Origin of the sequence: Methylosarcina fibrata AML-C10, from assembly GCF_000372865.1 — a bacterium.
GTDB classification, from domain to species: Bacteria; Pseudomonadota; Gammaproteobacteria; order Methylococcales; family Methylomonadaceae; genus Methylosarcina; species Methylosarcina fibrata.
On sequence record NZ_KB889965.1, the window covers coordinates 3,730,600 to 3,786,143 of the forward strand.

54 protein-coding genes, 1 other RNA gene and 1 pseudogene (1 of these 56 running past the window's edge) are annotated in these 55,544 nt (G+C 54.5%); 30 read left to right on the top strand and 26 right to left on the bottom strand.

Annotated features, from left to right (window positions below; translation table 11 throughout):
- Nucleotides 1-239: the end of a nucleoside triphosphate pyrophosphohydrolase gene (mazG, locus tag A3OW_RS0117375; RefSeq protein ID WP_020564722.1), read on the top strand. The gene continues 562 nt to the left of window position 1, outside the view; the window shows 239 of its 801 coding nt (coding positions 563-801); the start codon falls outside the window, past its left edge; it ends in the stop codon at nt 237-239.
- 79 nt (nt 240-318) lie between these two features.
- Nucleotides 319-483, top strand: a complete 165-nt coding sequence (locus tag A3OW_RS28345; RefSeq protein WP_020564723.1) for a hypothetical protein — start codon at nt 319-321, stop codon at nt 481-483.
- A gap of 69 nt (nt 484-552) precedes the next feature.
- Here the strand turns inward: A3OW_RS28345 and A3OW_RS0117385 are convergent, their stop codons facing one another.
- From A3OW_RS0117385 to msrA, 3 genes are all read right to left on the bottom strand, one after another.
- Entirely contained in the window at nt 553-1,098 is a 546-nt protein-coding gene (locus A3OW_RS0117385) for a response regulator transcription factor (protein ID WP_020564724.1), read from the bottom strand.
- Nucleotides 1,082-2,464, bottom strand: a complete 1,383-nt coding sequence (locus A3OW_RS0117390) for an ATP-binding protein (RefSeq protein ID WP_020564725.1) — start codon at nt 2,462-2,464, stop codon at nt 1,082-1,084. The genes A3OW_RS0117385 and A3OW_RS0117390 overlap by 17 nt, the downstream gene beginning before the upstream one ends.
- 248 nt (nt 2,465-2,712) lie before the next feature.
- Nucleotides 2,713-3,345 (bottom strand): peptide-methionine (S)-S-oxide reductase MsrA, encoded by a 633-nt coding sequence (gene msrA / locus A3OW_RS0117395; RefSeq protein ID WP_020564726.1) that lies wholly within the window; start codon nt 3,343-3,345, stop codon nt 2,713-2,715.
- A gap of 181 nt (nt 3,346-3,526) precedes the next feature.
- Between msrA and hslO the strand changes: the two genes are divergently transcribed.
- Complete coding sequence (gene hslO / locus A3OW_RS0117400) at nt 3,527-4,396, top strand: Hsp33 family molecular chaperone HslO (protein WP_020564727.1); 870 nt, start codon at nt 3,527-3,529, stop codon at nt 4,394-4,396.
- A gap of 151 nt (nt 4,397-4,547) precedes the next feature.
- On the opposite strand, the gene A3OW_RS0117410 is transcribed toward hslO, so the two are convergent.
- The gene (locus tag A3OW_RS0117410) at nt 4,548-4,940 is read right to left on the bottom strand and encodes a cupin domain-containing protein (RefSeq protein WP_020564729.1); all 393 of its coding nucleotides are present in this window, start codon (nt 4,938-4,940) and stop codon (nt 4,548-4,550) included.
- 537 nt (nt 4,941-5,477) lie between these two features.
- Here A3OW_RS0117410 and A3OW_RS0117420 point away from each other — a divergent pair.
- Nucleotides 5,478-6,122, top strand: coding sequence for a response regulator (locus A3OW_RS0117420; RefSeq protein WP_020564731.1), 645 nt, complete (start codon nt 5,478-5,480; stop codon nt 6,120-6,122).
- A gap of 111 nt (nt 6,123-6,233) precedes the next feature.
- Nucleotides 6,234-7,205, top strand: a complete 972-nt coding sequence (cmoB, locus tag A3OW_RS0117425; RefSeq protein ID WP_020564732.1) for a tRNA 5-methoxyuridine(34)/uridine 5-oxyacetic acid(34) synthase CmoB — start codon at nt 6,234-6,236, stop codon at nt 7,203-7,205.
- A gap of 4 nt (nt 7,206-7,209) precedes the next feature.
- On the opposite strand, the gene A3OW_RS0117430 is transcribed toward cmoB, so the two are convergent.
- The 4 genes from A3OW_RS0117430 to A3OW_RS27325 all read right to left on the bottom strand — a co-directional run bounded on the left by A3OW_RS0117430 (nt 7,210) and on the right by A3OW_RS27325 (nt 9,835).
- Nucleotides 7,210-7,869 carry a peroxiredoxin family protein gene (locus tag A3OW_RS0117430; protein ID WP_020564733.1) on the bottom strand — a complete coding sequence of 220 codons (660 nt, stop codon included), beginning with the start codon at nt 7,867-7,869 and terminating at the stop codon, nt 7,210-7,212.
- 32 nt (nt 7,870-7,901) lie between these two features.
- Nucleotides 7,902-8,894, bottom strand: coding sequence for an oxygen-dependent tRNA uridine(34) hydroxylase TrhO (gene trhO / locus A3OW_RS0117435; RefSeq protein WP_033412808.1), 993 nt, complete (start codon nt 8,892-8,894; stop codon nt 7,902-7,904).
- Between the two features lie 241 nt (nt 8,895-9,135).
- Nucleotides 9,136-9,600 (bottom strand): bacterioferritin, encoded by a 465-nt coding sequence (gene bfr, locus A3OW_RS0117445; RefSeq protein WP_020564736.1) that lies wholly within the window; start codon nt 9,598-9,600, stop codon nt 9,136-9,138.
- A 19-nt stretch (nt 9,601-9,619) separates the two neighbouring features.
- A complete protein-coding gene (locus tag A3OW_RS27325) occupies nt 9,620-9,835 on the bottom strand; it encodes a (2Fe-2S)-binding protein (protein WP_083918242.1) in 216 nt (71 codons plus the stop codon).
- Nucleotides 9,836-10,390: 555 nt separating this feature from the next.
- Here A3OW_RS27325 and A3OW_RS0117450 point away from each other — a divergent pair.
- A complete protein-coding gene (locus A3OW_RS0117450; RefSeq protein ID WP_020564737.1) occupies nt 10,391-10,996 on the top strand; it encodes a DUF2238 domain-containing protein in 606 nt (201 codons plus the stop codon).
- A gap of 95 nt (nt 10,997-11,091) precedes the next feature.
- A complete protein-coding gene (locus A3OW_RS0117455; protein WP_020564738.1) occupies nt 11,092-11,976 on the top strand; it encodes a carbon-nitrogen hydrolase in 885 nt (294 codons plus the stop codon).
- A gap of 30 nt (nt 11,977-12,006) precedes the next feature.
- Here the strand turns inward: A3OW_RS0117455 and A3OW_RS0117460 are convergent, their stop codons facing one another.
- Nucleotides 12,007-12,570, bottom strand: coding sequence for a thioredoxin family protein (locus A3OW_RS0117460; protein ID WP_026223698.1), 564 nt, complete (start codon nt 12,568-12,570; stop codon nt 12,007-12,009).
- A 318-nt stretch (nt 12,571-12,888) separates the two neighbouring features.
- Here A3OW_RS0117460 and A3OW_RS29245 point away from each other — a divergent pair.
- The 7 genes and pseudogenes from A3OW_RS29245 (at nt 12,889) to A3OW_RS0117500 (ending at nt 18,181) form a co-directional block, all read left to right on the top strand.
- Nucleotides 12,889-13,793, top strand: a pseudogene (locus tag A3OW_RS29245) (IS982 family transposase).
- Nucleotides 13,794-13,822: 29 nt separating this feature from the next.
- Nucleotides 13,823-14,176, top strand: coding sequence for a hypothetical protein (locus A3OW_RS28350; protein ID WP_198291333.1), 354 nt, complete (start codon nt 13,823-13,825; stop codon nt 14,174-14,176).
- 131 nt (nt 14,177-14,307) lie between these two features.
- Entirely contained in the window at nt 14,308-15,138 is an 831-nt protein-coding gene (dapF, locus tag A3OW_RS0117480; protein ID WP_020564745.1) for a diaminopimelate epimerase, read from the top strand.
- Nucleotides 15,128-15,814, top strand: coding sequence for a DUF484 family protein (locus tag A3OW_RS0117485; RefSeq protein WP_020564746.1), 687 nt, complete (start codon nt 15,128-15,130; stop codon nt 15,812-15,814). The genes dapF and A3OW_RS0117485 overlap by 11 nt, the downstream gene beginning before the upstream one ends.
- Before the next feature lie 5 nt (nt 15,815-15,819).
- Nucleotides 15,820-16,728, top strand: a complete 909-nt coding sequence (gene xerC, locus A3OW_RS0117490) for a tyrosine recombinase XerC (RefSeq protein WP_020564747.1) — start codon at nt 15,820-15,822, stop codon at nt 16,726-16,728.
- A 114-nt stretch (nt 16,729-16,842) separates the two neighbouring features.
- On the top strand, nt 16,843-17,871 hold the full coding sequence (locus A3OW_RS0117495; RefSeq protein WP_020564748.1) for a DUF2333 family protein: 1,029 nt from the start codon (nt 16,843-16,845) through the stop codon (nt 17,869-17,871).
- 10 nt (nt 17,872-17,881) lie between these two features.
- Entirely contained in the window at nt 17,882-18,181 is a 300-nt protein-coding gene (locus A3OW_RS0117500) for a DUF4389 domain-containing protein (protein WP_020564749.1), read from the top strand.
- Nucleotides 18,182-18,226: 45 nt separating this feature from the next.
- Here A3OW_RS0117500 and yjgA read toward each other — a convergent pair whose 3' ends face one another.
- Together yjgA and A3OW_RS0117510 are read right to left on the bottom strand one after the other, a co-directional pair.
- Nucleotides 18,227-18,808, bottom strand: a complete 582-nt coding sequence (gene yjgA, locus A3OW_RS0117505) for a ribosome biogenesis factor YjgA (protein WP_020564750.1) — start codon at nt 18,806-18,808, stop codon at nt 18,227-18,229.
- 46 nt (nt 18,809-18,854) lie between these two features.
- A complete protein-coding gene (locus A3OW_RS0117510; protein ID WP_020564751.1) occupies nt 18,855-19,382 on the bottom strand; it encodes a DNA-deoxyinosine glycosylase in 528 nt (175 codons plus the stop codon).
- A 73-nt stretch (nt 19,383-19,455) separates the two neighbouring features.
- On the opposite strand from A3OW_RS0117510, the gene rdgC reads away from it, so the two are divergent.
- Nucleotides 19,456-20,367, top strand: a complete 912-nt coding sequence (gene rdgC / locus A3OW_RS0117515; RefSeq protein WP_026223699.1) for a recombination-associated protein RdgC — start codon at nt 19,456-19,458, stop codon at nt 20,365-20,367.
- A 96-nt stretch (nt 20,368-20,463) separates the two neighbouring features.
- Here the strand turns inward: rdgC and A3OW_RS0117520 are convergent, their stop codons facing one another.
- Together A3OW_RS0117520 and A3OW_RS0117525 are read right to left on the bottom strand one after the other, a co-directional pair.
- Nucleotides 20,464-20,742: an Lpp/OprI family alanine-zipper lipoprotein gene (locus tag A3OW_RS0117520; RefSeq protein ID WP_020564753.1), complete on the bottom strand. Its 279-nt coding sequence runs from the start codon at nt 20,740-20,742 to the stop codon at nt 20,464-20,466.
- Between the two features lie 79 nt (nt 20,743-20,821).
- Nucleotides 20,822-21,364 (bottom strand): L,D-transpeptidase family protein, encoded by a 543-nt coding sequence (locus tag A3OW_RS0117525; protein ID WP_020564754.1) that lies wholly within the window; start codon nt 21,362-21,364, stop codon nt 20,822-20,824.
- A gap of 71 nt (nt 21,365-21,435) precedes the next feature.
- On the opposite strand from A3OW_RS0117525, the gene A3OW_RS0117530 reads away from it, so the two are divergent.
- Nucleotides 21,436-23,070: an alpha-D-glucose phosphate-specific phosphoglucomutase gene (locus tag A3OW_RS0117530; protein WP_020564755.1), complete on the top strand. Its 1,635-nt coding sequence runs from the start codon at nt 21,436-21,438 to the stop codon at nt 23,068-23,070.
- 75 nt (nt 23,071-23,145) lie between these two features.
- Here A3OW_RS0117530 and A3OW_RS0117535 read toward each other — a convergent pair whose 3' ends face one another.
- From A3OW_RS0117535 to rluD, 3 genes are read right to left on the bottom strand one after another with little or no spacing between them, the layout of a single operon-like run.
- Nucleotides 23,146-23,973 (bottom strand): ZIP family metal transporter, encoded by an 828-nt coding sequence (locus tag A3OW_RS0117535; RefSeq protein ID WP_020564756.1) that lies wholly within the window; start codon nt 23,971-23,973, stop codon nt 23,146-23,148.
- A 4-nt stretch (nt 23,974-23,977) separates the two neighbouring features.
- The gene (pgeF, locus tag A3OW_RS0117540; protein WP_020564757.1) at nt 23,978-24,715 is read right to left on the bottom strand and encodes a peptidoglycan editing factor PgeF; all 738 of its coding nucleotides are present in this window, start codon (nt 24,713-24,715) and stop codon (nt 23,978-23,980) included.
- Complete coding sequence (rluD, locus tag A3OW_RS0117545) at nt 24,702-25,646, bottom strand: 23S rRNA pseudouridine(1911/1915/1917) synthase RluD (protein WP_020564758.1); 945 nt, start codon at nt 25,644-25,646, stop codon at nt 24,702-24,704. The genes pgeF and rluD overlap by 14 nt, the downstream gene beginning before the upstream one ends.
- Before the next feature lie 108 nt (nt 25,647-25,754).
- Here rluD and A3OW_RS0117550 point away from each other — a divergent pair, with 108 nt between their 5' ends.
- Nucleotides 25,755-26,597, top strand: coding sequence for an outer membrane protein assembly factor BamD (locus A3OW_RS0117550; RefSeq protein ID WP_020564759.1), 843 nt, complete (start codon nt 25,755-25,757; stop codon nt 26,595-26,597).
- A gap of 34 nt (nt 26,598-26,631) precedes the next feature.
- On the opposite strand, the gene djlA is transcribed toward A3OW_RS0117550, so the two are convergent.
- Nucleotides 26,632-27,459 carry a co-chaperone DjlA gene (gene djlA, locus A3OW_RS0117555; RefSeq protein WP_020564760.1) on the bottom strand — a complete coding sequence of 276 codons (828 nt, stop codon included), beginning with the start codon at nt 27,457-27,459 and terminating at the stop codon, nt 26,632-26,634.
- A 76-nt stretch (nt 27,460-27,535) separates the two neighbouring features.
- Here djlA and A3OW_RS0117560 point away from each other — a divergent pair, with 76 nt between their 5' ends.
- Complete coding sequence (locus A3OW_RS0117560) at nt 27,536-28,429, top strand: phosphoribosylaminoimidazolesuccinocarboxamide synthase (RefSeq protein WP_020564761.1); 894 nt, start codon at nt 27,536-27,538, stop codon at nt 28,427-28,429.
- Nucleotides 28,430-28,437: 8 nt separating this feature from the next.
- Here the strand turns inward: A3OW_RS0117560 and radC are convergent, their stop codons facing one another.
- Complete coding sequence (gene radC / locus A3OW_RS0117565) at nt 28,438-29,112, bottom strand: RadC family protein (protein ID WP_020564762.1); 675 nt, start codon at nt 29,110-29,112, stop codon at nt 28,438-28,440.
- Nucleotides 29,113-29,263: 151 nt separating this feature from the next.
- Between radC and coaBC the strand changes: the two genes are divergently transcribed.
- Both coaBC and glgX read left to right on the top strand, forming a co-directional pair.
- Nucleotides 29,264-30,466 (top strand): bifunctional phosphopantothenoylcysteine decarboxylase/phosphopantothenate--cysteine ligase CoaBC, encoded by a 1,203-nt coding sequence (gene coaBC / locus A3OW_RS0117570; RefSeq protein WP_020564763.1) that lies wholly within the window; start codon nt 29,264-29,266, stop codon nt 30,464-30,466.
- A gap of 126 nt (nt 30,467-30,592) precedes the next feature.
- A complete protein-coding gene (glgX, locus tag A3OW_RS0117575; protein ID WP_020564764.1) occupies nt 30,593-32,728 on the top strand; it encodes a glycogen debranching protein GlgX in 2,136 nt (711 codons plus the stop codon).
- 91 nt (nt 32,729-32,819) lie between these two features.
- Here glgX and A3OW_RS0117580 read toward each other — a convergent pair whose 3' ends face one another.
- The 5 genes from A3OW_RS0117580 to A3OW_RS0117605 all read right to left on the bottom strand — a co-directional run bounded on the left by A3OW_RS0117580 (nt 32,820) and on the right by A3OW_RS0117605 (nt 36,086).
- Entirely contained in the window at nt 32,820-33,002 is a 183-nt protein-coding gene (locus A3OW_RS0117580; protein ID WP_026223700.1) for a Thivi_2564 family membrane protein, read from the bottom strand.
- A 179-nt stretch (nt 33,003-33,181) separates the two neighbouring features.
- Nucleotides 33,182-33,520 carry a hypothetical protein gene (locus A3OW_RS0117585; protein ID WP_020564766.1) on the bottom strand — a complete coding sequence of 113 codons (339 nt, stop codon included), beginning with the start codon at nt 33,518-33,520 and terminating at the stop codon, nt 33,182-33,184.
- Between the two features lie 154 nt (nt 33,521-33,674).
- Entirely contained in the window at nt 33,675-33,941 is a 267-nt protein-coding gene (locus A3OW_RS0117590) for a BON domain-containing protein (RefSeq protein ID WP_020564767.1), read from the bottom strand.
- A 180-nt stretch (nt 33,942-34,121) separates the two neighbouring features.
- Complete coding sequence (locus tag A3OW_RS0117595; protein WP_020564768.1) at nt 34,122-34,478, bottom strand: hypothetical protein; 357 nt, start codon at nt 34,476-34,478, stop codon at nt 34,122-34,124.
- A 306-nt stretch (nt 34,479-34,784) separates the two neighbouring features.
- A complete protein-coding gene (locus tag A3OW_RS0117605; protein WP_020564770.1) occupies nt 34,785-36,086 on the bottom strand; it encodes an alpha/beta hydrolase family protein in 1,302 nt (433 codons plus the stop codon).
- A gap of 473 nt (nt 36,087-36,559) precedes the next feature.
- On the opposite strand from A3OW_RS0117605, the gene A3OW_RS0117615 reads away from it, so the two are divergent.
- Both A3OW_RS0117615 and A3OW_RS0117620 read left to right on the top strand, forming a co-directional pair.
- The gene (locus A3OW_RS0117615; RefSeq protein ID WP_026223702.1) at nt 36,560-37,939 is read left to right on the top strand and encodes an L-serine ammonia-lyase; all 1,380 of its coding nucleotides are present in this window, start codon (nt 36,560-36,562) and stop codon (nt 37,937-37,939) included.
- 104 nt (nt 37,940-38,043) lie between these two features.
- On the top strand, nt 38,044-39,732 hold the full coding sequence (locus tag A3OW_RS0117620) for a tetratricopeptide repeat protein (RefSeq protein ID WP_198291334.1): 1,689 nt from the start codon (nt 38,044-38,046) through the stop codon (nt 39,730-39,732).
- A 116-nt stretch (nt 39,733-39,848) separates the two neighbouring features.
- Here the strand turns inward: A3OW_RS0117620 and A3OW_RS0117625 are convergent, their stop codons facing one another.
- On the bottom strand, nt 39,849-41,045 hold the full coding sequence (locus A3OW_RS0117625) for a lipase family protein (RefSeq protein WP_020564774.1): 1,197 nt from the start codon (nt 41,043-41,045) through the stop codon (nt 39,849-39,851).
- Nucleotides 41,046-41,592: 547 nt separating this feature from the next.
- Here A3OW_RS0117625 and A3OW_RS0117630 point away from each other — a divergent pair.
- From A3OW_RS0117630 to A3OW_RS0117640, 3 genes are all read left to right on the top strand, one after another.
- Entirely contained in the window at nt 41,593-46,212 is a 4,620-nt protein-coding gene (locus tag A3OW_RS0117630) for an AAA domain-containing protein (RefSeq protein ID WP_020564775.1), read from the top strand.
- 20 nt (nt 46,213-46,232) lie between these two features.
- Nucleotides 46,233-47,180, top strand: coding sequence for a 1-phosphofructokinase family hexose kinase (locus A3OW_RS0117635; RefSeq protein ID WP_020564776.1), 948 nt, complete (start codon nt 46,233-46,235; stop codon nt 47,178-47,180).
- Between the two features lie 153 nt (nt 47,181-47,333).
- Nucleotides 47,334-48,293 carry a hypothetical protein gene (locus tag A3OW_RS0117640; RefSeq protein ID WP_020564777.1) on the top strand — a complete coding sequence of 320 codons (960 nt, stop codon included), beginning with the start codon at nt 47,334-47,336 and terminating at the stop codon, nt 48,291-48,293.
- Between the two features lie 72 nt (nt 48,294-48,365).
- On the opposite strand, the gene A3OW_RS0117645 is transcribed toward A3OW_RS0117640, so the two are convergent.
- Nucleotides 48,366-50,000 carry a SulP family inorganic anion transporter gene (locus tag A3OW_RS0117645; RefSeq protein ID WP_020564778.1) on the bottom strand — a complete coding sequence of 545 codons (1,635 nt, stop codon included), beginning with the start codon at nt 49,998-50,000 and terminating at the stop codon, nt 48,366-48,368.
- A gap of 635 nt (nt 50,001-50,635) precedes the next feature.
- On the opposite strand from A3OW_RS0117645, the gene A3OW_RS0117655 reads away from it, so the two are divergent.
- Together A3OW_RS0117655 and A3OW_RS0117660 are read left to right on the top strand one after the other, a co-directional pair.
- Nucleotides 50,636-51,478, top strand: coding sequence for an HDOD domain-containing protein (locus A3OW_RS0117655; protein ID WP_026223703.1), 843 nt, complete (start codon nt 50,636-50,638; stop codon nt 51,476-51,478).
- 13 nt (nt 51,479-51,491) lie between these two features.
- Nucleotides 51,492-52,373 (top strand): MBL fold metallo-hydrolase, encoded by an 882-nt coding sequence (locus tag A3OW_RS0117660; RefSeq protein WP_020564781.1) that lies wholly within the window; start codon nt 51,492-51,494, stop codon nt 52,371-52,373.
- On the opposite strand, the gene yihA is transcribed toward A3OW_RS0117660, so the two are convergent.
- The gene (gene yihA / locus A3OW_RS25405; RefSeq protein ID WP_051091833.1) at nt 52,335-52,979 is read right to left on the bottom strand and encodes a ribosome biogenesis GTP-binding protein YihA/YsxC; all 645 of its coding nucleotides are present in this window, start codon (nt 52,977-52,979) and stop codon (nt 52,335-52,337) included. The genes A3OW_RS0117660 and yihA overlap by 39 nt on opposite strands.
- 100 nt (nt 52,980-53,079) lie before the next feature.
- On the opposite strand from yihA, the gene A3OW_RS0117670 reads away from it, so the two are divergent.
- From A3OW_RS0117670 to rnpB, 3 genes are all read left to right on the top strand, one after another.
- A complete protein-coding gene (locus A3OW_RS0117670; RefSeq protein ID WP_020564783.1) occupies nt 53,080-53,757 on the top strand; it encodes a c-type cytochrome in 678 nt (225 codons plus the stop codon).
- A gap of 81 nt (nt 53,758-53,838) precedes the next feature.
- A complete protein-coding gene (locus A3OW_RS0117675; RefSeq protein ID WP_020564784.1) occupies nt 53,839-54,459 on the top strand; it encodes a thiol:disulfide interchange protein DsbA/DsbL in 621 nt (206 codons plus the stop codon).
- 489 nt (nt 54,460-54,948) lie between these two features.
- Nucleotides 54,949-55,342: RNase P RNA component class A (rnpB, locus tag A3OW_RS26715), an RNA gene on the top strand.
- The last annotated feature ends 202 nt before the right edge of the window (nt 55,343-55,544 follow it).

Sequence of the window (55,544 nt, forward strand, 5' to 3'; positions counted from 1 at the left end):
GCGACCGGGCGCATGTCCAGGAAGAAGTCGGGGATTTATTGCTGGTGGTCGTCAATCTCGCCCGCCATTTGCAAGTCAATGCCGAACTGGCTCTGAAGGAAAGCACGAAAAAGTTCTCCCGCCGTTTTCAATACATTGAACGGCAGGTCGAAGCTTCGGGGCGTACCCTGGCCGACTGCGAACTGGACGAACTGGACCGCTACTGGAACGAAGCGAAGCGGGCGCTAAAGAAAACGTAACGGCAAGCCTTCGGGCAGGTCCGCGAACGCAAAACGAGTCCCGAGCCGAATTGAACTCGAAATGAGTCCGTTCCATCCAATGGATGACGTGACACAGAGGGGAGCCATCATGGGCATCGGCACGATACTGAAATTAATGGTCTTGATGATCTGGCCCGTTTTATTCTTGTTCATCGCTTATTTGCTGAATAAGGAAGGCTTTAAGCGAAAATACCAAGCGATCAAGAAAGAAATCTTCAAATAGCCTTGCCGGCCGCAAAAACAGCCGGCGGACCGTTTCGCTCACGCCCCGATGCCGGGACGGAACTCGGGATCATTCTCTGACCGGGCGCTTGTCGAGCTTGCGCTGCAAGGTGCGTCGGTGCATGTTCAAGGCTCTGGCGGCGGCAGAGATGTTACCATCGTACTGCATCAATATTTTCTGCAGATGCTCCCATTCCAGACGCTTTACCGAAAGCGGATTCTCGCTAATTGAAACGGTCGAGTCGCCTTCGTTTTTGTGCAGGGCATTCAGAATTTCATCCGCATTGGCCGGCTTGGTCAAATAATGGACGGCGCCGAGCTTGATGGCTTCGACCGCCGTGGCGATGCTGGCGAAGCCGGTGAGCATGACGCAGGCGGTATTGGCATCGAGGGAAATCAGTTTTTTTACCAGCTCCAGTCCGGATTCATGGCCGATGCGCAAGTCGATCACCGCGTATTCGGGCAGATACTGTTCGGCCAGGGCAATGCCGCTTTTGACGTCATTGGCCACCAGGACCTCGTAATTTCTCTTTTCCAAAGCCGTTTTCAACACCTTGCAATAGGTTTCGTCGTCGTCGACCAGCAGCAGTCTGGGTTTATCAATCTCCTGATTCATCTTCATCATCCTCGGCAGTCAACAAAGGCAGGTTGATTTCGACGCAGGCGCCTCCGGAGTCGGAATTATAAATGGTGATATTGCCGCCCATGCGATTGATCGTGGAATAAGTCAGGAACAACCCGACGCCCAGGCCGTATTTCTTGCTGATCACCGGCTGCTTGCCGGCATATTCGACCAATTCGGGAGGGAAACCGGGGCCGAAATCGCGGATTTTAAGGGACAATTCGTTTAAATCCCACACCGCATGAAACTCGATGCCTTGGCCATTGGGGGGCGAGGCGTCCGCCGCATTGTTGAGAATATTGATGAGTGCATGGGTCAAGGTTCTTTCCGCAATAATTTCCGCCTCTTCCGCTACATCGGGATTGATGAACAAATTAAGTTTCACCGCAGGCTTGTGCGTGCGCCATTGATTGAGTACCTCATCCAGATATTCGCTTACCCGCATGATGCGTCCCGATTCGGCCCGCATTTCGCCAGCCGAAGCCGACATCACCGAAAGCGCCTGTTTGCACCGGTGCAGTTGTTGCTGGATGATATGCAGTTTGTCGTGCAAATCGGGAAAACGGTGGATTGGAAATTCCTGCTCCAGCTCGTGCGCGACAATGGCGATCGTACCCAACGGCGTACCCATGTCATGGGCGGCACTGGCCGCCAGAGTGCCCAGGGCGACTACCCGCTCGTCGCGCAAGGCGTTTTCGCGGGCCACCGCCAGATTGCGCTCCTGCACCCGCAAGGTTTTGGCCAGTTCCACCACAAAAAAAGCCACCAGACCGGCGCTGAACACGAATCCGCACCACATCCCGAACATGTGCAGGTTGAAATAATCGCTGTCCCTCATCGCATGGCTGTCCAGCAGCAATTTATAATGCGCCATGTCCGGGTGCAGCAATTCCGGATCGGGCAAATGAGGCTCGATGGAAGGCAGCGGAATATTGTAGGCGATCAGCAAGGTATACATCGATGTCGTCAACACCACCATATACCAGACATAAAACTGGGGCAGCATGATCGCGGTGACGATCAGCGGCAACAAAAACACCCAGATGATCGGGTTGGAAGCCCCCCCGGTCAGATACATGAAAGCCGCGATGCCCAGAACGTCCATGGTGAGTTGCGAAAATATTTCCAGCTCGGAAACCGGGTCTTCGGTCTGCAGGCGCATGGAGGTATAAATGTTCACCGAGATGATCGCCACGACCACCAGCCAGAGCTGTTGTTCGGGCAAGCGGATATTGAGGCCGTAGATCGAGACGATGATCAGGATGGCTTCGCTCAATATGAGCAGATTTCGGAGAATAAAGAGCCATTTCAGGTTCTGCCTTGCGGAAATTTCCGAGCTGGGCGAAACGTTTCTAAGCATATTCAGGGGAACTGTCGGAGGTTCGGGAATAAGTAGGGGATTGGCGGCCATGTTCGTTCTAATTATTATTGACACCGATTGGACTGCGACAATATGTCACATTTTTAATTGCTCTTTCTGTTGCTATTATTACACTAACTTTTAAGGCTCTTCATGAGCATCATAGCTGAAAGTTGCGTTATATTCTTCCTAATAGACTCGAGGTGGTTTTCCAAACCGCCTTTTTTTTGCCCCGAGAAAAACGGGCTTCATTCATAGCAAACTCCCAGCCCGCCCAGGCCGCAGTACCCTCCCGGATTTTTGGCGAGATACTGCTGATGGTAATCTTCGGCATAGAAAAACTCTCTCAATGGCATGATTTCCGTCGTTACCGTTCCAAAACCCGACTGGCTCAGTTTCAGTTGATATTGTTGCCTGGACACGACAGCCTCGTCGAATTGCTGAGGAGTCCGGGTATAAATAACCGAGCGGTACTGAGTGCCGACATCGTTGCCCTGCCTCATGCCCTGCGTCGGATTGTGTGATTCCCAGAACAACCGGAGCAATTCCCTGTAGGGTGTGAGTTCCGGATTATAAACGACGAGAACCACTTCACTGTGTCCGGTCAGGCCGGTACAGACCTGCTCGTACGTGGGATTGCAGGTAAAGCCGCCGCTGTAGCCCACGGCGGTGCTGTAGACGTCGGGAAGCTGCCAGAATTTCCGTTCCGCTCCCCAAAAGCAGCCCATGCCGAACACCGCCTGTTCCATTTCGTCAGGAAAAGGAGGAACGATCGGATGTCCGTTGACAAAATGCCGGTTGGTGACCCGCATGGGGATGTCGCTGCCGGGCAGCGCTTCGGAAGGATCGGGAAGAACCGTTTTTTTCGATGAAAAAATCATGAGTCATCGCCTCAAGAACCGTATCCGGTTAAGAGTACTATGAATCTGGAATATAATAAAGCACAACTTTGACCGGCGCCTGCTTGCCGTCTTGTTTCTGCCGGCGAATCATTCTACCGCGTCCGGGCAAGAAGACAGCTCCCGAAATCATTAATCAGACAAGATTTTTACGGAAATAGTTATGAAAGAACACGATTGTTTACGCCGATTTCTCTTTGAAGAATACGGGATTCGGGGCGAATGGGTCAAATTGGTCGACAGTTGGCAGCAAGCCAAACGCCATCAAACCGCCGCACCGGTTGTGGAACAGCAATTAGGGCAGGCGCTCGCGGCTGTAGTCCTGCTGTCGGCCACGATCAAGTTCAACGGCTCGATCATCCTGCAGGCGCAGGGAAATGGCCATTTCCGGACGCTGGTGGCGCAGTCCACTCATGGCCGGAAAATCAGAGGATGGGTGAGAAGCATCGAACCGGTCCGGAGCGGCTCCCTGGAAGACATGTTCGGCCAGGGGCGTCTGGTCATTACCATCGAGCCGGACAACAGCGAACCTTATCAAGGTATTGTGCCGCTTCGCGGCAACAACCTGGCCGCGGCCCTTCGCACCTATTTCGAACAATCCGAACAGCTCAGCACCCGGTTATGGCTGGTGGCCGATGAGTCCGGCGCGGCCGGACTGTTGTTGCAGGAGCTGCCGGCTCAGCCGAGCGGCAAGCCCGACCGGGAGCGCCTGGAGTTATTGGCCGACACGCTGACCGAAAAGGAACTGCTCGAGCTGGACTGCGAGCCTTTATTGCACCGCCTGTTCCATCAAGAAAAAGTCCGCCTGTTCGATGCCGAACCGGTCGAATTCGGCTGCTCCTGTTCAAGAGAAAAACTGGAGGCTACGTTGCGGACGTTCAGCCGCGCCGAACTCGAAGAAATTCTTCGGGAAAAAGGAACAGTCGAAGCCGGCTGCCATTTTTGCAACGCGGTTTATCGTTTCGACCGAACCGATATCGACATCATCGTGCCACCGGAAGATCCGCTCTCCGCATCGGCAACGCGGCATTAATCCCAGGCCGGAACGTCCGAATGATAAAGTCCGACGCCGGACTTTATCATCTTCAAAGACCCAATCGGCTGCTTGGGCAGAGCGAATTCATTCACCTTCGGCGCCCGATTCGGACGACTGAATCCGCCTCTGCACGTGATGTGAAAGCGTATTAATGCCCCGGAGCCAGTTCAAAAATGATTAATTCGGCCGGTTCTCCGCCTACATTTTCTACCGTCATCGATTGCCCGGACTCCCAGAAAACGTCGCCTTCGGAATAAATGTCCGTTTTCTCGCCCTCAACCACCTGCAGGGTGCCTTTCACCACGTAGCGAGGCCCCGGCCCTTCGTGAGTATGGCGGGGAGTCTTGAAGCCGGTCGGAAAGGAAACGCGTATTACTTTTCCGTTCACCGAATTGCCGGACACTGTCACTTTGTTTTCCAGCAGCAGGGTTCGCTTCATGGACGGTTTCTCTCCTGCGAGAGCCTGATTGCAGAGGCTAAAGGACAGCAAGCCGATCGTGATCGTTAAACCTGCCAGTTTGAAGATGGATCTTGTTTTCATGGTTAATCCTCGTTCCAGTGTTATTCTTTAAAAATGGCGTTAGCACAGCCTGGTTTGATGGCTTGCTCTTCCCGGGGCAGCCGAACCGATTTCTCGCCAAAGGAATCTACTTGGACAGCGGGCTGCCGGAACTCCTCAAACCGGTCCTGATCGGCGAAAATCGGAAAATACCCTGCCGTCAACAGACGTCAAGCGTTCGAAAACACCCAATCTTCGGCTAGAGTCGCCCCGAAAATGACTTGCCCAAATAATTCCTTCGTTAGAATTATTAAGTTCTTGAATTGCCAAAAAATATGAATTTTCCTCCCGTAGAAATTTCCCGCCCGCTTTGACAATTGCCATCAATAGACGAAGACAAATAATGCTAGAGAGGTATAATTATTCTATTTCTTTTGCCCATTTTAAGATAACCTATCTTCAAGCTTGGTTTACTTACTGCTTAATTAGATGCACCGATATGAATGACCCTTGCTCTCATCGCGATCATTTACATTCCGTTTTTGAAGCCGTTTCTTTAGCCGACCGCAATGATGAAAGATGATTAGTGTGCTGCTTGTAGATGATCACGAGCTTGTCCGTACCGGCATTGAGGCTTTGCTGAATTCGGCGGAAGACATCAAAGTCGTCGGAGTCGCCAAATCGGGGGAAGAAGCGACGCAGGCGGTAGTCAAACTGTCTCCGGACGTCGTCATGATGGATGTTAACATGCCGGGAATCGGAGGCGTGGAAGCCAGCCGCAGAATATTGCGATACAATCCCGACATAAAGATTATTGCTCTTTCCGTAAAAAACGACGGCCCCATTCCTCAGCAGTTGTTAAAACTGGGCGTAATGGGTTTTATTTCCAAAAGTTCGCCGGTCGACGAAATGATCCAGGGCATTCACCGGGTTATGGAAGGCAAACGCTATCTGTGCTCGGACGTCGCCGAAAATCTTGCTTTTCAGTCGCTTCCCGGAAATCAGGAATCTCCGTTTGCCAAGCTGTCTCATCGGGAAGCCGAAGTGGTGACCTTGATCCTGCAAGGAAAGACCATTCAGGAAATGGCAAAAATTCTGGTATTGAGCGATAAAACGGTGAATACCTATCGTTACCGTCTCTACGAGAAGCTGCACGTCAAAAACGACGTGGAACTGACCCGGCTGGCAGTCAAATTCGGCCATATCGACAATACATTGATTTAAGCATACTTTTCCCGATAATCCGTTCCGACAGATTCATTTTCCATTTGGGAAGCTGCCTTTTTTGTTTATTTTTTGCCGGATCCCTGCGATGAAAACCATCGCGCTGAAACGATGAATTATCAACCCCTGTACGACGCCCTGTTCGAAGCCAAAGCCGGGGCCTGGGCAGCGATGCTGCCCGAACAGTTGGCCAAAGCTTTCGACCCGTCTACTCACGGCAACTTGAGCTATTGGCTAAATCAAATCGACAGCGTGCCCGCCTCGGCGGCCTCGCAAAACGCCCTGGATACCGATGCAGTCCGGATAGGCCGGCCGGAGGATTTGTCCGAAGCGGAAAAAGAACGGCTCAAAACCCGTTTAATGGCGCTGCATCCCTGGCGCAAAGGACCTTATAACCTGTTCGGCATTCACCTCGACTGCGAATGGCGTTCCGATTGGAAGTGGGACCGCCTGAAAAATCACATTGCCCCGCTGAAACACAAGCTGGTTCTGGACGTCGGCTGCGGTAACGGCTATCACTGCTGGCGCATGCTCGGCGCCGGAGCGAAAACGGTGATCGGCATCGATCCTTTGCTGCTGAACGTCATGCAGTTTCAAATGATCAGACGATTGCACGGCGAAGCGCCCGTGTACGTGTTGCCGCTGGGCATCGAACAGTTGCCGAACAACCTGAAAGCGTTCGACGCCGTATTTTCGATGGGCGTGCTTTACCATCGGCGCTCGCCCATCGATCACCTGCTCGAATTGAAGCAGTTGCTGAAGCCGGGCGGCCAACTGGTGCTGGAAACCTTGATTATCGACGGCGGCCCGGGCCGGGTGCTGGTTCCGGAAGACCGCTATGCCAACATGCGCAACGTCTGGTTCCTGCCCAGTTGCGACACCTTGATCGGTTGGCTGAAACGCTGCGGCTTCGTCAATAGCCGCGTGGTCGACATCACTCGAACCAGCACTCAGGAACAACGCACGACCGAATGGATGACGTTTCATTCGCTGGCGTCTTTCCTCGATCCGGAAAATCCCGATCTGACTCGGGAAGGGCTGCCGGCGCCGACCCGGGCGATCGTATTGGCCGACTGCGGCTGATCCGTCAGTACTGCAACAAATTGACTATCCGGGCTTCCAGGTCCGGATCGGCGCCGAATGTGCATTCGACGAGCACACCCTGCTGATCCACCAGAATATGCGACGGGGTGCCTTTCAAATTGTACGATTCGAACGTTTCGGCGCGATACTCCAGGGATTGAAAATAACGCTGCACCTGCTCCCGAATCTGGCGCTGATAATCGGCGGGATGATGCTCGAAGTTGGGAATCTGTTCCCGGATGAAATCCATGATTTCCGCCTCGGTCACCGCTTGCTCGCGTTTTTTTAATTTATCCATCGCCAACGGAAAAGGAATCCGGTAAGACAGATGCCCTTCCTTTAATTTACCGTGCCGGTTCAGCATGTTTAATGTTTCGCCGATAACCTCGCCTTTCTCGGCCAATCGGTGCAAATTGTCCAGCGTATTTTTGTCGAAATCTTCAAAGGCCGTGGCCACGCCCAATACCACCAGGCCCCGTTCTGCATATTTGCGGTACAGATCGATAGCCAACGGCAGAGAATATAAAAAACATCCGGGGCAGTTGACCTGAAAAACCTCAACCAGAACGACTTTGCCCGTCAATTGATCGAAATTGACCGGTCCGCCTTGAACCCATTCGGACACCGCCAATAAGGGAGCTTTTTTACCAAGTTGCGCTTTCATTTGCTTGATGAATTATCCGGAAAAAATGATGTTTATGCTTTTTCGAGCTCTCTTTTTAGAGAAGAGGACCGGCGCTGCAATTTGGCTTTCCGTTTCAAGGCGAGCGCCTTCGCCGCAGCCGATCCCCTATGCGGTTCGCCCCGCTCCCTGGCCAAGCGGGTTTGTTTTTCCCGCTCCAGAAAACGGCGTTTCTGCTCTTCGCTAGTCCTGTCGTAACAATGAGGGCAACTTACGCCCTGCCGGTATTTTTCATGGGCTTTATCCGCTTCGGTAATGGGCATGCGGCAGCCATTGCACAGATCGTAACGGCCTTTCTGCAATCGATGATTCACGGTCACCCGCTCGTCAAAGACGAAGCACTCGCCCTGCCATAACGTTTTCTGTTCAGGCACCTTTTCCAGGTAATTCAAAATGCCGCCTTTGAGATGATACACTTCCTCAAAACCCTGCTCTTTAAGAAATGCCGTGGATTTTTCACAGCGAATTCCGCCGGTGCAAAACATCGCCACTTTTTTATGCCGGGAAGGGTCGAGATGTTCTTTCACATAGCGGGGAAATTCGCGAAAACTTTCGGTTTTCGGATTGACGGCGTTTTTGAAAGTGCCTACCTCAAACTCATAGTCGTTGCGGGTATCGATCAGCAGCACTTCGGGGTTCTCGATCAACGCATTCCAGTCTTCCGGACTGACGTAGGTGCCGACGGCCCGAGTAGGATCCACTCCTTCGATGCCCATCGTGACGATCTCTTTTTTCAGCTTGACTTTGGCTCGATTGAAAGGCACTGCATCGGTATAGGATTCTTTACAGTCGATATCGGCCAGGCTGGGCTCACTTCTGAGCCAGGACAGCAGAGCGTCGATGCCGGAGCGGGAACCGGCCACGGTGCCGTTGATGCCTTCATGAGCCAACAGCAGCGTCCCCCGGATTCCGTTTTCTTCCATGACCTGTAACAAAGGCTGGCGCAAAGCCTGAAAATTATTCAGCCTGACGAATTTGTACAGAGCACAAACGATAATCCGAGACATGGCGTGTTCTTCAGTGGGGCCGAAATACAATCGGAACAAAATTAAGGATATTATACTCGGATGCCGGTAGACCGCTACTTAAACTAATAGTCAGTCGACAGGATTTGCATTGCGGCGGGAATTGCTGCGCCTTGTTCGGCGCCGTATTAAAAAAGACCTGCAAGGCCCGGTTCCGGATTTTCGTCGCAACAGGGCCGGCCACTGGACCGATTAAGCCGGTCCAAGCCGCAGAGCCTTACAATTACAACTGGGATTGCAAATAATTAGGCAGGCCGATCGACTCGATGATTTCCAGTTGGGTTTCCAGCCAGTCGACGTGTTCTTCTTCACTTTTGAGAATGTGGTTGAAAATTTCTCTGGAAAAATAATCCTGCACGGTTTCGCAATGGGCTATCGCTTTTTTGAGCAGAACTATCGCCGCCTGAACCAGCTTTAAATCGCATTCGAGCATTTCTTTGGGATGTTCGCCGATTCTCAACTTGTCGAGATTCTGCAGGTTGGGCAGTCCTTCGAGGAAGAGAATGCGTTCTATCAACGAATCGGCGTGCTTCATCTCGTCAATGGATTCGTGATAGACCCTGTCGTTGAGTTTGTGGAAGCCCCAATTCTTATACATGCGCGCATGTAAAAAATACTGGTTTATCGCGGTCAGTTCGTTGGTCAGTACCTTGTTCAGAAACTCAATGACTTTCTTATCGCCTTTCATAGCGGCCTCAAAAAGATGTCTAGCAAGCAGTAAGGATCGGGTGGAGGGATGACTGTTGCATTATAGACTGCTGTTGCCTCGCACCGTCAAGCAATTCCTTAACCTGTTTGTTGCATTTTCCGCATTCTCCGCCGACTCCCAGACAATGATGAAGCTGCCGGCGGGTTCTGACGCCGTTATCGATCGCTTTTCTGATCTGATGATCGGTTACCGCTTTGCAAACGCACACATACATTCAATCGGTCTCCTGAAAAATAGTCATTAAAATGATAACAATTCTCATTACAAAAATAAAGAGCAGCGAACCGTTTTTTTGGCGCGCTTCGTAAAGACAATAGCACTTCTATAAAGCCGGAATGAATTTCTTCCGCGCCTTTAAATTAACTCTTCGCCGGTCGCTAAAATAAAACGGCGTCTTTCGAACGGATGCACCGCTGCCGGGGGGCTACATTATTCGAGCCATTCACCTAATGTAAGACCTCTTAACCTACAATTAAGTTGAAACAACCCCTTCTCATCCTGTCTCTTTGATTATCCTGAAACAGGAACAGGTATTTACTATCGACTTTACTTCATTGGGGTGCCTGGCTGTCTCCCTGTGCCGTTACCGTGAAAATCGAAAGCCTCCCACAGACGATTGTCATGATTCGGGGTGTGGAAAGCCCCCTTCATGTCGGTTAAATTAAGAGAAAAAACACGGTAGGGTGGATAAGCGAAGCGCATCCACCGCATGGCTACAGAATTCCCTAACTTAGCGGTATTGGGTTGGGGCTTTAACGGATTCCGTATCATGTATAAGATAGGCCTGATTTTATTTTTTTCCACCTTGATCTGGTCGGGCATCGGGCCCAAAGATTATCCGACCTGGTTTCTCGAAACCGCCCCCGCTCTGATCGCCGTTATTCTGGTCATTGCGACCCGGCGGCGATTTCCGTTGACCTCGCTGGCCTATGTCCTGATTCTGATCCACAGCGTCATTTTAATGATCGGCGGACATTACACTTATGCCGAAGTCCCTCTGTTCGACTGGATCAAGGAAACGCTCCATCAGGATCGGAATAATTTCGACAAACTGGGCCATTTTGCCCAGGGCTTTGTGCCTGCCATCGTCGCCCGGGAGATTCTTGTCCGGAACAAGGCTGTCAACGGTAACTCCTGGCTGAATTTTTTGATCGTCTGCGTGTGTCTTGCAATCAGCGCTTTTTATGAACTAATTGAATGGCTGGTTGCCTTATTCAGCGAGGAAGCGGCCGAGGCCTTTTTGGGAACCCAGGGATACGTCTGGGATACCCAGACCGACATGGCCATGGCCTTGGCAGGAGCAGTCTTGGCGCTGCTGACTCTAAGCAGATGGCATGACCGCCAGCTTCAGGCCTTGCAACAGGAGACGCCATAGCGTTTTTATCCGGCGCCGGCCGCCAGCCTCCGGTACTTTTTTCGGCGGAATCATTATAAAATGACCCTTTTTCTCGCAAGTACATTATCAGACCCATGAAACCAGACATCATCGTCAGCGCTGTGCAACAGCCCTGTAACCACGACCGACAAGCCAACCTGGATTTTTCCATCGCCAAAATCCATGAAGCGGCCGCCGCCAAGGCCGATCTGGTGGTATTGCCCGAATTGCATCTGGGACCTTACTTTTGCCAGAACGAAGACTACAACAATTTCGACCTGGCGCAACCGATTCCGGGTCCGGCCACGGAAATCCTGGGCAACGTCGCGAAAAAGCTGGAAATCGTGATCGTCTCGACCATTTTCGAAAAACGGGCGCCCGGCCTCTACCACAATACCGCCGTGGTGTTCGACAGGGACGGCCGTATCGCCGGCAAATACCGGAAAATGCACATACCGGACGACCCGGGTTTTTACGAGAAATATTATTTCACGCCGGGCGACATCGGCTTCAAGCCGATCGAGACGTCGATCGGCAAGCTTGGCGTGCTGGTGTGCTGGGACCAGTGGTTTCCGGAAGCCGCCCGGCTGATGGCGCTGGCCGGCGCGGATCTCTTGATTTATCCGACCGCGATCGGCTGGGATCCGGACGATACCCAGGAAGAGCATCAGCGCCAGCTCAACGCCTGGATCACGATCCAGCGTTCCCACGCCGTCGCCAACGGCATTCCGGTCGTTGCCTGCAACCGCATCGGCTTTGAAGCGGCGCCTAATTCGACGGCCGGCATTCAATTCTGGGGCAACAGTTTCATTGCCGGCCCGCAAGGCGAAATTCTGACCCAGGCCGACGACTCGGAAGTCAAATTGCTGACCTGCCGCCTCGACGCCGCCAGAAGCGAGCGAGTCCGGCAGATATGGCCTTATCTGCGCGACCGCCGGATCGATCACTACGGCAATCTGACCCGGCGCTTTATCGATTAAGGCGCTCGCAGCAAGGATGAGCCGCCCGGCTCATCCTTCCTTCCATTTGATGTTACAGCCCATACTGGGAATCTGATCCGGGTTGATCGGGCGGTTGGCCAGCAAATTATCCAGCGCCTCGCGCAAATCCCTGCCCGTCAGCGGTATGTTGTTTTTCGGCATGGAATCGTCCAGCCGTCCCCGATAGACGCAGAAAAGATCCGCATCAAACAAATAAATGTCGGGCGTGCAGGCCGCCTGATAGGCCTTGGCGACCGCCTGGCTCTCGTCGTACAGATAGGCCGCGAAAGGCCGTCCCCAGTCTTCCATCAATGCTTTCATCTTGTCCGGCGCATCTTCCGGATACTGAGCGACGTCGTTGGAGCTGATGGCGACGGTTCGAACGCCTTTTGCCGCGTAGGTCCTGGCAATGTCGATCAACTGCTTTTCCTCGTGCATCACGTAAGGGCAATGATTGCAGATGAACAAAATCAGCGTGCCTTTTTCTCCCTTCAATTGTTGCAAGCTTAAAGTGTCGCCGGTCACCGTGTCGGGCAATTCGAAATCGGGGGCGCGCGTGCCGAGCGGCATCATCGTGGACTCAGTTAAAGCCATGGTTTTCTCCTGGGTAGTGTTGATTCAATATTATTACTAGAGAGCTGCATTGTACTTCAGGATTGCTAAAACAATAAATCCCGAAGGTTGGAAGGGAGACGGGATAGATTGGTTCAAGAACGCCGAGCATGACGTGTGTTGATCTGAAGATCGGCTGCCTTCATTAAAAACCAATGCCTGGATACCTTGGCTTCGGGAACCTGCCGGGCAAATTTCTATTTCATAGACCTTCAACTTAACAATACGCGATGCTCAACTTTAAATGAATTGAAGACATGGCCGCCCGCGGCTCCCAAGTTGTTCTACCAAAAGCAACTTATGAAGGAGAAGGGTCATTGTAAAATAGAAGGCTTTATCATTTATATCTATTGCTGTGTAGAAGATATCTGCCGACTTTTCGTCAACCGACCGTTAAGAAGCCGGGGGGTATGTTCAAGCCGAGCGATGCCGAAGTCATCACGATGGGGCTCGTGGGTGAATTCATGGGCAAAGACCATGACAAAGGCATCTGGCGTTATTTTCGCAATCACTGGCATAACCGGTTTTCTAACTTGGGCTCGCGTGCCAACTTTGCTAAGCAAAGCGCTAATTTATAGCAACTGAAAAGGCGCATACAGGATCACATCGTTTGGCAAATCGGAGTGATGAATGATTCGGTCCACTGGGTGGACGGCTTTCCGATGCCGATCTGCAAGTAGGCTCGAGCCTCTGGCTGTCGTTGCTTCAAGGGCGAAGCAGAGTTCAGCTATTGCGCAGCGAAGGATGAGAAATATCATGACTTTGAAGGGCATGTGCTGGTCAATTTCGAAGGCATTTTCTGTGGCTATGCTTTTGCCCCGGCGAATGTCGACGAGCGGGATGTGCTGCCGGAAATGGTCGCCGGTCTGCAAGGGCGGCGGATCGGGGACAAAAGCTATATCCGTTCTTCTCTAAAGCAAGCATTGGCGCAACACGGCCTTGATTTGCAAACCCCTTTACGGAAAAACAGGCAAGACTTAAAGCCAAAGGCGTTGGTCGACCAACTGGTATTAAGCAGACGCTTACTGGAAACCGTCATCGGACAATTGGCCGATCGTTTTCATATTGAAAAAGTGAGGTCATGCGACACTTGGCATTTGGCTAACCGCTTTATCCGGAAACTGCTTGCCCCCACGATGGGCTGCTTCTTGGGAAAACTCATGGGCAACCCGACTTTGCTTTTTGAATCATTGGTTGAGATTTAAAAGTTGAGCATCTTCCCTGGATACCTTGATTGAAATCGCCAAACGGTTCAGCATCCTTGAAAGTCAACATCACATGGATTCGAAAGAATTTTTTTATCGGCACAGCCGGAAAGATGGCCGATGATGCGGAATTGGTCGAATGGGCTAGCGATTACCGGCATTATCTGCATTTGCATCGGGAACTGGATGCGAAGCTGAAACATGTTGCATGGTGCGCTGAAAATCTATCTGGATGCCGCCGAACGAACGATTCTTCATTATCACTGTCAGGACGAACAGAACCGTTCGCTGTTTCGTTACGGCAGTATCCGCATCATGAACATTTACCCGATACGGTTATTGTTTCGGAAAGCCCCGAAATTGCATCGGTCTGCATGAAGTGATGGAAAAACAGACAGAGGCCGGGTAAGCTTAGGCCGGTTGGCCGTCTTTACCGAAGGCACCAACCGGAACTGATTTTTGTCTATACTCTTTCTAGAATTCTCTCAAGCTATTCTCTCTATACTTCGGATAAATGATCACTTTTACCAAAATGCACGGTCTCGGCAATGACTTTGTCGTGATCGATGCCATGACTCAGCAAATCGCACTGACTCCCGAACGGATACGCAAACTGGCCGACCGGCACTTGGGCATCGGCTTCGATCAATTGTTGTTGGTTGAAAAGCCGGTGAGCGGCAATGCCGACTTCAAATACCGGATTTTCAATGCGGACGGCGGAGAAGTCGCGCAATGCGGCAACGGCGCCCGCTGCTTTGCCCGGTTCGTCCGCGACAAACGCCTGTCCGACAAAGATGAAATTCGCGTCGATACCGATTCCGGCCAACTGCTGCTCAGGTTCGACGAAGACAATTTGATAACCGTCAACATGGGCGTGCCTCGCCATACGCCCGCCGAAATTCCTCTGCTTGCCGAGCGGGAGGCGGCTTTTTATACGGTCGTGATCGACGGCCGGGAATTGTCGTTCGGTGCGGTTTCCATGGGCAATCCGCACGCGGTTATTCAGGTTCCCGACGTGTCGGCGGCTCCGGTGGCCGAAACCGGCCGCATTCTGGAAAGCCATCCCCTGTTTCCCGAGCGGGCCAATATCGGTTTCATGCAGATCATCGACCGCAATCACATCAAACTTCGGGTCTTTGAACGCGGCGCCGCGGAAACCCTGGCGTGCGGAAGCGGCGCCTGCGCCGCGGCGGTGATCGGCATCGAACGGAAACAACTGGACCGCGAGGTCCGGGTCGAATTGCCCGGCGGAGAACTGAAAATCGCCTGGGCAGGACGGGGCAAGCCGGTGTTCATGACCGGCCCGGCAATCAGCGTATTTGAAGGCATTATCCATGACGACTAAGCAAGCGGCGAGCCTGACCTCGGATCAGGTCGAAAATTATCTTTTGAAACATCCCGAATTCTTCAACGAACATCTGCATTTACTGGAAACGATGATTATTCCTCATCCCAGCGGTAATGCCATTTCCCTGATTTCCAAGCAACTGGAAATCTTCAGGAACAAGCACCGCGAGTTGGAAAATCAGCTCAATACGCTGATTGAAATCGCAAGGGACAACGATGCTTCGCTGAACCGCATGCACAAACTGACTCTGACGCTGCTCGAAGCATCGTCGCTGGCCGACGTTGCCGACAAACTGGACCTGATTTTGTCCGAGTATTTCCTGACCGATTTTGTGGCGATTCGAATCGTCAAGCCTCACGACGAGTCCGAAACGGCAGATTTTTTCATCAGACCGGACAGAGAAAGTCTTGAGCCGTTTGCTAAAGAATTGTCCTCGAAGGAGCCCAAATGCGGCCGGCCCACGCTGGCTCAGGCCAAGGCGCTGTTCGGCGGTTCCGCGTTGGAAGTGAAATCCTGCGCCATCATTCCTTTAAGCCTGGCCGGTACCAGAGGGTTACTGGCGATCGGCAGTCGACAGGAAGGGCGCTTCCATTACAGCATGGGCAACCTGTTCCTGAATCAGATGGGCGAACTCGTCAGCGCCCGGATCATGACGTTATTAACCCGAAACTAATTCCGATGGACGAGTCTGCCGGCCGGATATTGACCGATTTTTTGTCCGAGCTTAAGTTCGAAAAGCGGGTATCGCCGCATACCTTAAGCAATTACCGGCGGGATATCGAGCTGCTCGCCCGGTTTTGCCGAGATAAGGCCATTCTTCACTGGCGGGACGTTCAGCAAAGCCACATCCGTTCCCACATTGCCCAAAGGCACCGACAGGGGATCGGCAGCAAAAGCCTGCAGCGCGAATTGTCCGCGATTCGCAGTTTTTACCGGTTTCAATTAAAGAAAGGATGGATCGACAACAATCCGGCGCAGCATGTAAAGGCGCCGAAGCAAGCCAGAAAGTTGCCGAAAACGTTGGATGTGGATCAGATGGTCGGCCTTTTGGACGCCGGCGCCGATTCCATTCTGGAACTGCGCGATCTGGCCATGTTCGAATTGTTCTATTCTTCCGGCTTGCGTCTTGGCGAACTGGCGGCGCTGAACCTGGACGATCTGGATCTGCCCGACCGGGCGCTGCTGGTCAGAGAAGGTAAAGGCGGCAAATCCAGGGTATTGCCGGTCGGGTCACAGGCCGTGAAAGCCGTCGGGCAATGGTTGCCGCACCGGCAGGCGATGGCCTTGAAGGACGTCCCGGCCTTATTCGTTTCCGCCCGAGGAACCCGGTTGAGCCCGCGCAGCATTCAATTGAGGCTGGTCCGGTGGTGCCGGCAAAAAGAGATAACGGCCCGTATTCATCCGCACATGCTAAGGCATTCATTCGCCAGTCATTTATTGGAGTCCAGCCAGGATTTGAGAGCGGTTCAGGAACTTCTCGGGCATAGCAGCATCAGTACTACTCAGATCTATACGCACCTGGATTTTCAGCATCTTGCTGAAATTTATGACAAAGCGCATCCAAGGGCGAAAATTAAACCGAAGTAGCCATTTGCTTCATAAGCAAAAAAATCAAAAATCTGCTACCATGCGAATTCTCTATCATCAATAGACGCTGTCTGCCTTATTGCGCAGAAATATTTTAAATACAGGATACTGGAAATGGCGGCAAACGAAACACTGCAGGATATCAAATCGAGAGGGGTACTTTGGGGCTTTGGCGTTTTTATTGTTACGACATTAACCGTTATCCTGATTCTGGGCGCGTGGTGGGGCGGTGAGCCCGAGCAATTCAATATTCAGGAAGAAGCCCTGGAGCGGGCGAAGATAACGAAGACCACGGATATCCCTTTGGGCTATACCTTTACCAATACTCTGGCCCATATTGCCGAAGTGCTCCTGCATAAATCCGGCGGCTATATCACCAACGACGTGGCGCCTCCCGGCTTTTTCCTCGACAACATTTCCAGTTTCGAATACGGCGCCCTGGTGATGCTGCGCGACGCCACCTCGGCGTTAAGAAACCACTTCGCCCGGGACCAGTCCCAATCGGACGAAGATCCTGATCTGAAGGTAGCCGAACCTTATTTTTATTACGAAAACGATTCCTGGGCGCTGCCTTCGACCGAAGCCGAATATCAAAAAGGCGTGGACGCGCTGCATGAATACATGTCGCGTCTGCAAAAATGGGGCGGCAAGGTCAAGCGGGCGCAATTTTATGCGCGCGCCGACAATCTCTGGCAATACACCGAAGTGGTGATCAAACGGCTGGGCAACCTGTCGACCCGGCTCAGTGCCAGCACGGCCGGCGCCGAAATCATTCCCGGCCTGACCGTGATCGAGCCCGAGGCCAACATCCGCAATCCCAAGGCGGCCGCCGTGGCCCAGACTCCCTGGCTGGAAATCGACAACGTATTTTACGAGGCCAGAGGTTCCAGTTGGGCCCTGCTGCATATCCTGAAAGCAATCAAATACGACTTTCACGACATTTTGCTGGATAAACGCGCGATGAATACGGTCGATATCATGATCAAGTCGCTTGAAAACGCCATGGCGCCGATTCTGAGCCCGATGATTTTAAACGGCAGCGGCTACGGGCTATTTGCCAACTATTCATTGACCATGGCGACTTATATCGCTCGCGCGAACGCTTCCGCTCTCGATTTGCGCGACATCATGAACCGAGGCTAATGAACACGCTATGGACGAACAAATCAACTACAACCTGACCAACATCGATACCTGGAAAAGAATTTTCTTCATGCTGATCTTTGCCGCCATCGGCGCGTTGGTCAGGATGCTGCTCTGGGCCGTGATATTTTTGCAGGTGGCGACCGCCCTGCTGACCGGCAAGGCCAACAAACACATTCTCAACTTTGGCCGCGGCCTGTCCATCTACACCTACCACATCATGCTGTTTTTGACCTTCAATACCGAGACGCTGCCTTTCCCGTTTTCGGAATGGAATCAGACGGCGGAGCTCAAGCTGCCCGATAAATAAGGCGAGAGGGGACGGATGACAGGATGCGCTTCGAGCGCAGCAGGCTTATTCGTCCTCGTCCCGTCCTTCTTCCGCTTCCATCGTTTCCTCAGCCTGACCGCTCACCAGTTCTTTCAGATAACGATACAGCAATCGGGAGGATTTCGGCGGTTTCATTGCCGCCGCTTCCTTTTGCGCATTTCGCACCAATTGGCGTAAATGCTGACTGTCCGCAGCCGGCATCTGATCGAGCAGTTCGGCCAGGTCGTCGTTATTGCCCTGAATCAGCCGGTCGCGCCAGCGCTCGGCCAGATGATGCTCGCGGATGCCGTGGGCGCTCTGGTTTTTGATCCGCGCCAGTTTTTCCAGTATCGGTTCGACCTCCGTCTTGTGAAGCTGGCCGGCAATGTATTTCAGCAATCGCTTTCTTGCTCCTTTGTGCGGCATTCCTGCCACTTCGAGCGCCGATTTGCGGACGTTCTCCGGAAGATCAAAGGTATCCAGCACGACCGGAGACAATTTCGAGAGTTCCTCTCCCAAATCAAACAGCGCGGCGATTTCTTTCTTGATCCGGGTTTTATTCGGTCTTACTGCATAATATTCGACTTCGTCGTCTTCTTCGTAGTAATAATCTTGTTCTTCATTCATTTCGTATTAAACCATCGTAGTGGTACAAATTGATCCTTTTGCAGTCCTACTTTACCACAGACGGCAGGATCGCTCGCCATGCCTCCAGTTTTTCTCCGAAATTCAGCGAGGCATGGGCCGGACTGGTGGAAGGGAGGCGTCTGTAGTCCAGGTAGTCAAAGCGAGAAGGCAATCCGGGCAGAACGTATTTTTTGTAAAAGCCGGCAGCCATGCCGCCGTTAAAGAATACTTGCCGGATGGACGGGAATTGTTCAAAAAACAGAGCAAAATCGTTCACCCGGATCGATGCCGGTGCGATATTGGCGTCCAGGCTGCCTTGCCTCCGGCAGCTTTGCAGCACGTCCCAGACGGCAATCCCTTGATCGGTCAATATCTTTTTTCGAAGCAAATAATCGAGACGGTAATCAAAACCGAACAATTCTCCGAGGATTGGCCAGAATGCGTTTTGGGCGTGGCCGTAATATTGTCTTTTTTGCAAGGAGGTAATGCCGGGCATCGATCCCAGAATCAGAAGATGGGGATTGCCGGCGACGATAGGCGGGAAACCTTCTATGTCGGAAAGGGCGTTCTTCATAAATTACTTTAACTATAAAGCGCTAAATTTGGGATAATATACAGCCGTTTTTTATTTGGATATCAACAACAGCATGTGGTTTAAAAATCTGAGCATTTTTCGTCTTACCGAAGCTTTTACGTTAACGCCGGATGAGTTGGAAGCAAAGTTGCAGGCTTTGGCTTTCCGTCCCACGGGGCCTCACGAAGAGTTCAGCTTCGGCTGGACGCCGCCTTTAGCCAAGGCGTCGAATCCTTTAGTGCACAGCAGCAACGGTTTTATGATGCTGTGCGGTAAAAAAGAAGAAAAAGTTTTGCCCACCGCCGTAGTGAACGAGATGGTTCAGGAGAAAATCTCGGACGCCGAGGAGAAACAGGGTCATAAATTATCCAAAAAAGAGCGTTCCGCGATAAAGGATGAACTGATCTTCGAATTATTACCCAAGGCTTTCACGTTTTCACGCAAAACTTACGCTTACATCGATCCCAAAGGCGGCTGGCTGATCGTCGATGCAGCATCGGCCAAAAGCGCCGAGGATCTGCTCAGTCATCTGCGCAAATGTCTGGGCTCGTTGCCCGCCGTTCCGCTCAGCACGGTGGAAAATCCGAGCCTCGTCATGACCGGCTGGCTTCTGAATGACCAAGCCCCGGAGGACATCGTCATCGAGGACGAATGCGAGTTGCGCTCGCCCGGAGAAGAAGGCGGCATCATCCGCTGCAAGCGCCATGATCTGGCAGTCCCCGAAATCAAAAACCATCTTGATTCGGGCAAACTCGTCATTAAACTGGCGGTGAAATGGGCGGATCGCCTTTCTTTCGTGATGGACGAGCATCTGGCAATCAAGCGGGTGCGTTTTCTCGACCTGATTCAGGATCAGGTCGCCGAGGTGGATGCTGAAAGCGACGCCGAGAGGTTCGATGTCGATTTTTCGATCATGTCCCTGGAGCTGGCGAGTTTTCTGCCGCGCCTGCTGGAACTGTTCGGAGGAGAAAATCCGGCTTCGTAAGCTTCGGTAAACGGTTGAAGACGCTTGGCCCAAATAAAAAAGCCCGAGCCGGTAAAACCGGTTCGGGCTTTTTCATGCGGGAAAAGCAATGATGAATTATTTCATCATGGATCTTTTAAACATGTTGTCCAGTTTGCTGTTGGTGTCTTGCGCGTATTGAGCTGCACGGTTGGCGGCAGCTTCTGCAGCAGCAGCTTTTGCTGATGCGTCGTTAGCGGCGGATTGAGCAGCGGCAGCATCGGAAGAAGCTTGGGCAACCGAAGTTTTCAAGCCGTCAATTTGTGACTGTAAGTTCTCTATGTCACCGTTAGTTGCACATCCAACAGCCAGGCTTGCAACCAGAGCAATCATCGATAATTTAACTATTTTTTTCATCTTGTTTTCCTTTTGTTAACAGTTATAAAAAACATTACACCTGAAGAAATTATAGCATAATCTTAAACAAATTCCATGGCTACTTAATTTTTACTAAAGTCCCAGGCTCCACCCACTGGCTTAGGTGGTCGATCTGGCTGTTGGTCATGGCGATGCAGCCGTGAGTCCAGTTCATGCTTTTGTGAATTTTTGCGTCGGCCCGGCCCAGACCGTGAATGCCGATCTGTCCGCCCAGCGCCGTATTTTGCGGCGGCACGGCATGGTAGCGATGGGCTTCCACTATCCGTTTGTAAGTGTATTTGTCGATCAATCCCTTATGCAGAGCCAACTCGGCGTTTTCCGCGGAAGGATAGTTCAAGCCGAAAAACCGGTGGAAGGAACTGCGTTCACCGATCCAGCCGATCCGGTATTCCCCGTGCGGCGTAATATTGTCGCCCCGATGGGTTTTAATGCCGGCTCCGCCCCGACCGATGGCAATGTCGTTGATGGTGTCCAGGGTTTTCTCACCTTTTTTTACCTCGATTTTAAGGGCCGTCGTATCGATCAGCAGCCAAATATTTTCATCTGCCGACGTGATAATGGAAAAACAAACACAAAACAAGAACAAGAAAATGCGCAACATGGGATCTACACTGAAAAAGAATTTTGGTGTATTTTAGTTCTTCCGGTTAATTCTCGCACTAAGGATCAAACATGCAAACAGATACCATCGATACACAGCCGTATAACGATCAGAATCCCGGCACATCGGGACTTCGCAAAAAAGTCAGGACATTCCAGCAAGTCGGCTATCTGGAGAATTTTGTTCAATCAATTTTTGACTCCTTAGAGAATTATTCCGGTAAAACCTTGGTACTCGGCGGCGATGGTCGTTATTTTAACCGGGAAGCGATACAAACCATCATCAAGATGGCTGCCGCCAACGGCTTCGGCGAACTAATTATAGGTCAGGGCGGCCTCTTGTCCACTCCGGCGGCCTCTCATGTCATTCGGAAATATCAAGCCTTCGGCGGCCTGATCCTGTCGGCCAGTCATAATCCGGGCGGCCCGGATGAAGATTTCGGCATCAAATACAACGTCGGCAACGGCGGGCCGGCGCCTGAAAAGTACACTCAATCCTTTTATCGGCGCAGCCAATCGATAACTTCCTACAAGATTGCCCGTTTCGACGACGTGGATCTCGACACGCTCGGCAGTCAGCAGGCGGGCGAACTGAAAATCACCATCCTCGATCCTGTCGCCGATTACGCCGATCTCATGCAGTCCATCTTCGATTTCAGCCTGCTGAAACAGACGATCGGTTCGGGCTTTATCACGCTGCTTTTCGATGCCATGCACGCCATTACCGGCCCCTATGCGAAAAGGATTCTCGTCGACATGCTGGGCGCCTCGCCCGAATCGGTCATTAATGCGACGCCGCTGGAAGATTTCGGCGGTCATCACCCCGATCCGAATCTGGCTCATGCCCGGGAGCTGGCCGAACGGATGTTCGGTCCGGAGGCGCCTGTGTTCGGCGCGGCTTCCGACGGCGACGGCGACCGCAACATGATCACCGGCAGCAATATCTTCGTCACGCCCAGCGACAGCCTCGCGATCATGGCGGCAAATGCCCATCTGATCCCGGGTTACGCCAAAGGCATTGCCGGCGTGGCGCGCTCCATGCCGACCAGCCAGGCGGTAGACCGGGTTGCGGCGCACTATAAGATCCCCTGCTACGAAACGCCGACCGGCTGGAAATTTTTCGGCAATCTGCTCGATGCGGGCAGAATCACCTTGTGCGGAGAAGAAAGTTTCGGCACCGGTTCCGATCACGTGCGCGAAAAAGACGGCTTGTGGGCCGTGCTTTTCTGGTTGAATCTGATCGCGCGCAGACGCCAGTCGGTTGCCGACATCGTGCATGAGCACTGGCAAAAGTTCGGCCGGGACATCTATTGCCGGCATGATTACGAAGCCGTGGAAACCTCGATCGCCGACGGCATCGTCGAGTATTTGCGCGCGCAGCTCCCGGCGTTGCCGGGGCAGTCGTTCGGCGAATATACCGTTAAGTACGCCGACGAATTCCGCTACGAAGATCCCGTCGACGGCAGCATCAGCCAGAATCAAGGCATACGCATCGGCTTCGAAAACGGCTCGCGTATCGTCTATCGCTTGTCCGGCACCGGTACGGTGGGCGCCACCCTGCGAATTTATCTGGAAAAATTCGAGCCCGACGCGGCTAAACATCATCAGGATGCCCAGGAGGCGCTGGCCGAGTTGATCGGCCTGGCCGAGCACTTCGGCGAAGTGAAAAAACGCACCGGCAGAGCCGGACCGGACGTAACCACCTGACCGGTTGCGGTAGACTTCAGTCAGAGCAAGGTGAACGGAAAATGCCTTCCCTTTACCTTGCGCCCGGCTCGCATGCTAGGCAAATTCCAGGCTGTGGACATAGCCGTGCAGCAGGCAAATGAGCAATACGCCCGCGCTGATCAAGGCGATCTGTTCCAGCGAGGTCCGTAAATCGGTTTTTTTGTGCAATGACGGAATCAGGTCGGCCACCGCAATATAAATGAAACTCGATGCGGCCAGCGCCAGAAAGTAAGGCAGGCTGGCATGCATTTCGTCCAGGCTGAAATAGGCCAGAATGCCGCCCAACACCGTCGCCAGGCTCGAAAGAATGTTGTAGAAGAGCGCTTTGGCTTTGCCGTAGCCGCTTTCCAGCAGGATGGCGAAGTCTCCGACTTCCTGCGGAATTTCGTGCGCCGCCACGGCCAGGCTGGTCACGATGCCCAGTTTGACGTCGGTCAGGAAGGCGGCGGCGATCAGAATCCCGTCGACAAAGTTATGAATGCTGTCGCCGACAATGATCAGGACGCCGGCCGATTTGACCAGGTGATGTCCGTGGTGGCCGTGGTCTGCCTCATGCGAGTGTCCGTCGTCGCCATGGGCTTCGCAACTGCCGTAATGACAGTGCCTCCAGATCAGCAGTTTTTCCAGTACGAAAAACACCAGAATTCCGGCCAGAATCGTTCCTGAAAGGGGTTGAAACTGTTCCGGCCCGATTTTTTCAAAAGCGTGCGGTATCAATCCCCAGAACGCCACGGCCAACAAGGCGCCGGTTGCGAAACTGATGCCGTGCGGCAACACCTGATGCCGCTGCCGATCCGTCAGCAGCAAAAAAACAGCGGCGGCCAGGACGCTCAAAACGCCGCCGACGGCCGTGAAAACGATGATGAATACTAAAAGATTCAACGGATTACTCTCTCCATATAAGTGTCGCCATGCGCCCGGTCACCGGCTCCCGCCGATAAGAAAAGAATCGGCCGGCTTCGGTGACCGTGCAAAAATTTCCGCCGTAAACGCGAGCAATGCCGAGTCCGGCCAATTCGCTTCGGGCCAGTTGATAAATGTCGGCCAGCCATTTGCCGTTGCGTCCGACTTTGAACGCCTCGATCGACGACTCCGATTTTGACAGGAAAGCCTCCCGCACTTCGGAGCCGACTTCAAAGCATTCGGGGCCGATGGCCGGCCCGAGCCAGACCAGGAGATCGCGGCCGGGAAAGGTCGCCACCGTGTTGCCGATGACGCCGGCCAGCAGGCCGCGCCAGCCGGCATGGACGGCCGCCACCCGACTGCCGTCGGCAGCACATATCAGCAGCGGCAAACAATCCGCGGTCAGGACGGCGCTCACGATTCCCGATTCTTCGGTAAAGCTGGCATCGAATCGGGGCCTGACGAGGCCACGCTCCGCTCTTGTCACGCCGTTGCCGTGGACCTGATCCAGCCAGACAGGCTCGGACGGCAGCTTGAGCTGCGTGTTGACGATTTGCCGGTTCTTGCGCACCCTTTCGCCGTCGTCGCCGACGTGCAGGGCCATGTTGAGGCTCTCGTAAGGGCCATCGCTCACGCCGCCGGTGCGCAAGGTCACCGCCGACTTGACGTTGGCGGGTGCCGGCCAGTCCGGAATGATCAGGTCCAGGTTACCTTTGTTCATTGTCTTCCAGGGCGGCAAGCAAGTTGAGCATGTCGTCCGGCAAAGGCTGTTCCCATTGCAGATACTCGCCCGTTACCGGATGATGCAGGCCCAGTTTGGCGGCGTGCAGGGCCTGGCGTTTAAATTCCCGCAGCACGCTTTTCAAATGCTCATTGCAGTCCGGCGGCATTTGAAAACGGCCGCCGTACACCGGATCGCCCAGTAAAGGATGGCGGATATGGGCCATATGCACCCGGATCTGATGAGTGCGTCCTGTTTCCAGCCTGACCTGCACCAGCGTATGATGGGTAAATCGTTGCAGGACCCGGTAATGAGTCACTGCCGGCTTGCCGGATTCCTTGACCACGTACCGTTTGCGGTCGGTCGGATGCCGGCCGATCGGCTCGTCGATGGTACCGCCGGCCGTCATGCGGCCCCGGGTAACGGCCAGATATTCCCGGAAAATGGCGCGGTCCTGCAATTGTTGGATCAGGCTGTTATGGGACTGCAACGTTTTTGCGATCATCAGCAGGCCGCTGGTGTCCTTGTCGATCCGGTGCACGATGCCGGCACGGGGCAGAGTCTCGAGATCGGAATCGTGGTTCAGCAGGGCATTGAGCAACGTGCCGTGCCAGTTGCCGGCCGCCGGATGGACGACCAGGCCGGCCGGTTTGTTGACCACCAGCAGGCTTTCATCCTCGTAAACGATATCCAGCGGAATGTCTTCCGCTTCCGAGACGACCTCCACCTCGGGCTCGGCATCGAGCGTAATCTCTTCGCCGCCCTCGAGTTTATCCTTTGCCTTCAACGTCAGGCCGTTGACTTTTACCCGGCCCGATTTAACCCAGCCTTGCAGGCGGGTGCGCGAATAGTCGGCAAACAGTTCGGCAAGCGCCTGATCCAGACGCATGCCCGCCATGTCTAAAGGCACCTCGGCCGTTAACCTTACCATAACAAATTCTTCTGATTAACCTGTTGTTAAGTTATACTCGCCAGTTCGATAGCGCACTTTTCGGGATCCGGCGAAAAACTTCTAATATTACAACGTGTCGTTAGTACTATGCGATTTATTTTTATAAAATTTTTATTGGTCTGCTGGTTGGGCTTGTCTCTTTCAGGCTGCGAATCGCTGAAAAAATTTTCGTTGAACGATGATTCCGAAACCGAAGACAAATATCCCGGCTGGAATGCCGACAAATTCGGCTCGGAAGCCAAAAAGGCCCTGGAAGCCGGCAATTATGCCAAAGCCATCGAACTTTACGAAGCGCTCGAGTCCCGTTATCCTTTCGGCGAGTCCTCGGCGCAAACCCAGCTTGACATTGCCTATGCGTATTTTAAAAACGGGGATTCGGAAGCTGCGATCGCCGCGGCCGATCGATTTATTAAAACCAATCCGAGAAATCCCAGCGTCGATTACGCCTATTATCTGAAAGGCTTGGTCAATTACAACAAGGGCATCGGTTTTGTCGACCGTTTTCTGCCGACCGATACCTCGCAGCGCGATCCCGGTACGGCTCGCGATGCCTACAATAACTTCGAGGAGCTCATCCGCCGGTTTCCGGAAAGCAAATACGTTGCGGATGCCCGGCAACGGATGATTGCATTAAGGAATAATCTGGCCATGCATGAAGTGCACGTCGCGCGCTATTACATAAAGCGGAAAGCCTATGTGGCGGCAGCGAACCGGGCCGCCGAGGTCGTTGAAAAATACCAGCGCACGCCGGCCGTGCCGTTCGCCCTGGAAGTGCTTCGCGAGGCGTACGCCAAACTGGAAATGACCGAACTGGCTCAGGACGTCGCCCGAGTCTACGAACTCAACTATCCGAACGGACCGCCGGTTCCCGAACATAAAAACGCCACCGTCTCCCATCAAATCTGGGATTTCATCGGGCTGGAAAAATAAGGAAACAGGAAGGCACGCCCGGCAGCTTGCCGGCTCAGCTTTGTTTTTCTTCCTGCCGGCTGATCGATTTCATGATCGTTTCGTAAGCCTTGCTGATTTTCTGGGTTTTTTCTTTGGCCAGCTTCATCATGTCTTCCGGAAGGCCCCTGGCGGCCAGCTTGTCCGGATGGTGCTTGCTCATTAAGCGCCGGTAGGCTTTTTTTATCTCGGCTTCGCTGGCGGACGGCGTCAACCCCAGGACGCCGTAGGCCTCCTCGAGACTGGATCTTTTCGGACCGGGCCGGTGACGATGCTTCTGTCCCCATCCTTGAAAGCGCTGCTGTGCCTGCAATTGAATCTTGATCCGCTCGTATTCGAAACGTGAAATTCTAAGGTTTCGGCCGATGTGCAGCAGCAGCCGTTCCTTGTTGTGGTCGAACACGCCGTCGGCAAAGGCCTCCTGCATCTGGATCTCGAAAAACAGACGCATCAGGTCCGCGCGTTGATGGCACTCGCGGTAAAATTGCGCCAGGACCTCGTCCAGCGGAAAGCCGGGATTTTTGCCCTGCCGGAACAGATGGATCGCCGTTTTGCGCATGTCTCCGGAAATCGACAGTTGCTCCATGATTCGGTTGGCCTGCGCTATTTCCTCGGGTGAAACGCGGCCGTCGGCCTTGGCGATGTGGCCCATGACCGAAAAGGTCGCGGTAAAAAAAGCCGTCTGTACACGGTGCCGGTCGTCCGGAGGAAAGGTGAACTCTTCGTCGATCCCGTTAAGGCCGAGATCGAACTGATGGCCGACCGACGCTCCGAGAACCGCGCCCAGGGGGCCGCCCAGAAGAAATCCGAAAGCGCCGCCGATGAATTTGCCGGTCCAGCTCATCGATGACGCCCTTGTCCGGCAACAATTAATGATAAAATCATAACATTAGTCCCAATTTGAATCTTTGCGAGGTCTTATGAATGCTCCCGGAGCTCTTTACCAATCGGCGCTGACGTCTTTAAAACTCCGTGCCCGGGGAAAAGTGCGCGATATCTACGATATCGATGAAAAATACATGCTGATTGTCACCACCGACCGGCTCTCCGCGTTCGACGTCATCCTGCCCGATCCGATTCCCGGCAAGGGGCAGGTATTGACCAGCGTTTCCAATTTCTGGTTCGATAGGCTGAAGCATATCATACCCAACCATCTGGCTGCCATTCCGCTGGAGCAAGTGCTGCCCGATGCCGAGGAACGCCGGCAGGTCGAAGGACGGGCCGTGGTCGTCAGAAAGATGAAGCCGTTGCCGGTTGAAGCGATCGTGCGCGGTTATCTGATCGGTTCCGGCTGGAAGGACTACCAAAGGACCGGCGCCGTTTGCGGCATTAAACTGCCCGAAGGATTGCAGCAGGCCCAGCAATTGCCGGCCGCGATTTACACCCCGTCCACCAAGGCCGAGATGGGCCGGCACGACGAAAACGTCACTTTCGAAAAAACCGTCGAGCTGATGGGCCGGGAACTGGCTGAAAAAGTACGCGACGCCAGTCTGAAGTTGTATACCGAAGCCGCGGCCTATGCCAGGGAACGGGGCATCATCATTGCCGACACCAAATTCGAGTTCGGCCTGGACGGCAACGGCGACTTGTATCTGATCGACGAGGCGCTGACTCCCGACTCATCGAGATTCTGGCCGGCCGATCAATACCGCGTCGGCATCAGCCCGCCCAGCTTCGACAAACAATACGTCAGGGACTACCTGGAAACGCTGGACTGGAACAAAACCGAGCCGGGCCCTTCCCTGCCGGCCGAAGTTGCCGAATACTGCGCAAAAAAATACCGGGAAGCCGAGATCCGCTTGACCCAATCGTAGCCGGCCGGTTAGATCAGGCCGTGCTCGGCGAAAGAATAAGGCTCTCCGTCGCCGATGATGAAATGGTCCAGGACCCGGATGTCGAACAGCGCCAGAGCCTGTTTCAATTTGTCGGTAATCAGTTTGTCGGCCTGGCTGGGCTCGGCGATGCCCGACGGGTGGTTGTGCGCGAAGATCACCGCCGCCGCATTGTGATACAGCGCTTTTTTGGCTACTTCCCGAGGGTATACCGCGGCGCCGTCGATCGTGCCCCGGAACAGCTCGTCCAGTTGGATCACCCGGTGCTGATTGTCGAGAAACAGACAGGCGAAGACTTCATAGCTGTAGCCTCTGAGCTGCGCGCTCAGATAGGCGCGGGTCGCGTCGGGGCTGGTCAGGGCATCGCCCCGCTGCAGGACCTCCTTGAAATGGCGCCGCGCCATTTCCATGACCGCCTGCATCTGCGCATATTTGGCGTCGCCGAGACCGTTGCTGCGGCAGAAACGCTGCCGGTCGGCGTCGAGCAGCGCTTTCAGCGAACCGAAGTCGTTCAACAAGTCCCGCGCCAGGTCGACCGCGCTTTTACCCGGCGTGCCGGTGCGCAGAAAAATGGCCAGAAGCTCGGCGTCGGTCAGGGCCGCCACTCCCCGCTGCAACAGTTTTTCTCTTGGCCGGTCCTCCGCGGCCCAGTCTTTGATGGTCATCGGCAACACTCCTGAATGAAGAGATCTTTCTAACGGCTTAAGTATAGATCCGGTTCCGGAATTCAATGCAACGGCGCTTCAACCGAAAACCGGGCATGGAAGATTTTTCCCTTCCTTGCCATAATAAATTTCCTAAGGCGGATTTCAGGCTATGAGCGAATACAAACGAATTTTATTGGGCGTCAGCGGCGGCATTGCCGCGTACAAGTCGGCGGAGCTGGTTCGCCTGATCCGTAAACGGGGAGCCGAGGTGCGTGTGGTAATGACGGCTTCGGCGATGCAATTCGTAAGCCCCTTGACTTTTCAGGCCTTGTCGGGGAATGCGGTGCAGACCGACCTGCTCGATGCCGAAAGCGAAAACGCGATGGACCACATTTCCCTGGCGCGTTGGGCCGACGCCATGGTCATTGCGCCGGCGACGGCCAACGTCATCGCGAAACTGAGCCACGGCCTGGCCGACGATTTGCTGAGCACGCTGTATCTGGCGGCGACCGTGCCGGTTTACATCGCGCCGGCGATGAATCAGGCGATGTGGGCCAAGCCGGTGACGCAGAACAATATCGCCACATTGAGGCAGCACGGCGTTCAGGTCATAGGCCCCGAACCGGGCGAGCAGGCCTGCGGCGAAACCGGGCTGGGACGCATGTCGGAGCCTTCCGACATTTGCGCCCGGCTGTTCGCAGGACTCGCGGTACGCTGCCTGGAGGGACTGAACGTATTGATCAGCGCCGGTCCTACCCGCGAACCGCTGGATCCTGTCCGTTACCTCAGCAACCGAAGTTCGGGCAAAATGGGCTATGCGCTGGCGGAAGCAGCCAGAAACGCCGGGGCTGCCGTGACGCTGGTCAGCGGTCCGGTCTCCCTGGCGCCGCCGGCCCACGTAGAAACGGTCCGGGTCGAAACGGCGGCGCAAATGTACGAGGCCGTGCTGACCAGGGCGGAAGCCTCGGATATCTATATCGGCGCGGCGGCGGTCGCCGATTATACACCCGCCGTGACGCAGCCGGGGAAAATCAAGAAAGAAGGCGAGCAAACTCATCTGATTCTGCAAAAAACCGGAGATATCCTGGCCGCCGTCGCGGCGCTCGGCCGACGTCCTTTTACCGTCGGGTTTGCCGCCGAAACCGATGATCTGAAGGCTTACGCAAGAGACAAGCTGGCGCGAAAAAACCTCGACATGATTGCGGCCAACTGGGTAGGGCGCGGTTCGGGCGGTTTCGAGAGCGAACAAAACGCCCTGGAGGTGTTCTGGAAAGACGGCAAAAAAAGTCTGGCGATGACCGGCAAGCCGCGTCTGGCGGAACAGCTCATCGAATTGATTGCCGAGCGAAGAGCCGTCACGGGCCGGAAATGACCGGGCGGCCCACCGTTTCCTCTTTCTGTTCACTAACCGATTGCTTTTTGCGGACCTTTTGACCGGCTGTACGGGTCTTATGACTATCAATTCATCTGATCACGGTCGGGAATGGGGAGGTGTCGTATGCACACGACTGACGAGGTTACCACGGTATGGCCGGGCAAACCTTATCCATTGGGCGCTACCTGGGAGGGCGAGGGAGTCAACTTTGCCCTGTTTTCCGAGCATGCCGAAAAAGTGGAGCTTTGCCTGTTCGACGGCAAGGGGCGGCACGAAATCCAGCGCATCCGGATGCTGGAGCAAACCGACCAGATCTGGCATTGCTATCTGCCCGAGGCAAGGCCGGGCTGGCTCTACGGCTATCGAGTCCATGGCCCGTACGATCCGTCCGCCGGAGCTCGCTTCAATCCCCATAAATTGCTGCTCGACCCGTACGCCAAAGCGATTGTCGGGACGTTGCGATGGAGCGACGCATTATTCGGCTATACCATCGGAAGCAAAAAAGAAGACTTGTCCTTCGACCGGCGCGACAGCGCTTCCAGCATGCCGAAATGCCAGGTCGTCAATCCGGCGTTCGCCTGGAAATACGACCGGCCGCCGCAAATTCCCTGGCACGACACCGTTATTTACGAACTGCATGTCAAAGGGTTCACCCAATGCCATCCCGAGGTTCCCGCCAAACTGCGCGGCACTTACGCCGGTCTGGCGACAGAGCCCGCGCTCGACCATTTGCGGCGGCTCGGGGTGACCGCGGTCGAACTCATGCCCATCCATACCTTCATACACGACCGCTATCTGGTGGACAAGAGCCTGCGGAATTATTGGGGGTATAGCTCGATCGGCTTTTTCGCTCCGGAAAGTCAGTATGCTTACGGCGAACCGGTCAGCGAGTTTAAAAGCCTGGTCAGCGCGCTTCATCACGCCGGCATCGAGGTGATTCTGGACGTGGTATACAACCATACCGCCGAAGGCAATCAATTGGGCCCGACGTTTTCCTTTCGCGGCATCGACAATGCGGCTTATTACAATCTGGTGTCCGACAATCCCCGCTATTACATGGATTACACGGGTTGCGGCAACACCTTCAACATGACCCATCCCAAAGTTCTGCAGCTCATCATGGACAGCCTGCGGTACTGGGTTCTGGAAATGCGCGTGGACGGTTTTCGCTTCGATCTGGCCTCGTCGCTTGCCCGGGAATTGCACGCGGTGAACCGTCTCGGCGCCTTTTTCGACATCATCGGGCAGGATCCCGTGCTGTCGCAGGTCAAGCTGATCGCCGAACCCTGGGATCTGGGCGAGGGAGGCTATCAGGTCGGCAACTTTCCGATCGGCTGGGCCGAGTGGAACGATCGCTACCGCGATGGAGTTCGCGCTTACTGGAAGGGAGAAGGGGGGCAGATCAGCGACCTCGCCTACCGGCTGACCGGTTCCAGCGATCTGTACGGGAAAAGCGGCCGAAAGCCTTATTCCAGCATCAACTTCGTAACTTCGCACGACGGGTTTACCCTGCACGATCTGGTGTCCTACAACGAAAAACACAACGAAGCCAACCTGGAAAACAATCAAGACGGCTCCAATAACTCGATCTCCTGGAATTGCGGCGAGGAAGGGCCTACCGACAATGCCGACGTCCAAAGCCTGCGCGCCCGGCAGAAGCGCAACTTTTTGAGTACGCTGCTGCTGTCTCAGGGCGTGCCCATGCTGTTGGCCGGAGATGAAACGGGACGGACGCAGCAAGGCAACAACAACGCTTATTGTCAGGACAATGAAATCAGTTGGTTGAACTGGAAGTTGCAGGCCGAGGACCGGGAACTGTTGTCTTTCGTACAGAAGCTGGTCCGCCTGCGCAAGCAGCATCCTGTTTTCCGGAGGAAACATTTCTTCGAAGGCAGGCCGATCAAAGGAGCGGAGATCAAGGACATCGTCTGGCTCAATCCGTCGGGTCAGGAAATGAGCGAAGACGAATGGAATCAATCGTTTGCCCGTTGCCTGGGTGTTTATCTGTCGGGCGAGGCGCTGGATGAGCGGGACGAGCGCAATCTACCGGTGCGGGACGACAGCTTTTTGCTGCTGCTGAATGCGCATGACGGTGAAATTGCCTTTACCCTTCCTGCTGACCCGGCCGACGGACGCTGGCGCCGGGTACTGGATACCGCCGAGCCGAATGCGGCGGGTGGCGATTATGCAGCCGGCGAACAGTACAGACTCCACGGCCGATCGACGGCCTTGTTTACCCAGGATGTGTCCGGACAATGATTGTCTTCCGGACAAGGAACAGGCAAAAAGCGGACAACAACAAAACCGGAAACTTTTCCCGCCCGGAAAAAAGAACGGAATCTTCAGTACTTCACGAAACCCTAGGCGCGACTCCACCCAGTCCGAATACGTTGAACAGCCAGAGGATCACTGCAACGATCACGACAATGTTCAAAATCTGTTTAATGCTGGCCGCCATCGGAATGAAGGAGTTGACCAGCCATAACAAGATGCCCACCACGATCAGGGTGACTACTACCGAAATTAAACTCATTTTTTTGCTCCCGAATAAAGTGACCGATAAAGCGGAAATACGTAAACTGTCCGTCTTGTCGAACGATGCTACCCTGCCGGTGCCGGCGCTTCCCAGGCTCTGACCGGGCAGCCGGCTTGCATCCACTTTAAACGCAAGTCATTTTCTGTTACCACCAGGCTGAGACACTGCGATGGCGCTCAGCCGCCACGTATCCAATGTTTGGCCTTGACCTCGGCCGTTGATAGCCGGGGATTTTTTCGATGTTTCCCGTCCGGAATCCAGGAGACTTTTTTCGTGGATTCGCCTGTTTTTTCGATCCCTTTTTCTCTTCCCGGTCCTGCCGTTTCGGACGACGCGGCCTGTTTTTCCTTTGCCGCTTCCGGTTTCAGTCTTGCCAGGGCATTGTCTTCTTCCTGTTCTTCCTGGTCCGTTTGTTGCTCTACCGTTTCCGGCGTCTGTTTTGGCTCACACCCGAAGCCTCCGGGCGGGAAATTCAATAAAAACACAATCAACATCAGTTTGTATGCGCTGTTCATGTTCTTCTCCTGACGGCGTCGACCGTTCGTTACCGATGAATAGCTTTCCTGGAACGTCAAAAATAAAAGTCTTTCCGAAATGCTCTGACCGATCCGGGTTAAGTGACGGCTTCGGTGCCGCGCCTTTCTCGAAAAACAAGATTGGCCTGTTGCGTTAGCCGGATCCTTTCACGATCAGGCGGTTTTTAACTTCACTCACGTTCTCGACCGATCGGGCCAATTCTTCAGCCTTGACGGATGCTTGCGTGGAGCTGACGAAGCCGCTCAATTGCACGACTCCTGCGTTGGTTTCCACGGTGATCTGAAAATTTCTGAGCTCGGGATCGCCGGCAATCTTCTGCTTCACGGTGGACGTTATGGCGCTGTCGTGAAGATATTGATTCGAATTCTCCTCAACTGAATTGGCTGCGCAACCAGCCATGCACACTAACAAAAACAAGCTCGTGAAAAAATACCGTAGCCAAATCGAGTGCTTTACCATTGTCTGATTCCTCGAGAAAGTTAAGGGTCGTTGCTTTATTGGGATCTTTTCATTTTATTTCTGTCCCGTCTTAAGCGTTGAACTCCAGAAGTCTCCGTCTGCCGGCATCTTGAAAAATTTTCAAATTGGCCGGGCTTCATTGTCCCGTTCATTTTCCATAATGAGGTTTTCAAATTCGTGCTGTTCCAGTCGGCCGTCCTCGCCGGTATCGACCTTGTCGAAATATTTGAGCAAATAGGGATAGTCTTTTTTAAGCTCTTGTTTGGTGACGTAGTGGTCGCCGTTTTTATCGGCTTCCCGAAAATCCGGGGATCTTTTGGCCTGCCGGTCTTTTTCCGCCACCGCTTTTTTATCTTGAGAGCCGGATTCGGTTTCTTTCGTCCATGCCGTCTCAATCATTGCGGCCAGAGCGATGCCGAGCATCAAGACCAGCCCGGACTTTTTCGTCAATTTTGCAAAAGAAGAAAAATTTTTCATTGTTCGTTTTCTCCATCGGGATCAAACAGGGAGCTTGACGCCCGTTTCCGGCAAACCCACTGCGGCAATCGGTCATTCTTCAGCAGGCCGGGAACGGCATTTATAGAAAATTTTATTCTTAATCGCGGCCGGTGTCGGTACGCCATCAAACATAAGAAATTTATTTTTTACTATTGGGAGCGATGGCCATAAGAGAGGCGGCCGGTCATTCGGAGGAGAGCGGCGAGGCTTCCACCATGGCCGGAGAAAAATCGGAGCTATTTTGTAGAAACGAGGAAACCGGCGATTGACGGGGATGGCCATGAATCAACGGGAAGAGTCCCGTAAGAGCGGCCGGAAAACCTCCAGAATGTTTTGTTTGTTCATCGGATACCACAGATTGCCCAAATGGCCGCCCCGGGGATAAATTTTTGCGCGCTTGTCGAAAACGGTTTCCAGAAAGGCGGCATCGTCGTCGGAGATCAAAAAATCGTCCAGATTGTGCATCAGATAAATATTTTTATTTTTCAGAGTGGTTTCCAGACTTTTTAAAGAGCCGGCCGTGCCCAGCTTGTCCAGGGTCATTGTCCGGTCGTTCACCTGCCTTATTCTGGGAATCAGGCATTTGGTAATATATTCCATCAGGGTGAAGGAGTGGATTTCTTCAAACCGGTCGTGTCGATGTCCCCAACTGACCGGAGAATTCAAATAGCCCAAATCAAAAGCGAGATCGCTGACATAAATGGCCTCGCTGACCGAACGTTGCAGCACGCTTCCGATCAGGTACTGGTATTGCCAGTCCTTGAGTCCGGTCCGCTGGTCCCAATGCAAAAAATAGTTGGGATCGGAAGGATCGCCGCGCAGCGTTTCAGCCAGCAGGCCGACGGCATAATCCTCGAGCAATTCCAGTTGCCGTTGCGAGTGATTCCGCTTCTGGCCGGCCATGGAATCGATTTGCCTGACCGCTTTCAGCAGGTCGACCGGAGGATTGATCAACAGATAGGTGGCGATGCCGATTTTTCGTTGCGCCGCCTCCTGCTGGGCGATAAACGCCGATTCGCGCGCGCCTTCGCTCATGCCCAGAAGACCGATCGAGCTTATGTCGGCCTGCCATTCTTTCCTGACGGCGGCGAGGGTGAGCTGCATGACGGTATAAAGATCCCGAACGTCTTCCCGGATGAAACCGGGTACGCCCCAGCGGCTGGCCGCCAAGGCGAAATTCCAGTTGAACGGGGACGGCAGGGCCAGCACGTGAAATCCGTTTCCTGCCAGAAACTCGGCAATGTACCGGACCGAGCCGGTATAAGCGGAGCTGGATATTCCGGGAATGATGAAAATCAGCGGCGCTCGGCCTTTCTGCTGATAAAACCGATAGAGCAGTTTGCCTTTCCCTTCGAGCAGATAGACGTCGTTGCGGCCCTCGTAAACAGTAATCCTGAGGTCTCTTATATTGCCCGAAGGCATCGATTCGTGTCCCTGCAGCAAGGCGACCGTGGAAGTGGCGACCAGCGGGTCTTTGTAAGGATAGCGGTAATAGGCGCCGTCCACGATTTGAGAGAAGGCTTCCGGCAGAAAAAAAAGAATGCCCAACAAGAAAGTAGCTACATAAACGGCTTTGGATAATTTCATGAAAAGCCTCTCCTACCATTTGGCAAGTGATTGTTTTATTGTTCCAGGTCCCTCGGCTTCACCGTCGGCGCGCATCGGATGCCCTTAATCCTGCCGTGCGTATGCAAAGCGATAAAAAAGGATGAGCTTCGAAATTTTATAAAAGACAGTGAAGTGACAGCGGATTTTGACAAAAGGTTCAGGGCCGAGCTCGAGAGTCCGTAGCCCTTGAGGCTCGGTTTTTCGGTGGAAGCGGATTCGGAATGAGGTTTTTTCAGACGCCGGAAACTCTCCAGGGACGGGCTGAATAAGGAACGTATTGACCTGTTAGTGTCTAATCGCTTAGGTTATATAAGGTTTCGCCAGTATTTTCTCCGCGATGGCCGGATTTTAACGTTAGAGCCGACGACTTTCCGAAAAGCGGTTTTTGCGGTTTTTACCGCCGCGGAGAAAGAAAACGGTACCGGTTCGGCTCCCGTTGACGAGGTTCGGTGATGGCAATCAGTGTGTTCGATATTTTTAAAATAGGGATAGGCCCCTCCAGTTCTCATACCGTAGGCCCGATGCGCGCGGCCGGAGAATTTGCCGTCAAACTGGAACAAACGGGACTCATCGACCGGGCCGCCCGGATCATGGTCGAGCTGTTCGGATCCCTGGGCGCCACCGGCAAGGGGCACGGCACCGATAAAGCGGTCCTGCTGGGGCTCGAAGGCGAAGCGCCGGACCGGATCGACCCGGACCTTATACCGGCCAGGCTGGAAGCGATCAGGGCGCAGGGAAGCATCGCCTTGCTGAAACGCTGGCCGGTCGATTTCAATGAAAAAAGAGACTTTCTGTTTCACCGAAAGGTGTTGCCTTACCATTCGAACGGCATGCGGTTTACCGTCTTCGACTCCGAAGGAACGCCGCTGCTGCAGAAAGATTATTATTCGGTCGGCGGCGGCTTTGTCGTCAGCGGAGACACGGCGGCCGCCGATCGCTTGACCGTCGACGATACGGTTTTGCCTTATCCGTTCAAATCGGCGGCCGAACTGCTGAAATTGTGCGCGGACCACCGGAAACCGGTCAGCGCTCTCATGCTGGACAATGAGCAAGCCTGGTTGAGTGAACGGGAAATCCGGAACAGGCTGCTGACCGTCTGGCAGGCAATGCAGGCCTGCGTCGAAAGAGGCCTACACGAAGAAGGCATTTTGCCCGGCGGCATGAAGGTGAAGCGCCGCGCCGCGAATCTGTACCGGCAGCTCACCGGAGCCATACCCCGGCAAACGCCGGGTGTGCCGGTCGGGACGCTGGATTGGGTCAATCTGTTCGCGCTGGCCGTCAGCGAGGAAAACGCGGCAGGGGGCCGGGTCGTCACCGCGCCGACCAACGGCGCCGCCGGCATTATCCCCGCCGTGTTGCATTATTACTGGAAGTTTTATGCCGGAGCCGACGAAGAAGGCGTCATCCGGTTTCTCTTGACGGCCGCGGCGATCGCCATTTTATACAAGGAAAACGCCTCGCTTTCCGGTGCCGAGGTCGGCTGCCAGGGCGAAATCGGCGTCGCCTGTTCGATGGCGGCCGGCGCCCTGGCGGAAGTTTTGGGAGGCACTCCCGAACAGGTCGAAAATGCGGCCGAAATCGGCATGGAACACAATCTGGGCCTGACCTGCGATCCGGTGGGCGGACTGGTACAGGTGCCCTGCATCGAGCGCAATGCGATGGGCGCCGTGAAAGCCATCAACGCCGCGCGGATTGCGCTGCGCGGCGACGGCACGCATTTCGTGTCGCTGGATAAGGTAATCAAGACCATGCGCGAAACGGGTGCCGACATGAAAACGAAATACAAGGAAACCTCGCGAGGCGGTTTGGCCGTCAATTTGATTGAGTGCTGATGCTTCGGATCAGCCTTCCCGGCCGTTTGTCAACTTGAATTTTTTGTCAGAATCCGCTGGCATGATGGTCCAGCCCCATTATTGAACGATTAATAGGAGTTTGCATGCTTGTTTCAGAGAATGCTTTACCACTGACGTTTCCCCGGCTGTTGGCGGGCATGGCGCTTGCCGCGTTAATTTTCCCGCTGCCGGGCTGTCAATCCTTGTCGAAATCTTCAAGCGCAGGAGCCATGCCGTTGGCCGCCGATCCGGGCGGACATCATTATCCGGTTTCGACCGCCGAGCCCGACGCTCAGCGCTATTTCGACCAGGGGCTGATTCTGGCCTACGGCTTCAATCATGCCGAGTCCGCCCGCTCGTTCAAGGAAGCCTATACGCTCGATCCGGACTGTGCGCTCTGTTACTGGGGCGAGGCGCTGGTGCTGGGTCCCAACATCAACGCGCCGATGGATCCGTCGGTTGCGCCGAAAGCGTATGATCTGGCGCAAAAAGCGCTGGCGCTGGCCAGTTCGGCCGGCGACAAGGAAAGAGCGCTGATCGAAGCCTTGTCGAAACGCTATGCTAATCCCGCTCCTTCGGACCGCCGGCCGCTCGATGAAGCCTATGCCGGAGCAATGCGCGAGGTCACCGCCCGCTTTCCCGACGATGCCGTGATCGCGGCGTTAACGGCCGAAGCCCTGATGGATCTCCATCCCTGGGATTTCTGGAGCAAAGAAGGCGAAGCCCGGCCCTGGACTCCGGAAATTGTGGCGATCCTGGAGCGCGCCTTGCAACGGGACGCGGACAATCCTCTGGCCAATCACCTTTATATTCATGCTCTGGAAGCCTCGCCCCATGCGGAAAAAGCGCTGGCCAGCGCCAGGCGGCTACCCGCCTTGGTGCCGGGATCGGGCCATCTGGTGCACATGCCCGCGCATATCTATATCCGGCTCGGACGGTACCGCGACGCCATACTGGCCAATCAGGCGGCGGTCAAGGTCGATTGGGGGTATTTGCACCATCCGCATGCCGAGAGTATCTATACCGTTGCTTACGTGCCTCATAATCACCATTTTTTGTGGGCGGCGGCGATAAAAACAGGGCGCAAGGACCTGGCCGTTCAAGCGGCGGCCGACACCGCCTCGCTGGTCAAACGGGAGTTGCTCAGGGAGGCCGCTCTCAGCGGCACCTTGCAGCATTTCATGACGATTCCGTTGTATACCCAGGCCTTGTTCGGCGATTGGGACGCCATTCTGAACGAGCCGGCGCCTGCTTCGGATCTACTGTATGCCAATGCGGTCCGGCATTATGCCCGAGGTCTCGCCCTTGTCCGCAAGGGTCGAATGGCGGAGGCGAAGCAGGAATTGACCCGGCTGGAACACTACCGGGATCATCCTGCGGTCGCCAAACTGTCGGTCTTCGATTTGAATCCGGTGCCGCAATTGCTGGCGATCGGCGCCGATATTCTGCGCGGCGAGCTGGCGGCCCGAAGCGGAAATTTCGAGGAAGCGATTGTCTCTTTCCGGCATGCGGCCATGCTGGAGGACGATTTGAGCTATACCGAGCCGAAGAACTGGTATCTGCCGCCGCGTCAGGTGCTGGGATCGTTGTATCTGACCATGGGCAAAGCAGCCGAGGCGGAGACCGTCTACCGGCAGGATCTGGCTTATCATCCGCAAAACGGCTGGTCCTTGTTCGGTTTAACCCGCAGTCTCCGCGAGCAAGGAAAGAACGGCGAGGCGGACACTGTGCAGCGGCAGTTTCAGGAGGTCTGGGCCGATGCCGACGTGACCCTGACCGATTCGCGGTTTTGAAATGAAACAGGAGCCGCCTTCGTCGTTAAAAAAACGGACTCCTTTCAGACAAACCGCAGACGGTCGGTAATGCCGACGTTTTCTCTCGGGGCCGTGGGGAACCGATGGGTTGCGGATCATTCACCGAACTGCCGATGCAGCAACTTTCTGTAAGTCGTGGCATGATGCTGCAACAAGGCATCGACCGTACGAGGTTTAAGCGGATACAGCGTGCCGCCGTCGAAATCGCCGAACAACGGCACCAGAGCTCCGCTCAGAGTATAGTTCAGCGATTTCGCCGGTCTCTCGGCGATAACGGGAGTGCTCTGGAAATAGGAGGTGTCGATGTTCTTCATTTCGCTCTGATGATAGAGTTTCGATACTTTGTCGGAGACTAATTCGGACGCTGCATTTCTGATCTTGAAAATATCCTGGGAAACCCTGGCCGCACCGCCTATCAAAAAGCTTTCGATGCGGGTGCCGTCCATCCGGTTTTCCTCGAGCGTGCCGGCAATGGACTCGGACAGGGTTTCCTGACTCAACGGCAGCAAGGTGACCGGATCGAGGCTGTTGTTGACGACGAAGCCGGCTCCCCGGCTGCCGGCGATCTGGGCAAAATCCAGCGCGAACTGATAATTGCCGGGCTTCGGCTGGGCGAACACGTAGGATTTGAGCTTGAACTGCTTGGCCTGCAATCCGTATCGGTCACCAGGATCGGTCAGCGCGTAATGCAAAAACGAGTGGACCAGGGTGGCGATGGCGGCGCCCTGGCTATGACCGGTAATCATCAGACGGGCGCCGGCCGGCATTCGTTCGGATTGCAGGAACTTGAGGATGCCCAGGTTCTTGTCGAACAGCAGCGTGAAGGCGGCGTAGGCAAAACCCAGATGCAATTCGGCGCCCGGAGTGGCGGCAAAGGCAATGGGCAGACTCGTCGCTTCGGGAAATTCGATGCCGCCGAAGGCCGCAACCGTCGTGGCCAGCAAATCGTCCAGAATGCTTTTCGCCTGTCCGATGGTGCCGCGAATGGCCAGGGCATATTCTCTTCCGTCGTTCCGGTTGCGCAGCATGATCCAGGCGTTCTGGAAAGGACCGAAACCGTTCGTCGCCGGATCCGGGCCCAGACCGTCGCGGCTGTCGAAGACCGTCTGCCATGAGCCCAAATTCGCGCGGTATTCGCTGTCGTCCGGATGATTGTTTCGATCGTCCTGATTGTTGAGTTCAATACAAAATTCCAAAAGCTGCTTTGCTTCTTCGGCGCTAAATCCGCTCGGATCGGTTCGGTGAGTCGCAAAACTGCGTTGATTTACCAGGGATGGCAGGGCTATGATCATAAAATGGCACCTTAGTCTTAATTTTTGAGGCGAAAACATCGTTGAGACTACAGGCTATAGCCTAGAACATTTTGCCGTTTTGCCAATGGCAATTAACATGCGGACTCTGTCCTTAATTCGGCGAAGACGAGGGGTTGAGACAGAAGAAAGCCTTTATCCGAAGCAGACGAGACCTTTTGGAGAAGGTAAGAAATGCAGCGGAAAAAGACGTGCGGGAGAGGAGCCGGATTGTCCCTGGCGATTCTATCCGGCCGGTCCGTTTGCGAGTAACTCAAGAAAGATGCCAGGGCAGGCCAACCCGGCAAATCCAAGAAGATCACTCATGCGAAAATCGCCTTCCTGTGCACCGGGGAGCATCGACGTCCACCCGGGATCTTGTTCCAGATTCGATGTCCGATCGTCTTTTAAGGGTAAAAGGCTCGAATGAAAAATTTCAATAAAGCTTCGGGATAATTCTTATATCGGCGGTGCGCGTGATAGAATCGGAACGTTTCAGAAAATACTTCCCTATCCGCTTTTCCGCCGTCTTCCCGAGCCGTACTATTCCATGTCCATTCAACACGAACGCCTCCGTTCGCTGATCGAATTCGTTCAGTCCTCCGCTAGGCTGCGCAGCCGCCTGGTAACGGACGTCGCTCAGCACAATCTCTTTCATGCGCATGAAAACGAGATCGCCTGCCTGCCTGGGCTGCATTTCGCCGAATCGGAAGGAGATGCTTGGCTGCGCGTGGAACGCTTGCAGGAAATTCCTCCACCGCCGCCGGAGAGCGGGCTGCTGCAAGCCTGGCTCGACTTGAGCCCTCATCCCGGGCGGGAACCCGAATTGCGCCGGCAGATCGCCACAAACTCTCCGACGCCGGCCGGAGCCGTGCCGGTTTCCGGCGATGGCCCGGCTGCCGTTGCCGCAGAAATCGTTTTTCTGGAAGCCTGTGACCTGCGTTCTCAGGTGGAGGCCGAATTTAAAGTGTATTTCGAGACCGTGTGGAAACCCTGGGCCGTCGTAGAAAAGCAAAGGAGGCGAACGATGTCGCTCTATGCGCAATTGTTCACGCTGAAGCAGCGGCTCGAAGGCGCCATCGCCGACAGTCCGGTCGAGCTGGTTTGGGGGGTGGGCCACGCGCTCTGGCGGGAGGCCGGAGCGCAATTGAGCTATCCCCTGCTGACGCAGCCGGTGGAGCTGATTCTCAACGAAAGAACGATGGCGATTGAAATCCGTCCGCGCGAGGTCGATCCCGGGATCGAACTGGATTTTTTCGCGGCGGCCAACAAGCCGGGCGTGCCCGCGCTGGAAAAAGCCGCCGCCGAATTCTTTAAAGAACCACCGGCTGTCTTCTCGCCGTGGGATCCCGGTTCGTTCGAACCGCTTCTGCGCACCGCGGTAACGCATCTGGATCCTTCCGGCAGCTACTGGCCCGGGCAGACCGCCGCCGAGGACCGGTCGCTGCCTCCGGCGGACGATCGGCTCAAGGTGACCGATACCTGGGTCTTGTTTGCGCGTCCCCGCAATGCCAGTTTGCTGATTCAGGATTTGGAGCGTTTCAAGGCGGCCATCGACGACATCGGAACGCTGCCTCCGGCGCTGTTTGCGCTGCTTTCCGATCCTTCGGGCGAGAATCCCGAAATTTTTCTCCCTGCCTTTCGCGGCCTGTCGATGATCCAGGGCAGCGGCGGCGAGATCCGGGATTTGTTCTTTCCGGCCGCGTTCAACGACGAACAGGTCCAGATCGTGCAAAAACTTCAGGCATACGACGGCGTCGTGGTTCAAGGTCCGCCCGGAACAGGCAAAACTCATACCATCGGCAACATCATTTGCCATTGCCTGGCGCTGGGACAGCGCGTGCTGGTGACCTCGATGAAAGAGCCGGCGCTGACGGTGCTGAAGGAAAAGCTGCCAGAACGGATCCGGCCGCTGGCGGTCAGCTTGCTGACGGCCGAGCGCGACGGCATGAAACAGTTCGAGTATTCGATTGCGAAAATCGCTTCGGAAATTCAAGGCATCGACCGCCTGGCAACGGCCCGGGAAATCGACCGGATCGACGCCGCGATCGGCAATTGCCATGCGCGCCTTGCCCGGATCGATGCCGGGATCGGCGCGCTGGCCGCCAATCATCTTGGCCCGTTCGAGCTGGACGGAGAACTTGTCGAGCCGCGCGATGCGGCCGCCGAAGTCTCCGCCGCCCGGAGCTCGGTCATACGGCTGGACGATGCCGTTTCGATAAGTCCCGAATTCCGGCCGCGTTTTACCGACGCCGACATGTCAAAGCTGCGCGAAGCCAGGCGAACCTTGGGACAGGATCTGGAATATTTAGGAGTCGGCCTGCCGCAAATGGCCGCGTTCCCGGATTCCAGGGAATTGCTTCGCGCGCATCAGGATTTGTCGCGCTGCGCCGAACTCAAGTCGCAAGTCGATAACGGCCGCGTTTCGGCCCTGGCCGATGCATCCGAAGCGACGCTGGCGGCGGCGGAGCAGCTCTATCGGGAAATCGAAGAGCTTCAGGCGTTGCGCAAGTCGGTCGCGGATTCCGCCCTGCCCTGGACCGAGGCGATGCTGCGGGCCCTTCGCGATGATCCCGACAACGAGCTGCTGAGCCTGTTCTCCGACCTGGCGGACGGGTTCGATGCGGAGTTCGCCGGACGCCGGCGTTTTTTGGCGAAGCCGGTGGAGCTGGGCAGTGACGGCGACGACCGCAATGAGGTGCTGCTGGGCGCGATCCAGCGCTCGGCCGAAGGCAAAAGCCCGTTCGGGATAACGGATCTGCTCGGGAAAAACGCCGAAAAAGCCAGCCTGAAGGCGATCCGCGTGGACGGACATCCTCCTGCAGGAAACGAGGATTGGCGTCATGCGCTCGACTTTGTCCGCCATCGCCGCGCTTTGCGTACTCTGCTTACGCGTTGGAACAATCTGGCTCTGGAGTTCCGGCTGCCGCAGTTGGCGGTCGAGCCCGCCCAGGCGCCGGTTTTGTCGGAACGTCTCGGCCATTATCGAAGCCTCAAAACCATCGTATCGCTGGAAAGCCGTGTTGCCGGCGCCGCCAAACGAGTCAGCCCGTCCTGGTCGCATGCCGAAACGGCCGCGCTCACCGACGAGATTCTAGGTGAGCTGCAACAATGGTTGTCGCACCATCTGATGCAGAACCGTCTGGCCGGAGCCTGGGCCATGAAGGAACGGTGCCAGCAATGGCTGCACGGCTGCGGCGGCGGCATTACCGAAGCCCTCCGCGGGTTCGTCGAACGGACCTTGGGCGACCCGGCCGTTGCCGAGGCCGATCTGCAGGCGCAGTGGTCGGCCCTGCTCGAGGAACTGCGCCGAATTCACGGCTTGAAGCCGCTGCTGGACACTGTCGAAAGCGGCGCCCGGCTGATCGGCGAGTCGGGAGCGCCGCGCTGGGCCGAACGGTTGAAAACGAAACCCGCCGGGGAAACCGATCCGCTGTTGCCCGAGGACTGGCGGAAAGTATGGCGTATCAACCGGCTGGCCAATCATCTGGAACAAATCGACGGGCGCGACGAACTGAAACGCCTGGCCGGAATGCGGACCGAGCTCGAATCGGAGCTGGGGCGCGCGTACCAGGATGCGGTGGCGCTGCGCACCTGGCTGAATCTGGCGGAAAACGCTTCGCCCGGCGTCAAGGCGGCGCTTCAGGCCTATCTCGCCGCGGTCGTGAAAATCGGCAAGGGCAAAGGCAAAAGAGCGCCGATGTATCAGCGGCAGGCCAGGCACGCAGCCATGCTGGCGAGCCCGGCCATTCCCTGCTGGATCATGCCGCATCACCGCATTTCCGAATCGCTGCCGGCCGAATTCGGCAGTTTCGATCTGGTCATTATCGACGAGGCCTCGCAATCCGACTTGTCGGCGCTGCCGGCGATTTTCCGAGCCAACCAAATTCTGGTGGTCGGGGACGACAAGCAGGTCTCGCCCGAAGGCGCGTTTCTCGACAGCCAGTCGATTCAGAATCTGACGCAGCGTTTTCTGAGCAACCATTATCTTTTGTACCGCGACCAGATGGGGCCCGACCGCTCGATTTACGATCTGTTCAAGGTCGTGTTCGCCGCTTCCGCGACGATGTTGAAGGAACATTTCCGCTGCGTCGCGCCGATTATCGAATATTCCAAACGCGAAGTGTACCGGCACGAGCTGAAGCCGTTGCGCCTTCCGAAGGCTTCCGAGCGGCTGGATCCGCCGCTGATCGACGTCTTCGTCGAAGACGGCATCCGCTTGCCGAACGACGACGTCAACCCGGGCGAAGCCCACTTTATCGTCGAGGAAATCAAGGCGATCGTCGAGAATCCAGAAATGGCCCACCGGTCGATCGGAGTGGTGTCCCTGCTCGGCGACAAACAGGCGCTCAGGATCTGGGAAATGCTCAATGACGACGATCTCGACGCAGACGGTCGGCCGCAAGGCCTGTCGCCCGAGCTCATCGACCGGCACCGGATTACCTGCGGCGATGCCCGCACTTTTCAAGGCAAGGAGCGGGACATCATGTTTTTGTCGATGGTGGTTTCCAGGGGCAACGCCAGTGCCCTGGCCCGGGACACGTTTGCGCAGCGTTTCAATGTCGCGGCGTCCAGGGCGCGGGACCGGATGTACCTGGTCCGGAGCATTGCGCCCGACGATCTGAGTCCGGCCGACAAGCTGAGGCGTCATCTTATCGATCATTTTGCCAAGCCTTTCGCCCGGGAGGAAAGGCCGGTGAAAAATCCGGAAGATCTGTGCGAGTCCGATTTCGAACGGGAGCTGTACGACTTCCTGACCGGGCGCGGCTACCGGGTATTGCCCCGGGTGCAATTCGGCGGACAAGATTCCGGAGCCCATGAATTCCGCATCGATCTGGTCGTTGAAGGAAACGGGGACAACCGGCTTGCGATCGGGTGCGACGGCGACCGGTTGCACGGAGCGGAACGCTGGGACGACGAGATGCGCCGGCAAAGAATTTTGGAGCGCGCCGGCTGGCGTTTCTGGCGCTGCTTTGCCGCCACCTTCCTGATGAACCGGGAAGCCGTGCTTGCGGATCTGCTCGAAACGCTGACCGCTCTGGGCATCGAGCCGGGCGGAAAGGACGAAGGCGGTCCGGGTCTGTACAGCGAACATCGCCGGTATTTAGCCTTTCCACACGAAACGGCCAGTCTGGCGGACGGCAAGTTGCCGTCGGGCGATGCCGCCTAGTTTCGCCAAGGTTGATGCCCATGAACGTGACGGCAAAAATGATCACGGTGACCGTCAATACGGCGATCGATCTGTTTCTCGAAGTCGAAGGTATGGGGCGGCGGGACAATCTCATAGCCAACAGCAGTGCCGAGTTTGTCTGCGGCAAGGGCATTAACGTCGCCAGGACGATCGAGTCCCTGGGACATCCTGTCCTTTGCCTGGGATTCGCGGGGAAGCAGTCGATGCCTCTGTTCGAGGCGGCGGCGTCCCGAGGGCTCAGGACCGATCTGATCGCCGTCGAGGGCAAGACCCGCACCAATCTCACCCTGCTCGATACGCAGGCTCGCCGGGAAACTCATATCCGGACTCAGGGTTTCAGCGTGACCGCCGAGGACTGCCGGAAACTGGCCGAGAAACTGGACGCCAGCGCCGCAGCCGGCGACATCGTGATTTTTTCCGGAAGCCTTCCGCCCGGAGCGCCCCGGGATTTGTACCGGAGCCTGATGGACCGTTGCCGTCGGCGCCGGGCCACGGTCATTCTGGATACTTCGGGTTCGGGTCTTCACGAAGGCTTGAAAGCCGAACCTTATCTGATCAAACCCAATCGTCAGGAGCTCGAGGAAATCGCCGGGAGAGCGCTTCCGGATGACCGGGCGCTCGTCGGCGCAGCCCGTACCCTGATAGATCAAGGCGTAACGTGGGTTTATGTCTCCTGCGGAGAAGAAGGCCTTGTGGTGGTCGGCAGAGAAACTGCGATCAAGGCGTCGGTCAACGGCGACTTCGGCCGCGTGGTCAGTACCGTCGGCTGCGGCGATGCGATGGTCGGAGGACTGGCCGTGGCTCTCTTCGATGGTCTGGATCCTGCGGAAACGATCCGGATCGGAATCGCTTGCGGCATGGCCAACCTGTATTCCCGGGAGCCCGGAGCCATTGACCGGGCCAGCATGGCGGAAATAATGAATCATGTCGAAACGAGTCCGTTGTGAAATGTTTTCAGTCCGGTTTGAAGAGCGGAGCCGGTCCGTTCGATCCGAACGAACATCGTGATTGTGCTTGCCTTGGACTATAATGACGTGGTCCAGAGCTTACTTTCCCGAAAACAATCGGGAAGATTACTATTTTTGTTTTTGGGAGAACTTATGAAGTTAAAAACGATATTGACGGGCGTTGCGGCGACCACGCTGCTCGGTGGCTGCACTGCTTCGGTTGACAAGGCTTCGGTGAAGGCCACCTCGACGGCTCCCGTTTCGGTGCAGGTGGAGACTGTTCGAATTCCTTACGATGCCGCTCAGCCGATGTATGTGGTCACGGTCGAGCCGTTACAGGTCGGAGCGGACGGGTCCGCGGGCGGGCCGCCGCCCAGCAGCGGTCAATCCGGAGCAAACTATTCCGGTTGGGGACCGTTCGGCTGGATCGGACCGCAGGGCGGCAGCCCCGCGCCCAAGGCTTATGAAGCTCCGCTGCAAGGCATGAGCGACAAGGTGGGCAAAGGCATTGCCGCTCAATTGTTAAGTTCTCTGGGCAATTCCGGCAATATCGTGGTCATCGATTACGACCATTATCTGAAACATGCCGATAATCCCGCCAAACTGCTGCGCCCAGGGGAAGTCGGTCCTTTCATCATTAAAGGCACGGTCACCGAATTCAGCGAAGTCGCCGAAGCCAATAACGAAAGGCAGGGCGGATCGTTAGGCTGGGCGGGTACGGTATTGGGCGTGGCTGGAGCGATTTCCGGAACTCCCGGAGCCGGAATAGCCGGCGCGGCGATTTCGGCAGCCAATCCCACCTGGGAAAACACCAAAGCGCGCCGCACCGGCGCCGTAGGGCTCGATCTGCAAGTGGTGGAGCCCGATAGTGGCCGGATGGTGGGCACGATCGTTTCGCACGGAAGCTTCACTTCGGAATCGGCCAGCAGCGGAGTATCCGTATTCGGAATCGGCGGCGGCGAAACCGCATTCGCAGCCAGCGCATTAGGCCAGGCGACGCGCGCCGCGATGAACGATACCGTCAAGCAACTGGCTGATCAACTGCGGGTAAAAGGCCCGGCTTACGTCAGGATACAGCCCACCGTTTCCAAAAAAAGCAAAAAAAGACGTTAAAGTATTTTCGGTTTGTATTGCTTGACTACGGGCAGAGGCGAGTTTTGATTCGCCTCTGCCTGCAAAAACGGTTCAGTTTGACGGCTGAACCGTCGAATCGGCCTTTATTTGGCAAGACGCTTCGGGACTTCTGTTGATCACTACGATGGGCGGATGGTTTTTGATTTTTTCCTTGCCGTGAATATCGATGACGGTGACGTTAATATTATCGTCCGGCGCCATTGCCAGAAAATCTTCGATGGTTTCCAGAATGTCGTGATCGATGAACTGCGCCTTGCTGGCGTCGATGGTGACCCGGCTGTTTTCGGGGATGCGGGTAATAAATTTTCTCAGCAGCGCTTTATTCAGAAACGAAACGTCCTTGTTGAGCGAGATTTCATAATGCGAACCGTCCTGAGTGAGCGTGATGGCGGCGTGATAGTTGGCCCGAATGACAAAAAACATGCCGATGGTCATGCCGATGGCCATGCCTTGCAGTAGATCGGTCGCGAGAATCGCTCCTACCGTGATGATAAAAGGCAGGAGTTGGCTCATGCCTTTCCGGTAATACTCTTTAAATATGGCGGGCTTGGCCAGTTTATAGCCGGTGTGCAGCAGAATTGCCGACAGACTGGCCAGCGGGATGAAGTTGAGATAAAAAGAAAAATAAACCACGCTGATCAGCAGGCAAATGCCGTGGACAAAGCAGGATACGCTGGTTTTGCCTCCAGCGTTGATGTTGGCGGAACTGCGCACGATGACCGCGGTAATCGGCAGGCCGCCCAGCAAGGCGGACAGGATGTTGCCGACGCCTTGCGCTTTGAGCTCCCTATTGGTCGGCGCTACCCGCTTCATGGGATCGAGCTTGTCTACCGCTTCCAGACTCAGCAAGGTTTCCAGGCTGGCAATGATGGCGATGGTGGCGGCGATAATATAAATTTGGGTATTGCCGAGGTAACTGAAATCCGGAAACGTCAGTTGTTTTAATATCTCCGAAGGTTGCTCGGTAACCGGCAGGCTGACCATGTGTTTTGCGCTGACCGCCCATTCGGGAGCGGTTTTCGCCGCAACCAGATTATAGGCAATACCCCAGCAAACCGCGATGAGCGGTCCGGGTATCAGTTTTACAAGAGGTTGTTTCTTGAACCAGCGTGTCTCCCAGACGATTAAAATCAGTAATGAAACCGCGCTGATGACGACCGAGCCGTTCGATACGTAATGGAACGAATCGAACAATTCGACGAAGCTCGATCCTGCGGTTTCTTTCATATAACTTTCGTCGCCTTCGTAGCTGAAGTGGTATCCGGTCGCATGAGGGAATTGCTTGATGATCAAAATCAGCCCGATGGCCGCCAGCATGCCTTTAATGACGGCCGAAGGGAAGAAAGCGCCGATGATGCCGGCTTTCAAGAAGCCTAAAGCCAGTTGCAGAATGCCTGCCAGCAGGCAGGCCACCAAAAAACCCTGAAAACTGCCCAGAGATTCAATCGCGTTAAAGACGATTACGGTCAGACCGGCGGCAGGCCCCGAGACGCTCAATTGAGAACCGCTCAACCAGGAAACGACCAGGCCGCCCACCAATCCTGCGATCAGTCCGGAAAATAAAGGAGCGCCCGAGGCCAGCGCAATGCCGAGGCAGAGAGGCAGGGCCACCAGAAACACGACGATGCCGGACGGAACGTCGTCCTTCAAATGACCTAAGTAATACTGAAGATGTTTGTGTATCATTTTCTTGACTCCGGTTGCGTAATAGTCAGGAGAGAGTTCGGCTCGTCCCGATGCGGCAGGATGAGTTCGCCCGATGGAAGGCAAGTGTTGTTTTTCCTCCTCTAAGTCCCATTATATAGCGAGTTTTCCGTCTCTTTGTAATGTCTATCCTGTTAAGGCAGTGTAACGGAAACTTTTCTTCAGCCGTCAAAAGCAAAGCCGGCCGTCTTTTTGCTGAATCGGCGCCGACGACTCCGGATTGGGCTGCTTGGGCGAGAGAAGTTTATTTTGCCGAGTAGATTTATCCCGATCGGGTTTTTAAAAGAGGACGGCGGAAGGTATAAAAAAGACGGCAAACGCCGGAGCTTCCATCAATACGGCGCGAGCGGCCGATCTGTCCGGAAAATGATGACGGACGTCACGGTTCTCAAAAATAAAATTTTTGTTATTTTAAACTTTCCGAATTCTTTCGAGTCATATAACTGCACGCCTTTAACGGCGTCGAATCAGCCAGGCTTTCCCCCTGCTTTTCGGCTGATTTTCTTTGAGCCCCGGTGCATTTGATAAATGCGCTGGGGCTTTCTTTTTGCTTTTGTTTAAGAATCGGTTTTCTCTGCTATGCTCTTACTGTCGTAAGTTTATTCTTGCTGATCGGTATGGAAGACATTGATAAAGACAGACTCATCACTTTGGTTGAGAAAATGCCCGTTTTTCCCAAAAGCGTCCAAAAGGTGGTGCAGTTGGCTTCCAATATCGATGCGTCGCCGAAAGAAATTATCCAGGTAATCGAATGCGATCCGATCCTGACCGTTAAAATCCTCAAAGTCATCAATTCCGCCATTTATGCTTTTCCGACCAAAATCAACTCGGTTCAGCGCGCCGTGGTGCTTATCGGTCTGAACACCATCAAAAATCTGGCGTTGAGCATTGCCGGCATGGGCATGCTGAAATCGCTGGGCAAATCGAATTTCGACATCAACGACTTTCTTCTGCATGCGATGACGACGGCAGCGATCAGCCGGCGGCTGGCCGAGCGGTTAAGTCTTCCGGCTCTGGAATGCAGCGACTGTTTCGTGGCCGGCCTACTGCATGATTTCGGCAAGGCGGTATTTGCCGAATACCTGCCCGAGCCCTTTGAGCTCGCCTTGCGGAAAAGCCGGGAATCGAATATTTCTCTGCACCAGGCCGAACTGGAATTTATCGGCTTCAATCATGCTCAAGCCGGTCAGATCCTGGCGACGAAATGGGGATTGTCCGAAGTACTGGTCAATGCCATTGCCTACCATCACGATTACCCTTCGAACAATGTCGCAGAATGCATTTATGCGGCCAATCAAATTTCGAAGCAGCTCATGTTCGGCAATGCCGGCAATCCGGTGACCGATCCGTTTCCCGAGGCCATCGTTAATAAATTCGGTTTGCCGCTGACTGAGTTGATCGAAGGAATGGGCGATTTATCCTTGGTTAAACTTGAGTCGTTGGCTTTTATCAACCAGTAATTCAGAGGGATCGATGAAATTCAAATTTTGGGGCGTCAGAGGATCGATACCTTCGCCGGGGCCGAATACAGTCAAATACGGCGGCAATACCACCTGTATAGAAATCAGAACGAACGACGGCGATTTAATCATACTGGACGCCGGCACCGGCATTCACGCGCTGGCGCAAAGTCTGCTTAAGGAAATGCCCATCAATGCGCATATCTTTATCACTCATACCCATTGGGATCATATTCAAGGTCTGCCTTTTTTCATACCCATCTTTATTCCGGGAAATCAGATCAGTATTTATGGCGGGCTGGACCCTGTTACCCATGAGCAGATCAACCGGGCGCTCACCGTGCAATTGCAGTACAGCTTCTTCCCGATCCAGGAAGCGCAGCTCAAGGCCAGGATCCACTATTTGACCATCAGCGCGGGGATTCCGGTCAAGGTTGGGAGTGCAACCATTACTCCGATTATTCTTAATCATCCCGTCCTGAATTTCGGCTATCGGATCGATTGCGACGGGCAGTCGATTTTTTTTACCGGCGACTACGAAATGCCGCTCAATATTTATCAGCCCGACGATGAAGACCATGAGCAATTCCAATGTTATATCGACGAGCAAAAGAAAGAGGTCCTGCTGGCAATGAAAGACGTCGACGCGCTGATCATCGACTCCCCCTTTACGAAAAGCGAATACGCCAACAAACACGGCTGGGGACACGGAACCTACGACTCGGCAATCGAATTGAGCCGGGCCGCCAACGTTAAAAGACTGTTTCTGACCCATCACGAGCCGACTCGGACTGACGCCGAGCTGGATAAAATATATCAGGATTTGCTCGAAGCGAATCCCGACCTGAATTTTCAATTAAGCCTCGCGCGAGAGGGCGTCGATATCCTTCTTTGATTCCATTCCGGCGTTTTTGAACAACCGGTCGAGCGCCTCGTGCACCTCGTCGACGCCGATTTTTTTCAACGATGAAAACAGTTGCAGGGTTACCGGAGAACTGACTCCGGCCAATTCTTGCCGGACCTGTAGCAACGCGTTTTTGGCGGCGCCGTAATTGAGCTTATCGGCTTTGGTCAGCAATATGTGGAGCGGAAGGCCCGTATGCCGACACCATTCAATCATTTGCCAGTCGAATTCGGTCAAAGGATGGCGAATGTCCATGACCAGCACAATGGCGCATAAGGATTTACGCCGGGTCAAGTAACTTTCCATCAGATCGTGCCATTTTTTCTTTACGGCCTCCGGCACCTTGGCATATCCGTAACCCGGCAGATCGACAAAACGCTGCTGCTCGGTGATGGCGAAAAAATTCAGCATCTGGGTGCGTCCGGGCGTTTTGCTGATGCGGGCCAGCCCTTGTTGCCGGGTCAGCGTGTTAATCGCGCTGGACTTTCCGGCATTTGACCGCCCGGCAAAAGCAATTTCCATGCCCTGGTCCGGAGGGGCGCTTTTGAGCAACGGTGAACTGTTAATAAATTTTGCTTGATGATAAACTGGATTCATCGGTATCTCGCTTAGCTTGGCCAATTAGAGTAGAATTTGCTGAAGTTAGCACGTCCGTGTTTGAAGGCTATATATAATTTATTTCGAAGGGGGGAACCTGATGAAAAAAAAAATCCTGGCGCTGGCCGCGGGTCTAGCGTTTGCCGGCACGCATAATATTTTACATGCAGAAGGCAAAATCAACGCAGGAAAAGAAAAAACCGCCTCTTGTGCGGGATGTCATGGGGACACGGGAAACAGTGCCGCGCCCAACTTCCCCAAGCTGGCTCAGCAGCATGCATCCTACATCGTAAAACAACTGCGGGCCTTTAAATCCGGAAGCCGTCAGGACCCGATGATGTCGCCCATGGCAATGGCCCTGAGCGAAGAAGATATGGCGGACATCGGCGCATTTTATGCGGCTCAGAAAATCTCTTCCAATACGATGCCGGAATTGGCGCAAGAGGATGACGAGGACCAGCCGGCTTCAGCCGCGCCGGGCAAGACCTTGACGGTGCCCGAACTGATCGCCAAAGGCAGCGATCTGTACCGCAACGGCGATCTGGCCCGCGAAGTATCCGCTTGTATCGCCTGTCACGGGCCGTTTGGCGAAGGCAACAAACCGGCCGCCTTTCCGGCGCTCAGGTCGCAGCATGCCGACTATTTGATCAAATCGCTTACCGATTTTAAATCGGGCGCTCGCAGCAACAATCCGGAAAATATGATGCACATGATCGCCAAAAAAATGACCGATGAAGAAATCAAGGCGGTTTCCTATCATATTTCCATGATGAAATAAGCTGAAATTTTCGGAGCCTATATTCTAATCGAGCCGATTTTGCCGGAATGTACGGCAGATAATTTTTGGAGATGTGTTTCAATGCTGAAAAAAATAATTCGTACCGGACTGCTGATTCTTTTCTCGTTCTGTTCATTGTGGGTCAAAGCCGCAGAGCCCCGGTATCAAACATTAATGCCGGCCCAACCTACGCACAACCCCGATAAGGTTGAAGTCATAGAGTTTTTCTCGTACGGCTGTCCTCATTGTTATAGTTTCGAACCGCTGCTCGAGGCCTGGGTGAAAAAACTGCCTGCCAATGTTGAGTTCATCCGTCAGCCGGTACTGTTTCAGACTAACTGGGATCAGTATGCGAAAGCCTATTTTGTCGCCGAAGTGTTGGGCGTCGTCGATAAAATTCATGCCGACTTTTTCGATGCGCTGCACGTTAAAAACCAAAAGTTGGCAAGCGAAGAAGAATTGACCAAGTTTTTTGCCGATCATGGAGTAAAGGAAGCCGACTTTCGCGATGCCTACAGTTCCTTTCTTGTCGACACTAAAGTCCGCCAGGCTCCCGTGATGCTGTCGCGTTACGGGGTCAACGGCGTGCCGACCTTGATCGTCAACGGAAAATATAAAATTACCAGTTCTCTTGCCGGATCTCATGAGGGCATGCTCGAAGTCGCCGATCAATTGATAAAGCAGGAATCTTCGGTCAAATAAGCGGTATTCTCGGTTTTATTCCAGGATTCGGATGGTTTGCCGACGCAAGACGGAATTCCGGGAAAAGATGACAGGACTGGACAGCCGTGGCGCCCTGAATGCCGATTAAAAGCCGGATTGCTTGACCTCTTCCTGGCTGATAATGGCAAGAGACGGCGGTGTCGTCTTCGACGTAAAGTCGGGGTGGTTCGGAAAATGATCTCACGTTTTCCGGCGCCCCGTGGGGCGCCGTACCGAAGGCGCGGCAGACTTGGCGACTCATTTCTAACGTTAGTTGTCTTGGTAACGAAGGACTGGGTCCGGCTTGCTGTGATGATTGGTTTTGTCTCAAAAATAGTCTTGCATGTTTTTGGGTTTCCAAATGGCTGCTTGAGCCAAAACAGGAAGCCACCAAGTCATTTTCGGTCATTCGGGAATTGAACCTGAGTCCGACTGCTAATAGGTTAATCGTCGTCAGACCCGGTCGGATGTGTTACAATGCAATTTGGAAGAGTTGGCTGAGCAGTCGCTGTTTTATCGTGAAAGATAAAATAGAGGAAAGTCCGGGCTCCATTGGGCAGGGTGCCAGGTAACACCTGGAAGGCGCGAGCCTATGGAAAGTGCCACAGAAAAGATACCGCCCGGCATCAAGTTCTTGTGACGTCCTGCATGGGAAAAGTTACAAGGTCTATATGCCGGGTAAGGGTGAAAAGGTGCGGTAAGAGCGCACCGCGCGACTGGTAACAGGAGCGGCAGGGCAAACCCCACCCGGAGCAAGATCAAATAGAGGAACAGACGTGTGGCCCGCACGGTTCCTGGGTAGATTGCTTGAGCTGCAGGGTAACCTGTGGCCTAGATGAATGGCTGTTCTAGACAGAACCCGGCTTATAGGCCGACTCTTTCCTTTTTCATTCATGTTCTTTTAACGGTTTCATCAACATCCTCTGCGTTTTAAATTTATTAGCGCCACATCCCGTTCAAGCAGAATTTCTCATTGATCTTAACGTTTCAGATCATTCTTTTTTTGCCCGGATTCAAATTAAAGCAATTTCTAAATAAGCTATATAACGCTCTGATAAGTTATCTTATTTGAGTCGGCTTACGCG

Bases quoted from the DNA above. Each gene is read 5' to 3' on its own strand.
- A3OW_RS28345 (WP_020564723.1), top strand. From the start codon at position 319: ATGGATGACGTGACACAGAGGGGAGCCATCATGGGCATCGGCACGATA.
- A3OW_RS0117385 (WP_020564724.1), bottom strand. From the start codon at position 1,098: ATGAATCAGGAGATTGATAAACCCAGACTGCTGCTGGTCGACGACGAC.
- A3OW_RS0117390 (WP_020564725.1), bottom strand. From the start codon at position 2,464: ATGCTTAGAAACGTTTCGCCCAGCTCGGAAATTTCCGCAAGGCAGAAC.
- msrA (WP_020564726.1), bottom strand. From the start codon at position 3,345: ATGATTTTTTCATCGAAAAAAACGGTTCTTCCCGATCCTTCCGAAGCG.
- hslO (WP_020564727.1), top strand. From the start codon at position 3,527: ATGAAAGAACACGATTGTTTACGCCGATTTCTCTTTGAAGAATACGGG.
- A3OW_RS0117410 (WP_020564729.1), bottom strand. From the start codon at position 4,940: ATGAAAACAAGATCCATCTTCAAACTGGCAGGTTTAACGATCACGATC.
- A3OW_RS0117420 (WP_020564731.1), top strand. From the start codon at position 5,478: ATGATTAGTGTGCTGCTTGTAGATGATCACGAGCTTGTCCGTACCGGC.
- cmoB (WP_020564732.1), top strand. From the start codon at position 6,234: ATGAATTATCAACCCCTGTACGACGCCCTGTTCGAAGCCAAAGCCGGG.
- A3OW_RS0117430 (WP_020564733.1), bottom strand. From the start codon at position 7,869: ATGAAAGCGCAACTTGGTAAAAAAGCTCCCTTATTGGCGGTGTCCGAA.
- trhO (WP_033412808.1), bottom strand. From the start codon at position 8,894: ATGTCTCGGATTATCGTTTGTGCTCTGTACAAATTCGTCAGGCTGAAT.
- bfr (WP_020564736.1), bottom strand. From the start codon at position 9,600: ATGAAAGGCGATAAGAAAGTCATTGAGTTTCTGAACAAGGTACTGACC.
- A3OW_RS27325 (WP_083918242.1), bottom strand. From the start codon at position 9,835: ATGTATGTGTGCGTTTGCAAAGCGGTAACCGATCATCAGATCAGAAAA.
- A3OW_RS0117450 (WP_020564737.1), top strand. From the start codon at position 10,391: ATGTATAAGATAGGCCTGATTTTATTTTTTTCCACCTTGATCTGGTCG.
- A3OW_RS0117455 (WP_020564738.1), top strand. From the start codon at position 11,092: ATGAAACCAGACATCATCGTCAGCGCTGTGCAACAGCCCTGTAACCAC.
- A3OW_RS0117460 (WP_026223698.1), bottom strand. From the start codon at position 12,570: ATGGCTTTAACTGAGTCCACGATGATGCCGCTCGGCACGCGCGCCCCC.
- dapF (WP_020564745.1), top strand. From the start codon at position 14,308: ATGATCACTTTTACCAAAATGCACGGTCTCGGCAATGACTTTGTCGTG.
- A3OW_RS0117485 (WP_020564746.1), top strand. From the start codon at position 15,128: ATGACGACTAAGCAAGCGGCGAGCCTGACCTCGGATCAGGTCGAAAAT.
- xerC (WP_020564747.1), top strand. From the start codon at position 15,820: ATGGACGAGTCTGCCGGCCGGATATTGACCGATTTTTTGTCCGAGCTT.
- A3OW_RS0117495 (WP_020564748.1), top strand. From the start codon at position 16,843: ATGGCGGCAAACGAAACACTGCAGGATATCAAATCGAGAGGGGTACTT.
- A3OW_RS0117500 (WP_020564749.1), top strand. From the start codon at position 17,882: ATGGACGAACAAATCAACTACAACCTGACCAACATCGATACCTGGAAA.
- yjgA (WP_020564750.1), bottom strand. From the start codon at position 18,808: ATGAATGAAGAACAAGATTATTACTACGAAGAAGACGACGAAGTCGAA.
- A3OW_RS0117510 (WP_020564751.1), bottom strand. From the start codon at position 19,382: ATGAAGAACGCCCTTTCCGACATAGAAGGTTTCCCGCCTATCGTCGCC.
- rdgC (WP_026223699.1), top strand. From the start codon at position 19,456: ATGTGGTTTAAAAATCTGAGCATTTTTCGTCTTACCGAAGCTTTTACG.
- A3OW_RS0117520 (WP_020564753.1), bottom strand. From the start codon at position 20,742: ATGAAAAAAATAGTTAAATTATCGATGATTGCTCTGGTTGCAAGCCTG.
- A3OW_RS0117525 (WP_020564754.1), bottom strand. From the start codon at position 21,364: ATGTTGCGCATTTTCTTGTTCTTGTTTTGTGTTTGTTTTTCCATTATC.
- A3OW_RS0117530 (WP_020564755.1), top strand. From the start codon at position 21,436: ATGCAAACAGATACCATCGATACACAGCCGTATAACGATCAGAATCCC.
- pgeF (WP_020564757.1), bottom strand. From the start codon at position 24,715: ATGAACAAAGGTAACCTGGACCTGATCATTCCGGACTGGCCGGCACCC.
- rluD (WP_020564758.1), bottom strand. From the start codon at position 25,646: ATGGTAAGGTTAACGGCCGAGGTGCCTTTAGACATGGCGGGCATGCGT.
- A3OW_RS0117550 (WP_020564759.1), top strand. From the start codon at position 25,755: ATGCGATTTATTTTTATAAAATTTTTATTGGTCTGCTGGTTGGGCTTG.
- djlA (WP_020564760.1), bottom strand. From the start codon at position 27,459: ATGAGCTGGACCGGCAAATTCATCGGCGGCGCTTTCGGATTTCTTCTG.
- A3OW_RS0117560 (WP_020564761.1), top strand. From the start codon at position 27,536: ATGAATGCTCCCGGAGCTCTTTACCAATCGGCGCTGACGTCTTTAAAA.
- radC (WP_020564762.1), bottom strand. From the start codon at position 29,112: ATGACCATCAAAGACTGGGCCGCGGAGGACCGGCCAAGAGAAAAACTG.
- coaBC (WP_020564763.1), top strand. From the start codon at position 29,264: ATGAGCGAATACAAACGAATTTTATTGGGCGTCAGCGGCGGCATTGCC.
- glgX (WP_020564764.1), top strand. From the start codon at position 30,593: ATGCACACGACTGACGAGGTTACCACGGTATGGCCGGGCAAACCTTAT.
- A3OW_RS0117580 (WP_026223700.1), bottom strand. From the start codon at position 33,002: ATGAGTTTAATTTCGGTAGTAGTCACCCTGATCGTGGTGGGCATCTTG.
- A3OW_RS0117585 (WP_020564766.1), bottom strand. From the start codon at position 33,520: ATGAACAGCGCATACAAACTGATGTTGATTGTGTTTTTATTGAATTTC.
- A3OW_RS0117590 (WP_020564767.1), bottom strand. From the start codon at position 33,941: ATGGCTGGTTGCGCAGCCAATTCAGTTGAGGAGAATTCGAATCAATAT.
- A3OW_RS0117595 (WP_020564768.1), bottom strand. From the start codon at position 34,478: ATGAAAAATTTTTCTTCTTTTGCAAAATTGACGAAAAAGTCCGGGCTG.
- A3OW_RS0117605 (WP_020564770.1), bottom strand. From the start codon at position 36,086: ATGAAATTATCCAAAGCCGTTTATGTAGCTACTTTCTTGTTGGGCATT.
- A3OW_RS0117615 (WP_026223702.1), top strand. From the start codon at position 36,560: ATGGCAATCAGTGTGTTCGATATTTTTAAAATAGGGATAGGCCCCTCC.
- A3OW_RS0117620 (WP_198291334.1), top strand. From the start codon at position 38,044: ATGCTTGTTTCAGAGAATGCTTTACCACTGACGTTTCCCCGGCTGTTG.
- A3OW_RS0117625 (WP_020564774.1), bottom strand. From the start codon at position 41,045: ATGATCATAGCCCTGCCATCCCTGGTAAATCAACGCAGTTTTGCGACT.
- A3OW_RS0117630 (WP_020564775.1), top strand. From the start codon at position 41,593: ATGTCCATTCAACACGAACGCCTCCGTTCGCTGATCGAATTCGTTCAG.
- A3OW_RS0117635 (WP_020564776.1), top strand. From the start codon at position 46,233: ATGAACGTGACGGCAAAAATGATCACGGTGACCGTCAATACGGCGATC.
- A3OW_RS0117640 (WP_020564777.1), top strand. From the start codon at position 47,334: ATGAAGTTAAAAACGATATTGACGGGCGTTGCGGCGACCACGCTGCTC.
- A3OW_RS0117645 (WP_020564778.1), bottom strand. From the start codon at position 50,000: ATGATACACAAACATCTTCAGTATTACTTAGGTCATTTGAAGGACGAC.
- A3OW_RS0117655 (WP_026223703.1), top strand. From the start codon at position 50,636: ATGGAAGACATTGATAAAGACAGACTCATCACTTTGGTTGAGAAAATG.
- A3OW_RS0117660 (WP_020564781.1), top strand. From the start codon at position 51,492: ATGAAATTCAAATTTTGGGGCGTCAGAGGATCGATACCTTCGCCGGGG.
- yihA (WP_051091833.1), bottom strand. From the start codon at position 52,979: ATGAATCCAGTTTATCATCAAGCAAAATTTATTAACAGTTCACCGTTG.
- A3OW_RS0117670 (WP_020564783.1), top strand. From the start codon at position 53,080: ATGAAAAAAAAAATCCTGGCGCTGGCCGCGGGTCTAGCGTTTGCCGGC.
- A3OW_RS0117675 (WP_020564784.1), top strand. From the start codon at position 53,839: ATGCTGAAAAAAATAATTCGTACCGGACTGCTGATTCTTTTCTCGTTC.